Consider the following 57,671-nt stretch of genomic DNA (forward strand, 5'->3'; position numbering starts at 1 on the left):
TCAATGAGCTGGTCAATGCGCACCCCGGCACCTGTACGCTGTCACTGAACGTCGTAGACCCGAATGAACGTATCGAAGTCAGCTTACAATCCAGAACGTTAAAGATTTTCCCGGCTAACACGCTCCTACGGGCGCTGGAAGCAATGGACGGTGTAACGTGTAAGGTCGCGTAATTTCGGAACTAATCGGCGTGTATTCGGTTTATGAGGGAGAAACAAGTTCAACTCAATAAACAGATTTCACTCATGGCAGCAGGATCACTTGCCGTAGAAGCGACCGACGCGAATTTCGAAGATCTTATAAATTCAGATAAGCCGGTTTTAGTAGATTTTTGGGCCGAATGGTGTGGTCCTTGTAAAATGATTGGACCAGTTGTTGAACAGCTGGCCAGCGATTACGACGGAAAAGCCATCGTTGCCAAAATGGATGTTGACCAAAACGCTCAGGTGCCCGCTAAGTTTGGCATCCGCAGCATTCCAACCCTGATGGTCTTCAAAAACGGCCAGTTAGTGGATAAAGTAATTGGTGCGGTTCCCCGCAACGTACTGGAGCAAAAGCTTCAGGCCGCCATGGAGCCAGCCGCGCTCTAATTTTAGAGGAGTAAATAAAGAAGGGAGGATAAGAGAAAGGAAGTATAAACTTCATCTCTTATCCTCCCTTCTTTATTTACTCTATTTTGTTTAGACCAACATCCGCATCGGATTTTCCAGCAACTCTTTAAACGTTTGCAAGAAAGCAGCTCCCGTAGCTCCGTCAACAACACGGTGGTCGCAGGAGAGTGTAACTTTCATTACGTTCGTTGGCTTAGCCACCGGAACGCCGGCCGCATCTCCTTCAAACTTAACGCTTTGTTTGATAGCGCCAATCGCCATGATGCAGGCATCCGGTGGGTTGATGATGGCCGTGAACTCATCAATGCCGAACATACCCAGGTTCGAGATTGAGAACGTACTGCCTTCCCAGTCTTTTGGTTGCAGCTTCTTTTCTTTCGCCTTGCCGGCCATTTCTTTCACCTCACCCGAGATCGTCGACAGCGTTTTCTGATCCGCATTCCGAACAACCGGTACGAGCAAGCCTTCGTCGACCGCAACGGCAACGCCGATGTTGACATACTTGTATTTCCGGATCTTGTCACCCAGCCACGACGAGTTGACATTCGGGTGTTGTTTGAGCGCTAACGCAGCCGCTTTGATCACAAAATCATTAAACGACACCTTCACCGGGCTCACACCATTTACGGTGCCGCGCAGCTCCATCGCCTTATCCATGTTGATCTCCATGGTCAGGTAGAAGTGCGGAGCTGTAAACATGCTTTCGCTTAGTCGACGAGCAATGGTTTTGCGCATCTGGCTAACCGGGATGTCCTCATATTCTCCCCCAACGGAAGTTGCTTGGGCCTGGGGCGCTGGCGCTTGAGCCGGAGCCTGCTTTTGCTCGGCAGCCGGTTGCGACACGGGCTGAGCAGCTGGTTGCGGCTGAGTAGCTGGTTTGGCCGACGGCACAAACGACTCAACATCGCTCTTCACGATACGTCCCTCTGGGCCAGAGCCGTGTACCTGCGCCAGGTTAATCCCTTTTTCTTCGGCAATCCGTTTCGCCAATGGTGACGCTTTCACGCGACCATTTGAGCCCGCTTCTTCGTCTTTTTCTCCGCCATAAGAAAGATCCGTTGCAGCATTGGCAGGAACATTGGCCTGCGGATTCTGCTGAGCCGTTGCATTTCCACCATCGCCCGAGGCAGCCGGTTGAGCCGGTGCACCAGCCCCACCATCGAGCAGCACTTTAAAGTTGGCACCTTTCTCGCCGACAACCGCAATGATGTCGTCGACAGCTACCGACGAGCCTTCTTTCACACCAACATAAAGCAGGGTGCCTTCTTCGTAGGCCTCCAGGTCCATAGTGGCTTTGTCGGTTTCGACCTCGGCCAGAATATCACCCGACTTAACGGTATCGCCTTCTTTTTTATGCCAGGCGACAATCGTACCCTCGGTCATGGTATCACTCATCTTCGGCATCCGGATGATGGAGGCATTTACGCTCTCTGCCGGAGCTGCCGATACCGCTTGTTTATCGGGCAGATTCGTGGCTACTTCACCAGCGGTACCACCACTGGGAGCGGGTGCCTCACCGGATGGAGCAGTCGGTTGAGGTGCTTCAGCCGCCGGAGCTGCTGCTTCCTGACTCCCACCGCTGGCGCCGTTGAGCAACGCTTTATAATCTTCGCCATCCGCGCCGATAACCGCTAAAACACCGTCTACAGGCACTGACGCTCCTTTTTCTACCCCGATGTACAGCAGCGTACCTTCTTCGTAGGCCTCCAGATCCATGGTGGCTTTATCGGTTTCGACTTCGGCTAGTACGTCGCCACTTTTCACTTTATCGCCCACCTTTTTGTGCCACTCTGCAATGACCCCTTCGGTCATGGTGTCGCTCATCTTGGGCATTCTAATTAATTCAGCCATATGCAGCTATGTATGTATCGAGTTATACAAGAGATAGGTTTGGGCGTTGCTGATTCCCCGGTGGCGCGTTGTCATCGGAGGAAATGGGCAGAACAACCGGCCAAAATTAGCGCAAACCAACCAAGATTGTATCAGTTGCTCCTGTTTTCTATTGAGGGAGGAGAGAAAGAGAATGGGGAAGAGAGGGTTTATTTGTAGGCATTCTCCCTTTTACCCCCTTCTTCCCTCATTCCATTTATTCCACCCATAACACCAACCCTTTGAGGTAGCCTCCTTCCGGATGGAAAAGGCTGACCGGGTGGTCAGCGGGCTGGCTGAGGTGATGTAAAACGCGCACCTGCCGACCAGCTTCGATGGCAGCCGCGACGATAGTGTTGTAAAACAACTCCCGATCAACCACCTGAGAGCAGGAGAACGTAAACAGAATCCCTCCTTTTGCCACCCGACGCAGCCCTTCGGCATTCAAACGTTTGTATCCCTGCACCGCCCGATGCCGCGCAGATAAGCTTTTCGCATAGGCGGGCGGATCAAGCACAACTACATCGTACTGGTGATCATGTGCTTTCAGATACTGCATAACATCTTGGGCATAAGCCTCATGGTTACCGTCCTCAGTCCCAAAGTTAGCCTCTACGTTGCGGGTTGTTAAGTCGATTGCCTTCTGCGATACGTCTACCGAATGAACCTGACTAGCGCCAGCTTTAAGTGCATAGACTGAGAAACCGCCCGAATAACAGAACGCATTCAGGACCCGTTTGTCATGCGCGTACTGCGCCAGTAAGGCCCGATTATCGCGCTGATCCAGGAAAAAACCGGTTTTTTGTCCCGTTATCCAATCGACCAGAAACGTACTGCCATTCTCCTGCACGGGATGCGGCACGGGCGTTCGTCCGTACAGGTAGCCGTTTATGACTGTAGCACCATACTTGTCGGGTAACGTTTCGGCGCTTTTGTCGTATACGGCCTGGAGTTCGTCGCCGAAAACCGCCTTAAGCGCTTCGGTGATAAACTGACGCTCGCGGTGCATACCGATCGAGTGGGCCTGCAAAACCGCTACGCCATTGTACATATCGATAATCAAACCCGTACAGCCGTCCCCTTCGCCATGAACCAGTCGGTAGCAGTTCGTCTGACCCGTAACAATCGCCTGTCGGATACTCCGAATGTGTGTTAGCTTTTGGGTCCAGTACGGCAAATCGGGCGTAACGGGGCCACCTGCCGTAGCGGCAAACGAAAAGATACGTACCGCAATGCTTCCGTCGTGATAATGCCCCGTGGCGAGGTACTCTCCTTTTCGGTCAAACACTTCAACTACATCACCGTCGTCCAGATTCCCTTCGTACCGACCGATCGCTCGCGAAAAAACCCATGGGTGAAACCGCCGGACGGCTTCATCGCGTCCGGCCTGTAGATATAACTTAGAGAATGTCATTCGTTCCTGATAAAGAAGGCAAAGATACAACGACCATCTTTGCCGCAAGAGGTCTTTTTCGGACTCTCTTTGTTTCGGCCCTCTCGACAAAAAAAGTAGGGTAATTGCGTAGAAATAAGCGGCCTTTGCGTTTTATTGCTGCAAACCTATAGCAATCATGCAACGACGCAACTTTTTAAAACAGTCCGGCCTCTTAACGGCTGGTGCTTTTACGCTTAGTCAAACCGATTTACTTGCCAGTGCACCCGCTAAGCTCATAAACCCATTCGGTGTTCAGTTATACAGCGTTCGCGACGTACTGCCCAACGATCCCAAAGGTATTATGACTCAGTTGGCTCAGATGGGCTATAAGCAGTTTGAGAGTTACAGCGGCCCGAAAGGATTTCTGTGGGGGCTGGAGCCTAAGGAAATGAAATCGTTCCTCGACGGTCTGGGCGTTAAAATGATCAGTACGCACTTCGACATGAACAAGGACCTGGACAAGAGCATCGATATGGCGAAAGAAGTTGGCCTGAGCTATTTACTATGCCCATACATTGGCCCGCAGAAATCGTTTGACGACTGGAAAAAAGTGGCCGATAAGCTAAATACCGTTGGCGAACAGGTTCGTAAAGGTGGCCTGAAGTTCGGGTATCACAACCACGACTACTCGTTTAAACCTCTCGATGGCAAACTTCCGCAGGAGTATTTACTGGCGAACACGGACCCTAACAACGTGATGTTTGAGCTGGATCTGTGCTGGATCGACGTAGCAGGTGTCGATACCGTAGCCCACCTGAAACAATACGGCAAACGCTACGAACTGTGTCACATTAAAGATTACAAAAAAGTAAACGGCAAGCCCGTGCAGAATGACTTGGGCAAAGGCGACGTTGATTTCAAAAAGACGTTACGTGTGGCGATGGACAGCGGCATCAAGTATTTCATTGTTGAACAGGAAGAATACCCACAGGCCGTAATGACCAGTATGAAAAACGATGCAGAATACATGAAAACCCTGACGGTTTAATCAGCATTGGTTACTCCTACATTCGAAAAGCCTTCGACGTAAGTTGAGGGCTTTTTTTCATTCCGGATAAAAAGATCTGTTCCACCTGGTCGATTAGCCACGAAAAAGCGATTGGCTTCGTATTGGCCAATTCAGTTACTACGTATCGTTCGACTCATCCACGTTTCTTTATTTATATACACAACCCCTTACGCACGTAACGGCGCTGGGTTATCCAACTCAAACCGACTTAGTTGAGTTTGATATTCAGGGTGTAAGCGGCCAGCCGATCTGGGCGACAAGCAAGGTAAACAGCACGACGATGTGTCCATCCAGCAAGTTAATCCGCTGGAACGTATTCGGGTTAGAGTAGGCGCCGAACCCGGCTTGTATTATGTTCGGATAGGCACCCCAGACCAGTATTACTCTGTTAAGGTAATCAGGCAGTAATCGAAATCAGCAAATCAGGGCGGAAACGACAAGAAACTCTCCAGGTCCTTTTGAAAGGCTCGGCGAATTTCTACACATAATGCTGTCAGCCAGCGAGTTTCACTCTTCGCTACGTACCGAAAAGAGTCGCTTTAGCCAACTTTTCTTTTCTTCGACTTCTTCTTTCTGTTCGTCGTCGGTGAGCTGGTATTTTGCCAGCGCCCGCAAATCGGGCTGGCCGGCGTCTACCCAGCAGGTGTACCAGAAGTCGCCAACCATTTTTACCGACGCCCGCATCTGTCGTTCGACCTGCCCACGTAATTGCTCATGGTATTGCCGGGAAAAATCGGCGGAATACACCTTGGTGGTGATTCCATTGCGTTCCTCAAAGCCGTACTTACGCGTTTCACCAACATCTGCGGTGAGCTGACGTTCGAAACGCAGTACCGAATCCAGAGCCGCGTGGGCATTAAAAACCGCCCGCCAGGCCGACTTCTGGGGCGAATCGATATATTCGGCCTGCCCCGTCAGAAAATCGTAATTGGTGCTAAACAGCTCCGGCAGGCGCGACTCCCAGAATCCATGAATTCCCTGCTGATTGGTTAGCTGTCCATTATAGTTGCGAGTGGTATGGAGCGGCACGTTCGCATCGGCAATGTAATGGCCCAGATCAGCCCCTACCCGCAAAATCCGCCGAACGTTACGTTGCTTAAACGCTTCCGTCAACTGATACTTCGCCAGTTGAATGTGCCAGGGAACAATGCCATGCAACGCCAAACTATCGTCGCCATACCGATCAGTTGCGTCTTTGTAATAGCGGGGTAACGTAGCCGCCGACGTATCGGCATAAGCATCAAGATCGATAAAATGGCGGGGTGCCTCACCAGCGACTGCATACCGTCGTTTGTCGGGATTGACCGCGTTATCCGTTAGAAACGTAATGTGCTTTTTGAAGAATGGAATCATTTCCACCGGCAGCGTAAATACAGCCAGCCGGTTTATCTGTTGATGCGCGTAAAATCCCCACTGGGGTTGTCCACCTAAAACGCTACGTTGATCCGCCACGTAATGCTGTTGACAATCGTTCCTGCCCTTTCGCCAGGCTTTTGCATCACTAGTGCTCGTGATAAAAATTTCAACGAAAACTATTAACCAAATAAAACAGTTGTACATTTGACAAAACATAGTACTTTATCGCCAATAAATTTAACTTTTCAGATAAAGCACCATGTTTATCGAAACAAAATTTTGTCAATATACAAAAACACAAATAATCATGAATGCTAAGTCACGGGGATATACCCTTATTATTTTCCTTCTCTGTTCATTTGCATTAACAATCTACGGTGCTTATTCACCCGCAAGAAAAGCCCAGAAACAGCAGATTGTATGCATAAAATTCAAAAAAGGTGTTGAAAATGCAGCAGTTGAGCAGCACATGAACAGTTTCGCAGCTTTAAAGCACGAAATTCCACAGATCGTTAATTATACATCGGGTAAGACCATTTTGCCAAATCAGGCCACCACGAACTACGATGTTGTGCATTATTTGACCTTTCAAACGGAAGCTGACATCAAAATTTTTGAGCAAAGTGCGGCTTATAAACAGTTTGTTATCCAGAATAAGAACGTTTGGGAAAATACGTTGATTGTCAATGCTGACATTCGCCCCTAGCGGCCTGAACTTGTAAGAAATTTGGGCAGAACTGTTGATAATTCTAACCAAATTTCTTATTTTTGCGCCCTCTTATCGCGATAACGATTTCATTTTATACCGATGGCAAACCATAAATCAGCAAAGAAAGCAATCCGGTCAAGTGCCAAGAAGCGGCTGTTGAACCGCTACCAGCACGTAACGACCCGGAACATGGTAAAAAAACTACGTACCACGACTGACCACGCAATGGCTGTTGAACTGTTCAAGTCTGTTTCCTCAGCACTGGACAAACTGGCTAAGCGCAATATCATTCATAAAAATAAAGCGGCTAACAATAAGTCGAAACTGGCTCGGCTAGTCAATAGCCTGAAGACGGCTGCGGCTTAACTGCTTCTCGCACTACGTACTCGGAAACCTTACCTTTTTATAGGGTGAGGTTTTTTTATACCGTAAAATGGTGAATATTGGTGGTTTATCTCATTTAAATAAATCAACAGTTACATTTTACGGCACCGTAATGACCTACGAAAACTCTGGAACCATTCAAAGCTGGGCGGAAGAAGACCGCCCCCGCGAAAAACTCATGCTGAAGGGCAAAGCCGCCCTGTCGGAGGCCGAGCTGATTGCCATACTGATCAACTCGGGAACGATTGACCTCACCGCGGTCGATGTTGCTAAAATCATTCTGAAAAGTGTTGGCAACAACCTGAACGAGTTAGCTCGATTAAGCATAAAAGACCTTTCTAAATTTCGGGGTATTGGTGAAGCGAAAGCCATTAGTATCGTAGCTGCGCTTGAATTAGGCCGTCGGCGGAAAGAGCAGGACCGGCCGCAACGCGCTAAAATCACCTGCTCGCGCGATGCGTACAACGAAATGATTCCTCATCTGCTCGATAAGCCCCACGAAGAGTTCTGGATTCTACTCATGAACCGCGCTAACGAAGTCTTAAGGCCGGTACAGATTAGCGCGGGCGGTGTTTCAGGAACGGTTGCCGATCCGAAAATTATTTTTAAGCAGGCCATTGAGCACCTGGCGTCTTCAATGATTCTGTTGCACAATCATCCGTCCGGAAACCTGACGCCCTCCCAAGCCGATAAAGACCTGACCCGTAAACTCAAAGATGCCGGGCGTTTGCTGGACATTCCGGTCCTCGATCACCTCATATTCACCGACAAAGCCTACTTAAGCTTTGCTGATGAAGGCATCTTGTGAGGTTATTTCTAATCGTTAAGCAGACATGATTAGTCATTCATTGTCATTACGTTATCCATAGCAGATGAGTCCGTTGACGACTCATTTCCCGGCCAGTTTAAATAAGCGATGGCTACTTAATGACAATGAATGACTGATACTAACTATCTAAGCTTAAGCCCATGCATTACGTCTGCCCGGCTGAGTTCACGTACCTGACCGGGCGTCATGCCCTCGGCAGTTAGGGTCTCAATGGCCCAACGGACCAGACGTAACGTGGGAAATCCTACGGCGGCCGTCATTTTGCGTACCTGCCGGTTTTTACCCTCATGCAACGAAATGGACAGCCACGAAGTCGGTATGGTAGCCCGATAGCGAATCGGCGGATTACGTTCGGGTAAGAGAGGCTCTTCAATAATTTCAGCCCTAGCCGACAACGTGTTGTACGGTTTGCCATCCACCGAAATGGTTACCCCTTCGGAAAGCTGACGACATGCTTCGGCCGTTAGCTGACCATCTACCTGTACGTAATACGTCCGGTTGTGGCGAAATTTTGGGTTCAGCAGCCGGTGGTTCAGTTGCTTGTCGCTGGTAAGGAGCAACAGGCCTTCGCTATCCGCATCAAGTCGCCCAACCGGGTATACATCTTTTGGAAAGTCGAACTCCAGATCAGCCAGTGTGGGTTTATCCCCTTCCCGACTAAACTGCGAAAGCATCAGATACGGCTTGTAAATGAGAAAGTACATGTGTTACTAAAGAGTGAATGTTTTGGTAGTAGATCACTCATTCGCTCTTTCGCTCATTGATAGCCAAACCGGGCAATGGTCGGCGTGTACCGCGTCGGGTAGCATCCGGCAGTCTTCGATCTGCTCACGAAGGTTGTCGGTCACCGATGCGTAGTCGATACGCCAGCCTTTATTCCCGCTCCGGGCACCAGCCCGGTAGCTCCACCAACTGTACGCTACGCTCTCGGGGTGTTTGTAGCGAAACCCGTCCGTCATGCCGGTACTGAACCACTGGTCCATCCAGGCACGTTCTTCGGGCAGAAAGCCGGTGGTATTTTTGTTACGTACCGGATCGTGAATGTCGATAGGCGTATGGGCGATGTTGTAATCTCCAACTACAATTAGTTTCGGCCGCGTTTGCCGCAATGTCTGTACGTACTCGTAGAAATCCCGCAGGAATTCCATCTTTACGCCCTGCCGCACTTCACCTGTTGTACCCGATGGAAAGTAACAATTGAGTATAGTCAAATCACCAAAGTCGGTACGTAGAATACGTCCTTCGCAATCATAGATGTGCAAACCACAGCCCAGCACTACGTTTGTGGGCGGTATTTTCGAGAAGGTAGCCACACCCGAATACCCTTTCTTTTCGGCGGCATGCCAGTGATATTGATACCCTAGTTCTTCAAAAGGTTTCAGATCGACTACGTCGGTTGTCGCTTTTACTTCCTGAAAGCAGAGAACATCAAAACTATGCTGCGACAGCCAGTCGATGAGCCCATTGCGCATGGCCGCCCGAATGCCGTTGATATTGTACGAGATAAGTTGCATTGAAAAATGTGTTGACGAACGAAGCACTAGTCTAACGATTTACCTTGTCGTTTTACTTCTTCGATGATTTCATCGATCATGACAATGTCGTTCAAATCTTTAGTACGTCGCGCTAATACTTTTGTCTCGCGAAGATCATTTATGTGTAGAAAATAAACCGTTTGGCCACCTTTAGTTGTGAACGCTTTTGCTCGTTTCTTACAGGCAAAGTAGTCTAACCGGTGATGGATACTAGTTAGAACATCCATTGGAATATCGTGGATACGAATCATTTGCGGTTGAGTGAAATCAGCTTCCCGCATTCCTCTAACCTGATCTTCATCATAGCCGAATGTCAATAAAGAATTAACGAAACGATCTTTATTATCATTAGTTGGTTCAAGCCATAAGTCAACATCCTGCGTAAATCGCACTGCTCCATTTAAAATCATAGCTAAGCCACCAATAAGAATGTATTGTAGTTCATGTTGGTCAGCGGCTTTAACGAACTCCAAAAACTCAGAATTTTCTACATCCATGACGGCTTAGTAATAGTAATACTCTTTGTCAGTTTAGGCGGATTGCCGACTAAGCTGTAGTAGGTTCTTCGGAGCTTAACAAAAACCTGCCAGCGTTCTTCGGGGGTCATGGCAACCTGTTCCCGCACCTGATCTTCGTGTGGGCCGTTTAAGTCAGTGTAGAACGTAATCCGTCGCTTCTTTTCCATAGTTTCCCAAAATAAAAAAGCAAGAGAAGTACCGCCAATTGCAGCCTGTTCTCTTGCCTTCTTTTTCGTGCTTCGATTTACAACGGTCCCGTCACGAGTTCATCTTCGGCGGGCACCACTTTTTTCTTGTTAGTAAACAACAGAACAAATACAACGAGTACAACAGCGGCAATACCCGCTGGAATGAGCCACACCGACAGCCAGTCTTTCGTACCATCCGGGCGCGTATACATATCGAGTACAATACCCGACAGCTTCGAACCGATACCCATGCCGATGCCATACGTAGCCAGCGTAATTAGCCCCTGCGCGGATGATTTAATTTTCTCACCTGCTTTATTGTCGGTATAAATCTGGCCTGTTACGAAAAAGAAGTCATAACAGACACCATGCAGCACAATCGCAATGTATAGCATCCATTCCGACGACGCATCGCCGTAGCCAAAGCAGATGAACCGCACAATCCAGGCGATCAGGCCAACGATCAACATTTTCTTAACGCCTAGCCGGATATACGCTAGGGGAAGCAGCAGCATAAAAATCACTTCTGAAGCTTGTCCCAGCGACATCTTACTCTCTACGTTCTGCATACCTCCATCAGTTAGGGACGGATTCGCCATGGCGTAATAGAACGACAGCGGAATACAGATCAGCACTGACGACAAAAAGAAGATGGCAAATGAGCGGTCCTTAAACAGCTTGAATGCATCAAGACCGAGAATTTGCGAGAACGAAGTAGATACCGTTGCTTTAGGCGGAGTGTTAGGCAGGAAGAAAGCAAAAATGCCCAGCACTACGGCCGAATACATTGACAATTGAAATATAGCCACCTTATCGCCAAGCTCCAGAAAACCAACAATATTTGTAACAATAATCCATGCTAAAGTACCAGCTACCCGGACAAATGGAAAGGCATCTCTATTTTTTATAGTAGGGGAAAAAACGATAAAGAGACCTCCTATTATTAATAATACAACTGGAACTATTGTTGGAACCAGACTATCAATAAAAATGGATGTAATGAATCGGAAATAAACAAAGATTGGTACAGCTATAAGACACAAAAGTCCACCTACTATCTTTAACCATTTATATGACCCCTCATTATCTAAGTGAGTGAAGGCAATTGAGTTGGTCAGCGCGAGCGTTGGTGCAAAAGTAATGCAGTAGGCCAGAATCAGATAGAAGAACTGATTAGGATCCGTATTTTGCGTGATGAAAAACAATACAACCGCGCCGAGGAGGTTAAGTACACCCAGCACCTTCTGAGCGGCAAAGTATCGGTCGGCGATCATTCCCACAAAAAAGGGCGCAATGATCATCGCCAGCGAAAAGGCAGCATAGGCGTTGCCAACCTGATCGCCGGTTGCCTTTAACTCGGTTAATAAGTACTTACTCATCTGTCCGTACCAGGCTCCCCAGACAAAAAACTGGAGAAACATCATGACGGAAAGCTTAATACGGGTTGTAGAAAGCATTACGGTTACGTAGGTTAGATTTAAAATCTTGAAGGTATAAAACCTGGGCCATTGGTGCAAGATCAGTTCCCGTTTGCCCGGTGCCCGACTACACGACCAGCAAAGCCGCTATACTTTACTTTCGGGATACATTTTCTTGTGATTAGCGACCAGTATATCGTACTGCTGCTTCGTTAGAATAGCCTTGTACTGACGTACTTTTTCGGTCTCAACCTCAATCGCAAACACCCGTAATTTCTTGTTATTAAGACCCGATGACGCTTTCATCTTCTTCACGCCCTCGTTATACTTGACCGTGGCGTCGGTGATGATTTGCTTCGCCTTTGGCAACTGCTCGTCGGTCAGTTTAAGCCGCTGCTTATCGGCTTTCAGCACCGATTTAACGATCATACCCACCGTTGCGCCGTTGTTGAGAAAAACGAATTTTTCGTCTTCCACGGATTTAGTCTGCGCGAATGAATTTGTCGAGGTGCCTGCTAAGGCGACTAGAAGTACCAAGGCAATACAGATACGTTTCATAGTTACTGTTACGAATAAGCGGAGGAAATTTATTACCAACGAGCCTGAATGCCCGGCTAAAAATAAGCAATTAACCTGTGCTTCTGATTAACCCGGCTTGTTTACGCGATTAATTACGAAGTAATCAGGCCGGTAATTTACGCTACTCAGTATACGCTTGCAAAGCCGGTTCTAACAATAGACCCACTATAAGTTCAGTTGGAGCTGTCCCTGCTGGGTTGGGTCAGCAGCCTGAAGATTCGACATGGATACGCCCAGCAACCGCACCGGCTTTACCAGTGGAACAACCGAAGCGAGCAGGTCCAGAACGATACGTATCAGGTGACTTACATGGGGAATTAGGCCAAGAGTGGTATGACTGCGGGTGATCTGCTGAAAATCGGCGTATTTTACTTTCAGCGTTACGGTACGTCCGCTTATGCCCGTCCGTTCACAGTACGTCCACACGTCGTTTATGAGTGGCTCCAGGCCGTCTTTCAGCTCGGCTTCTTCGATCAAATCACGCTCAAACGTATTTTCCGAACCGACCGACTTACGAACCCGATTAGCCGTTACAGGTCGTTCGTCAACCGCTCGGGCAATGGAGTAGTAATGATGACCTACTTTGCCAAAGTGCCGGGTCAGGAACTGTTCCGTTTGCTGCCGGAGATCCAGTCCGGTGATAATGCCCAGCTGATTCATTTTTTCAGCCGTTACGCGTCCGATACCATGAAACTGCCAAACGGCCAACTGCTCAACAAAAGCCAGCCCCTGATTCGGCTTAATGACGAACAAACCATCGGGCTTACGGTAATCCGAAGCCAGCTTTGCCAGAAATTTATTGTAAGACACCCCGGCGGATGCGGTCAGACCAGTTTCAGCCTTGATTCGTTCTTTGATGGCTTGCGCAATCTGGGTTGCCGATTGAGTCGGGCCCGTACTAGCCGTTACGTCCAGGTACGCTTCGTCGAGTGATAACGGCTCGATTAACTCGGTATACTCAGCGAAAACAGCCCGAATCTGAGCAGAAACGGCTTTATAAACCTCAAATCGGGGTTTTACAAAAATCAGCTCGGGGCACTTACGACTTGCAACTACGGATGCCATGGCCGAGCGAACGCCAAACTGCCGGGCTTCGTAGCTTGCCGCAGCCACTACACCGCGCTCGCGCGATCCACCTACGGCTATCGGTTTTCCCCGCAATGCTGGATTATCGCGCTGCTCCACAGAAGCATAAAACGCGTCCATGTCAATATGGATGATTCTACGATGCTGGTCTACACTCATTAACAGCCTCTCTTACTATACAGACCAAATATATAGCAAAAGTCTATTACACGCCACTGGTGCCGACGGCTTAAGTGCTTGCATGGCCAATGTTATTAAACTATGGACACAATTTATAAAGCAAAACTCAGGTGATTCTCAGCACAAATTAGACTTGCGCTTCGCGATACACTTGTTTTTCATCCCGATTGACTATCAACTAAGATGCTGGGTAGAAAAACAACAAATGGGCCTTATTTCATGAAGTATATCACGAACAAACGCACTCGATTCGCACCAACAACTCGACGTACGTAGCTGGACACTACGTACCGGCCCTGACAGGCTTCGTTTCATAAAAGAGCTGTTAGGTTCCCGTTCAGGCTTTGCTTAGTTAGGTATGACTTATTAATCGTTACGCTGAAATTCATTTACCCCTCCATTGCCCTTTTCAACGCTATGCCTCTGCTTACGCACAATCGACGGAATTTCCTCAAAAAAGCGACTATCGGTAGTCTTATGCTGAGCATGGAGCCGTCACCCATCTTACTGAAAAATTCGCCTAAAGCAGGAAAACGGATCGGCATTATTGGCCTGGATACGTCGCACAGCGTAGCGTTTACGAAAGTGTTGAATGCTGCGGAGGCCAATCCCCAATATGCTGGCTACAAGGTTGTGGCCGCGTATCCCTACGGGAGTAAGGACATCGAAAGCAGTACGAAACGTATTCCCGACTACATCAATGAGGTAAAAAAACTGGATGTAGCCATTGTCGATTCCATCGACGAGCTGCTCAGAAAAGTAGATGTCATTCTGCTGGAAACGAACGACGGACGACTGCATCGGGAGCAGGCAGCTCAGGTTCTTAAAGCGGGGAAACGCGTTTTTATTGATAAACCGATTGCGGCCTCCCTCGACGATGTGATCGCTATATTTGAACTGTCCCGAACGTACAAGATTCCCATCTTTTCGGCGTCTTCGTTACGGTACATAAAAGGCATGGAAGGGATTGATAAACGTCAGGTATTGGGAGCCGATACGTTCAGCCCGGCCGTACTCGAAAAAACGCATCCCGACTTGTTCTGGTACGGCGTTCACGGGGTAGAAACGTTGTACACGGCAATGGGCACGGGTTGTCGGCAAGTGGTACGTATCAACACCGAAGGAACCGACGTTGTGGTAGGCACCTGGGCCGACGGTCGGATTGGTACGTTTCGGGGCACACGGACCGGCAAACACGACTACGGTGGAACAGTCTATACCCAGGCTGGCAACGTTCAACTCGGTCCGTACGGCGGCTATGAGCCACTGCTCAAAGAAATCATTACGTATTTTGAGACGGGAAAAGCACCGGTAAGTCCCGAAGAAACCATCGAAATTTTTGCCTTTATGGAAGCCGCTGACGAAAGTAAACGCCGAGGAGGCATAGCCATAAGCCTGGACAGCGTGCTGGAAAAGGCAAAAAAGAAAGCCGCCGTAAAGTGATAAAACTTGTGGCCAACCAACACTACTCATTTACGCTTAACCTTACGATCATTGCCAGTATGGAAAACCCCAAAAGCGCTCATTCTGACGACTCACGAAGAGATTTTATTCGAAAAGCTATATCTGGCACCGTCGCCTTGTCGGTAGGCGGTATTTTGCCCGGTTTTAGCGCCAAAAGTTACGCCAGAATACTGGGGGCCAACGAAAAAGTGCGGGTTGGCATGATGGGCATCAACAGTCGTGGCTTAGCCCTGGCGAGCAATTTTGCCCTTCAGCCGAACTGCGAAGTTATTTCCGTATCCGACGTCGATAAACGGGCGGCCGATAAATGCCTGTCAACCGTTGAACGTATCCAGAAAGCAAAGCCAAACGATCAGCCCGACTTCCGGAAAGCACTGGAAAACAAGGACATGGATGCCCTGATTATTGCTGCGCCCGATCACTGGCACGCACCGGCAGCGATCCTGGCGTCAGCAGCCGGCAAGCACGTTTACCTCGAAAAACCCTGTAGCCATAATCCACACGAAGGTGAACTGCTGGTGGAAGCCGTCAAACGGCATAAGAACGTCATTCAGATGGGTAACCAGCGACGCTCGTGGCCTAACGTAGCTAAGGCAATTGCCGAAGTTAAAAGCGGAGCCATTGGTCGACCCTATTTTGCCAAAGGCTGGTACACCAACAATCGAGCCTCTATCGGTACGGGTAAAGATGCAGCGGTTCCCGCCTGGCTGGATTACGAACTATGGCAGGGTCCAGCACCCCGACGCCCTTTTAAAGACAACCTGATTCACTACAACTGGCACTGGTTCTGGCATTGGGGTACGGGCGAATGTCTCAACAACGGTACCCACATGGTTGATCTGATGCGCTGGGGTCTGGGCGTTGACTATCCAACACGCGTGACCTCCTCCGGGGGGCGGTACCGGTACCAGGACGATTGGGAAACGCCCGATACGCAGGTAGTCACCTGGGAATTTCCCAACAAAACCAGCATGACCTGGGAAGGCCGAAGCTGCAACGGCCGCACCGTTGAAGGCACCAGCGTAGGCGTTATGTTTTACGGCGAAACCGGTTCGCTCCTGATCGAGAGTGGCAACTCCTACAAAATCTATGATCTGGACAACAAGCTGGTGAAAGACGTTAAGAATGACTTGACCATCGACCCACGTAATAAAATGGACCCGTCGCAGGCACTGGATGCTATTCACATCCAGAACTTTTTTGATGGAATCAAGAAAGGCACCGCGCTGGCTTCAGATATAGTCGGTGGGCACCAGAGCACCTTACTTTGTCAGTTAGGCAACATCGCATTACGTTCCAACGACACTCTGGCCATCGACCCAACGAATGGGCATATTCAGCGTAACGCCAATGCCATGAAACTCTGGAAACGGGAGTATCAGAAAGGCTGGGAGCCGAAGGTGTGATGGTATAAATACGACCGTGTTGCCGCTCCCGGTTGGTAAGCATAATTCATTTTTCAGTTGAAAACAGAGCCGATGCGTGTACAGATTGAGCAGGTTGATGCCCTAGAGGTACGGGTGTATACGACCCGACAGGAAATGGGAATGGCCGCCGGGCAGGATATTGCCGCCAAAATCAAGGAATTGTTACAGGAAAAAGAAAGCATTCGGATTGTGTTTGCTGCGGCCCCTTCCCAAAACGAAATGCTTGATTATCTGGCGTCTGCCGATGGAATCGACTGGTCGCGGATCGACGTTTTTCACATGGATGAATACGTCGGATTAGCCCCGGATGCGCCCCAGCGGTTTGCCTATTTCTTAACAACCAAACTATTCGCCAGCGTAAAGCCGCGTACGGTTTACCTGATCGATGATTCGGCGGGGGCCACGGCGGCTTGCGAACGCTACAAACAACTCCTCAACGAAAAGCCAATCGACATCGTCTGTTTGGGCGTTGGGGAAAACGGCCATCTGGCGTTTAATGATCCGCCTGTGGCCGATTTTAATGATCCGGAAGTTATTAAACGGGTGCAGCTCGACGAGGTTTGTCGGCAGCAGCAGGTAAACGATGGCTGCTTCCCCCAATTTGAGGCCGTTCCCGAAGAGGCTCTGACGCTGACCATTCCAACCTTACTTTCCGGCGAACATCTGTTCTGCGTCGTGCCCGGCAAAACAAAGACCCAGGCTGTAGAGGCCATGCTGAATGGCCCGATTACAACGGCTTGTCCGGCGTCAATTCTACGTCAGCACACCAGTTGTACGCTTTACGTTGACCAGGACGCCTACGGACACGTAACGGCATGACTAAACCAGATAGGCATCAGACAGATCAGGTTATCAATGGCTTGCATTACCAAACCGGTAAGCCCTTGACGGTTACAGTGCAGGATGGCCATATCAGCTACCTTGACATAGGTCCTGAAGCGTCTGATAACCTGCCGTTTATTGGCCCCGGCCTAGTGGATTTACAGATCAATGGCTTCCAGGGTATCGACGTCAACAGCGATACGTTGATGGTTGGTGACATGCACACGTTGACCCGTACACTCTGGGGGTATGGCGTTACGTCGTTTTGCCCGACAGTGATTACCAACGCAGATAGCCGCATCCTGCAAACGCTGGAAATCATCCGGGACGCTTCTCAGCGTTTTCCGCTGGTGAAGGCCTGCTTGGCTGGAATCCATCTGGAGGGGCCATTTATTTCTCCGCAGGAAGGTCCTATTGGCGCTCACCCAAAAGCGTATGTCAAAGCCCCCGACTGGTCCTTATTCGAGCGGTTTCAGGCCGCGTCCGGAGACCAGATCAAACTCATTACGCTCTCCCCCGAATGGCCCGGTTCCGCCGACTTTATTACGCGATGCACAGCGGCTGGCGTGATTGTTTCGATTGGTCATACCGCTGCCACGCCCGAACAGATTCGCCAGGCAGTGGAGGCTGGTGCCCGAATGTCGACCCATCTGGGAAATGCTTCGCATCAGTTGCTACCCCGCCACCCAAACTACATCTGGGAGCAGCTAGCCCAGGACGATCTGACGGCCTGCCTCATCGCCGATGGGTTTCATCTGCCCGACGCGGTACTGAAAGTGGTTATGAAAGTAAAAGGCCAGCAGGCCATTCTGGTGAGTGACAGCGTTGGGCTGGCAGGCTGTCCGCCTGGCCAATACAGCACACATATTGGCGGAGAGGTTGTGCTAACAGCGGAAGGAAAACTGCATCTGGCGGGGTCACCTAACGTGTTAGCGGGATCTGCTCAGCCGTTATTCTGGGGTATCCAACACCTCCTCAACCGCAAACTGGGCACCTTGGGTCAGGTTTGGGACATGGCCTCTGTTGGCCCCAGCCGCAGTTTGGGTTTACCACAGCAGCAAGGTTTAGGCGTGGGTGCTCCCGCCGACCTTGTTACGTTCCAACAAACAATAGAGGGCCTGAACGTTCTCGAAACCTACAAACAGGGCGAACTCGTGTATCGGTTTCATTCCGAAACTTCCGTTCCCACCGGCACTCGGTAACCAAAACGCCCAACCAGCTTGACCAGACCAACTGACGAAAACATGGAAACACCGGACTTAGTAGACAACCAGCCCCTCACCAAGCAGAACGTAACGGGTTCCATTGCGATTATTGGGATCATGTTTTTTGTCTTCGGTTTTGTCACCTGGATCAATTCCATCCTGATTCCGTATTTCAAGATCGCCTGTGAACTGACGCATTTTCAGTCTTATCTGGTCGCCTTCGCGTTCTACATTTCCTACCTGGTGATGTCGATGCCCGCTTCGGTACTGCTGAAAAAAGTCGGCTTCAAACGGGGTATGATGTTCGGCTTCTTCATCATGTCATTCGGTGCGCTGCTGTTTGTTCCGGCGGCATTTACGCGAACGTACGCCCTGTTTTTGATGGGTCTGTTTACGCTCGGTACCGGTCTGGCCGTTCTCCAGACGGCATCGAATCCCTACGTAACGATTTTGGGGCCTATCGAACGGGCGGCCCAGCGGATCAGCATTATGGGTATTTGCAACAAAACGGCCGGTATCATCGCCCCGCTATTATTTGCCGCGGTGATTTTGCGGGCGTCCGACGCCGAGCTGTTTAAGCAATTGCCCCTGATGACATCCGCCGACCGGAACGTAGCGCTGGACGAACTGATCCAACGAGTGATCGTGCCCTATGCCTGCGTAAGTGCGGTGCTGTTTGGGTTAGGATTGTTTATACGATTTTCGGTCTTACCCGAAATCGATACGGAGCACGAAAGCGAGATCATTTCCGCAGCCAACTCGGATAAAACCAGCGTTTTGCAATTCCCGCATCTGGTGCTGGGCGCTCTGGCCATTTTCTTCCATGTAGGCTCGCAGGTAATCGCTATCGACACCGTGATCGGATATGCTACGTCAATGGGCGTTTCGCTCCTAGAAGCGAAAGGATTTCCGTCTTACATTCTGTTTGCCACGATCTGCGGCTACATTATCGGCATCGCCACCATTCCCCGCTTCATCCGGCAGGTCAACGCGTTACGTATCTGTACGTTACTAGGTGTATTGTTTAGCTTGGGCATTCTGTTTGCTCCCGGAAACCTAACCCTGTTTGGCCATAATATGAGCGTTTCATTCTGGTTCCTGGTGATTTTAGGCCTACCTAATTCGCTGGTTTGGGCGGGTATATGGCCATTAGCCCTGTCCGGTTTAGGCCGATTCACCAAATCAGGCAGTTCGCTGATGATCATGGGGCTGTGCGGCAACGCGATCATGCCCCTGATATACGGTTATTTTGCCGACCGATTCTCGCTGCAGCAAGCGTATTGGATACTCCTACCCTGTTACCTGTACCTCCTGTTTTACGCGGCATACGGGCACAAAATCAGACGCTGGCAATAGTCCTCGGCCATTCGGTACGCTCACTGCCTTAAACAGTTGTTGGCGATGAATTTGTGAACTGTAGGCTGGAAGACATTTTCAGCGTACCCTCACGGATACTACTGCGGTCACTCCTGGCGAGGTCGGTGGTTCCGCCTAAGTCTTAAGTTATTCGGATATGCAGTTGAGCGGTAAATAACCGCCATTTCCTTCATAGTACGCTACTCGTTTCAAAGTCAATCCTATCAACAATACGTATCTTTGCAATAATTCATAAAAAACACGTATATGGGCAAAGTAAAATTAACCCTCACGGTAGAAGAACGGGTTGTGGCTCACGCTAAACTGCTGGCTAAACAACAGCGAAAGTCGCTGTCTGAAATGATTGAACAACTTCTGACCCCTGCTGATACAGCGCTGCCCGAGTCTGCCCCGACTATCCCCAGCGCACTACGCTTACGGGGCATTGCCAAAGGAACGCTAAGCCGAAAAACCGACAAGCAGATTCGGGACATGATGTACAAAGACCGCTACGGCCTATGACCATTTTTCTGGATACGAATGTGGTACTCGACTGGCTGCTGGACCGGGACGATACGTATGCCGAGGAAGCAACCAGCCTATTTCTGGCCGCCGAAGAGAATCGTCTCACAATCTACATTTCAGCCGGTTCAGTATACACGGTTGCCTATGTGCTGCACCGTGCTGGAAAACGCGGTCAAAAGCTGCGCGATGCCTTGCAGAGTTTTCTAAATCTGGTAGAGGTCGCCGGTGCTACTAAAAATACGTTCGTAATGGCCAGTCAGTTAATGACCATCTCAGATTTAGAAGATGGGTTTCAGTATCAAACCGCGCTGGAAAATCGGTCCATTCAGTATTTCGTGACGGGCAATACCAAAGATTTCTGGCAGGCAGACCAAAGCCAACTGCCAGTTGTGACACCCACCGAAATGGTTGCCGAATTATAATGATACGCATGTTCTACAAAGATGTCATGCCTAGAGCATTCACGTACCACCTCATTATTTAATCTACGCTGTAGACACGGCATCTTTTTCTGGTCTGTACCATGCCATACTTACTGATCAATGGAGTAACCAGGTCGGTTCTAAACTTCATTTGCCGATACAGAACTTGCTGAAAATCGAATCCAGTAAGTCGTCCGTAGATATCGCGCCCGTTAGTTGTCCAAGGTGTTGCAAAGCAACGCGTAAGTCCATAGCCAGCCAATCGGGCGTTACGCCGGAGTCCAGTCCGGTTATAGCCCGCGCCAGAGCATTGTCGGTGCCGGTCAAGTGTTCGTGGTGACGGGCATTTGTTACTACAGCGCTACCGGTCTGCACAGCCGCATCGGTTCGCACCCGAGCGGATAAAGCCGCTTTCAGTTCATCAATGCGGGCATCTTTCGCCGAAATCCAGATAATGGGCTCATCAGCAGCTAGTTCTAACGCCTGTTTTTGTTCGCTCGTAATGGCGTCAAGTTTGTTGCCAACTAAGAGATACGGCTTTCCGCTCTCCCGAACATCCTGGATCGCTGTGATCAACTCATCGGGCGTAACGTTCTTTCCGTCGAACAGGTAAAGGACCAGGGCGGCATCCCGCATTTTTTGCTGCGTACGCTCAATGCCAATGGCTTCAATCTGGTCCGTAGCCTGACGTAACCCCGCCGTATCGATCAGCCGGAACCGGATCCCGTCAATAAATAATTCGTCTTCGATTACGTCGCGGGTCGTCCCAGGAATATCCGACACAATGGCTTTTTCCTCGTTCAGCAAGGCGTTCAGCAGGGTCGATTTACCAGCATTAGGCCTACCGACAATCACGGTAGGAACTCCATTTTTTATGGCATTACCGGCCGAGAACGATTCGATCAGGGGATGGAGCACCCGACGAATGTCGAGCATGAGTTGTCGCAACTGGTCACGGTGCGCGAACTCAACGTCTTCTTCGCCAAAATCCAGCTCCAGCTCTACCAACGCCACGAAATCGATCAGTTGCTGACGTAGTACGTTTAATTGTTTCGAGAAACCACCCCGTAATTGGGTTAGGGCAGCTCGGTGGCTGGCTTCCGAATCAGAGGCAATCAGGTCAGCTACGGCTTCGGCCTGCACCAGGTCAAACTGCCCGTTTAGAAAGGCACGCTGCGTAAACTCACCCGGCCGCGCCAGCCGAACGCCTTCCTGCGTGAGTCGCCGTAGAATTTGCTGGATAATGAATTCTGAGCCGTGGCACGAAATCTCCACTACGTCTTCTTTGGTGAACGACGTTGGGGTGCGGAATACCGTTACGAGCACCTCGTCGATGATGCCGCCATCGGTATTACGTATGGTGCCAAAGTGGGCGGTATGGCTCAACTGACTCGTTAAGTCTTTACCGCGAAAAATACGATTTGTCAGTTCGATCGCCCCCTCTCCCGACACGCGAATAACGGCAATAGCCCCAATTCCGGGTGCGGTAGCCAGGGCGGCAATGGGCTCTAACTGAAGGATTTCTAGATCTCTGCGGTCTGTCGTCACGGATAACTTTGTTTCTGCTTCCACACGCTACGTTCCTCTGTGGCGTGTGATCCGTTGATCGTCACGCAGCGGACGGAGTTAGTCGGGCAGGAATTAACTTCGAAAAAATAGGCAACTTATTCACGGCTCCCACCAATTGCTTTTCAAGCGAAACGGAGGGGATATTCAACAGGTCAGCGTACCTGTCGCCAAGGAAGAAACGCATCTGAGCCGCTGCCAGGTTCCGGAACGTATCGCTGCCGAGCTGTTCGCCGATCGAGTTTAGCAGCGATTTTGTCAAACCAATGCCTGCTTCGGAGGGCGCAAACTGCCGCTTGGCAATCATACGATCCAGCAGAAAAGCCTCCCGCAGGTTTTGAGGAAGCAGTTCTTCGGTCACCCCATTCAGATAGCCAACTACGTTGATATGGTGCAGGTACGCTTCTTCGTCGGCTTCACTGGCCTTTACACCTGCTTTTCGTAAGCCACGAATAACGATGTAGGAAAACGCACCACTCGTGCCTGCCATGTCTTCCTGGTTAACGGGATACCCCCATTCCATGTTCCAGCGCCCACTATGCAGCGAAAACCAACGTACCGCTGCGTGAATGAGCCGGATTTTCAGGGTGCGGTTTATGGCGTTTACCTCACCCCCGGCCCCTCTCCTGGGAGGAGAGGGGAGTAAGTGTTCGCGTATTTTGCCCCCCTCTCCTCCCAGGAGAGGGGCCGGGGGTGAGGTAAGCGCCCACTCTTTCGGGTTATTCACGGCAAACACCCACTCACCGGTTTCCTGCAAACGCCGGGTCGTATCGCTTTTGATCCGTTCGGTCATCCACAGCACCTGTGCCCCGTGAGCCCCCAGGTAACAGTAGGGCAGGGAAAAGGTGCCAAGTACCAGACCAATGAGTCCGGCATGTTTCTGAAAAAAGGCCATGCCCCGCGCCATAAGGTCCTGATCAGCCCAGGGTGGTAGTTGACTGTACTCGTTAAAAAACGCCTGAACAACCGCTGGCTGCTGACCTAAATCAACTGAGCTGGTGTCTGCCAGCCAGCGCATAAACATACTCAACGCCTGCGGTCCACCTGCTTCGGTCACAGCCGCAATTACCGCATCGGCCGGGCCATCACCCTGCTGGCGATAATTCTGCAATACGTCATTGGAAAATGTACGGGCGGTCTTGATCAGCGCTGGCATCTTGTTATTGCGGTTGTAGACGGATAACGGTACGTATACTCATTTGGTTTACCCCGACCACCCCAATGCCCGACTATTCTCAGATCCGGATCTGCAGGCCGTCGTAGCCCAGCCGGATCGTTGCCGGAAGCTCTTTTTCGACTTCGCGGTGCAGGCCAAGTTTATGGCTGATGTGCGTAAAATACGTCTTCTCCGCACCGATGCGTTCGGCTAACGCAACCGCTTGATCAAGGGTAAAATGCGAAATGTGGGGCTGGCGCTGGAGTGCATCGAGCACCAGAATGCGGGTGCCTATTACCTTGGGCAGTTCCTCTTCAGCAATGTAATTGAGATCAGTCAGGTACGTAAAGTCCCCAATGCGAAACCCAAAAACGGGTAGCTTATGGTGCATCACTTCGATGGGAATGATGCGAATGCCGAGCACTTCAAACGGCTCGTTAGTAATCTCGTTGATTCGGACGCGCGGAACGCCCGGATATTTATGCTCTGCAAAGACGTACGCAAATTCGCGTTGCAGCTGCGCCAGTACCGTTGGACGGCCGTATAGAGGAATATCGCGTCCCGACCGAAAATTATAAGCCCGAACCTCGTCGAGGCCGGCGGTATGGTCCTTATGCTCGTGGGTGAACAAGACAGCATCCAGTTCCATCAGGTTGAGTCGCAGCACCTGCTGGCGAAAGTCGGGACCCGTATCGACAATGAAGCTGCGGCCCTCGACGGCGATGTGAATGGACGACCGTAGTCGTTTGTCCCGAAAATCAACGGATCGACACACCTCACACGTACAGCCAATCAGCGGCACCCCCGACGACGTTCCCGTACCCAGCAGCGTGATAACCATAAAGAGCGAATTAGTGAATGGGCGAATTAGTGAAGTGCGCAAAGACATCCACTAATTCACCTATTCGCTAATTACTTATCTGTTAGCTGATTAACGACCTCAACCAACCGGTCGAAGTTCAACGGTTTCACCAGCACATCATTAAAGCCAGCCGTTTTAAATTCTTCTTCCGTATAGTTTTTGGCGTTACCGGTTATGGCTACAATAGGAACATTCGCCTTCGTCTGGTCCGACAGTGCGCGTACGCGTCGAACGCACTCCATGCCGTCCATAATAGGCATGTTGATGTCTAATAATAAGATACTGAAATCTTCTTTTTCCAGAATTTGCAATACTTGCTCACCGTTCTTTACGGCGGTGATGTCGTAGTTCTGAAACTCAAGAATTTTACGGGCCAGATTCTGGATAACGGAGCTATCTTCGGCAATCAGGACGCGTTTGGAAGCTGACATAAGGCTTGTGATATCGGGTTACGTTTAGCGTGGTGAAATTAGCAGTTAAATACACAAACGCAAAAACGACTCCTGACTAGGTATCCATCCATCAAGCCTTTTAGTTTTCACACCTGATTACTTTGCTGTGGGCGACGTATCAACTCATCGATTCAGGACAGGGCTTCGGCCAACTACTATAAAGCTTTGTCTATCAAAGTATTCGATTGATCAGATTAAAAAATTTAAGCTCCCTAACGTAATCTGGTAAAAATAGAGCCTGTGATCGCCTGATCAGCATGTTGCTATTTTGCTGAGATTAATTTGTATTAATACGGTACAAGCTATCCATTTTTCTTTTACTTTTATTCTTCCAAGCCAACTCAACCGGCTTCAATTGTCTGCTCTCTGTTCCATTCTCTTCGCGTTAGCGGCTGAATGGTTTCCCCGCCCGTTTTTAGCTGCGGAAGTAAGCTAAGCTTTCCTCTTTTTCTACTTTATCCGTTAAGATTATGAGACTCACCGGACCGGAGGGTGTCTTAGAGCTGACTATTCTGGATTACGAATACAGCGATGCACCCCGTTTCCTAGACCGCAACTGGCTTATTGTAAGCCTAAAAACGCAATACCACAGCCGGGAATGCGTGCGTACAGCCTCGATTCTGTCGACCTGGGAACTTGAACTTCTGGCCAACTGGATGCAATCGGTAGCAAACGAAGATGAACTGTCGCCCAAGCTAACGTTCATTGAGCCCGCACTGGGGTTTAGTAACGTATCGCGGGGGTACGGCGACTATCGGTTCCGGATTAAGCTAAGCTCGGATGCGCAGCCTGACTGGCAACGAGGCCCTATGCCATTCTATATGCCTGTAGCTCCCGACAAAGGCGAACTACAAGGGGCTATCTCCGACCTACGGCACCAACTCAAGCGTTTTCCAGTGCGGGATTGAATAAGCTCTCCCAGTCGGCTTGTTCGTTAAGCCGACTGGGAGAAAATAACTAGCTCTGCTGACTTAGCTCTTCTACAAAGTCAGCGAACGCGTGTTGTAAGGCTTCCAGCGCATCAGACAAGCCGCTCGTATCATTCACTTTCAGCTTACCCTCGGCCGTCCGGGCAATGTCTGCCACCCGCGCCACTCCAATCGTCCCAGCGCTGCCTTTCAAGGTATGCAAATGGCTCTTAACGGTCGGAATATCGCCTAATTTGTAGGCATCAACGGCACCATGCACGAGTTCGGTCGCTTCCGTAACAAACTCCTCCATAATACTGTCGACCAATTCCTGACCACCGATATCGCGCAGTTGCCCAACAATCTCAGCATCAATAATGGGCAGAGCGGGCTCCGGCGCTATTGGCTGTTTCGGCGCGGGTTTCGGAACGTCGGTACGTTGTTTGGCCCGACTCGCGTCGGCAATCTCTTTGACTTTTGCAATCAGGCTCTGCGCCCGGATCGGCTTGGCAATGTAATCGTCGAGCCCCTGACTGATGAAGCGCTCCCGGTCTTCCCGCATCGAATACGCCGTCATGGCAACAACCGTTGGCAATTGCTGACCAAACTGATCGCGCAACCGCCGGGTAGTCTCTACGCCGTCCATGTCGGGCATCTGAATGTCCATGAAGATTACGTCGAACGAAGGCTCCTGCGCTACGCCCTGGCTCCTTTGGACAACCGCGTCAATGGCGGCCGGGCCGCTGTCGGCTGTGGTGACAACGCAGCCCGCTTTGCGCAGGATCTCACTGGCCACCTTGCGGTTTACAGCATTGTCGTCAACGAGTAATACGTTCGGGTGGTAGTCGCTGAAGAAGTTGGCCAGTGTAATCTCGGCGGCTTCGGTTGTCTGCTGCGTAGGACTGATGCTGGTTTCTTTCAACTCGATCGTGAACCAGAACGTACTACCTTTTCCTACCTCCGACTCCACGCCGATCTCGCCTTTCATCAAATGGGCAAGCTCCTTCGAGATGGCCAGTCCGAGTCCGGTGCCGCCGAATGATTTACGCGACGACGTATCGACCTGACTAAACGAGTTGAACAAGAGGTTGATATTTTCCGGCGAGATGCCGATACCCGAATCCCGGACCTCAATCCGGATGCGGTTGAATTTACCCCGTTTGCTGATCAGCGAAGCATAGACACGTATCGCGCCGTTCTCGGTGAATTTAATCGCGTTGGAAGTCAGGTTCGATAAGATCTGCAACAGCCGCGTCTGATCCGCAATCACGAACGTCGGCAGGTCAGGCGTCAGGTGATACGTTAGCTCGTTATTTTTTGAGTGGGCCTGCTGGCCAAATAAAGCAATGAGCTTCTCGAAGATTTCGGTGAAGGCCACCGGCGCTTCGTGCAGCACCATCTTACCGGCTTCAATTTTGGACAGGTCGAGAATGTCGTTCAGGATATTCAGCAGCGTTTCCGACGAGCGTTTGATTGTTTTTACGTAGCTGCGCTGCTCCTCGTCCAGTTGCGTATCGTTCAGCAGGTCAATCATGCCGATAACGCCGTTCATGGGCGTGCGGATTTCGTGGCTCATATTCGCCAGAAACCGCTCTTTCACCTTCAGCGACCGTTCGGCTTCGTCTTTGGCTTTCACCAGTTCGGCCGATTGGCGCTTGAGTTCAGTGATATCACGCGCCAGCACCGCCACGACCGAGTCAGACGCCGGATCGTCGTTGAGCAGCAGCATGTTAAACATAAACTGCCGTTCCGACCCATCTTTTCGGCGCATGCTAGCCTCAAAGTTGCGGAGACTGCGGTTGCGTCCGAGCTTGATCATGGCCCGGTGAATAATGCTCTTGTCAATAAAGAAATTCGTTACGTCTTCGCCCAGCACTTCGTCGGGTGTATAGCCCATCCGTTTAAAGACCGACGGACTGATCATCGTAATACGTCCTTTGCGATCTACCCGCGCGTAGATGTCCTGAAGGTTTTCGAAAATACCCCGGAATTTCTCTTCGCTCTGGCGCGTAGCGATTTCGGCCCGCTTTCGATTCGTAATGTCGCGGGCAATGCCGGACACTTCGTCGATTACTCCGCCCGCCAGCAGAATCGGATTCAGGTGAAACTCCAGGTACGTCTCCCCTTTCTGGTTGTCGAAATGAAGCTCAAAATTCTGCGCGAAACCCCGAAATGCCTGCCGGTACTTTTCTTCCAGCATCTTTCGGTTTTCATCGCCAATCATTCGCCAGCCGAGATTTGGGGCGCTGGAGTGCAAAGTTGGCGTTTCGTCCAGCTGATACTCGATCAGTCGCGCATAGTTCTTGTTAAACGAGGTTAGTTTCAGCGCTTTGTTGACCGACCAGATCAGATACGTACTGCTGTCGAAAATAGCGTTCAGCCGGGCGTTCTGCTTATCGAGGGCGGCTTCGGACTGTTTGCGGGCGATGGCCAGGGCGACCTGACCCGAGATAAATTCGAGCAGTTCCAGATCACGCGGGCCGTAGATTCGGGCGTCATCATACGATTTCACGCCGATGATGCCGGTGATCTCGTCGCCAATCCGCAGCGGGGCCGTCAGCATAACCTGCGGCTGAAGCTGACCATATAAATCGATCGTGTGCTGATCGGCCAATTGGCGAATATCTTTTTCGTACAGGAACAGCGGCTTATTAGCGCGGATGGTGTATTCGGTCAGTCCATTGCCAAGCTTACGTTTGGTGAAGCGCATGTTACCACCGAAATATTCATCGACATAATACGGGAACGACAGATACGTCTTGCTGGAGTCGTAGAGAGCAATAAAGAAGTTGCGAGCGTCGATAATGTTGCCCAGTTCCTCGTGAATTTTCTGATACAACTCGTCGAGGTTCGGCGTGTTAATGGTCCAGTTGGCAATGCTGTAATATAGCTTCTGGGATTTTTCGGCCCTGATTTTGCCGGTCGTATCGTGCAGAATACACCGAAATGCGGTTGGTCGGCCGTTGTCGAACCGGCAGTTTACGCTGCCTGACAGAAACAGCGTCTTGCCGGATTTACTCCGGAACACCGTTTCAAAATACGGGAGTTTGTCGCCTTCCTGAATGCGTTTGAGCAGCGATAGCGTGCTGGTGGCGTAATCGGGGTGCAGCACATCGCGCAGGTTCAGCGCGGCAATTTCTTCGGACCCGTAGCCCAGCACTTCCCGCCAGGCCCGGTTCACGAAAATAAATTTGCCGTCCAGGGTCAGGAGCTGGATCAGATCCGACGTATTGTCGACCAAATCCTGCAACTGCGCGTTGGTGTTCGACAAGGCCGACGCCACCCGCCGTTTGTTGGTTACGTCCTCCCCGATCACCGTAAACGATGATACCGTTCCGCCCGACTCGTTCAGGATGACCGAATTGAGCTGAACGTTACGGATAGCACCACTACGGGCCAACAGGCTGATTTCTTTTTGTTCGAGAAAACCGCCTTTCGCCAGCGCTTCCTCAAAATCCAGTTCGAGCCGGGCCCGATCGACGGGGGGAATCAGAATATCGAAAAAGTTTTTACCGACTATATCGTCCGGTTGCCAGGCCGTTACGCGGTACGTATACGGATTGGCATACCGCAAGGTCCCGTCGCGTTCGATGGTAAATCCAACCAGATTCAATTGATTGACTGTATGTTCAACGTCGAAGCCGGGTTGCGCTTCGGCGGTCAGTACGTCATCCCGTTCCTGATGCAGCCGTTGAATTTCGGCTACTAATTCATCTTTTGTTTTTGCCGACCAGTGCATGGTGCAGTTACTAGTTTTGTCAGTCTCCGTGTTGCAATCTGACAAACGGAAACAGATAAATTTACAAAAAATGCTGATTTTCGGCAATTACTCGCTTAAAACTGCGCGCGATTCGGCCGAAAGGCAGATTTATTGATCGAATCGGCTGCGGTTGGAAACGGATTCGTTACTTTGCTATGTCTCCATTCATTGCTATGCTCCGACGCGTATCCTACCTGCTCCTGCTGTTTGCCCTGGTGGCCTGTGAGCCGTATGATCTGACCAAGAAAAACTTTCCGGCTTGCGCAAAACCATCGGCCAAAATCGGCTATACCGCCGGATTTCTGGACGTTACCTTTTTCCTGGACAATCCGCAGGGCGACATTGGCGTTGTGGGCTGGGACCCTGGCGATGGCAAAGGTGTTAACCGCGTCGGTACGCGCGTTACGTATATCTACGATAAGCCGGGTACGTACACCGTTACGCTTGTGCTGGTTAACTCGTGCGATGACAAAGTTGTTGAAACTCGCCAAATCACCGTCCGAAACTAATCCATCATGCGTTTACTTGTATTGTTTTGTGTTGGGGTTTTGCTGGCGTTACCGGGTCGAGCACAGGAACGCGTTGCCAACGTTCGGTTGCGGGTTGCTGATTCGTCGCGGCTGGAGATTCGTTACGATTTGCTAAACGCCCGCCCCGGCGACTCTATCTATTTTGAGATCCGTAGCCGATTGCGGGGTGCGTTACGTATTCTGCCCGAATTTGTCAGGGGCGACATCGGTAAGCGCATAACCGCCGGTTCCGAACGACGTATCGTGTGGGATGCCCTGGCCAATGGCTATTCGCTAAACGAGGAAATACGGGCGACCGTATTGGTTAAGTCAGGTCCCCCTCCTGTTGTCGTGGCCCCCAGGCCTACCGAGCCCTCCATTGCCGCTAAACCAGCCGAGCCGATTCCCGATCAGAAGCCAACCGTGCCAGCGAAACCGAGTCCGACTGAATCAGTGGTTACTACAGAACCTCAGAAAGCGCCCGCAACCGAGCCGCCAGTCGTTACGCAAACACCCCGAAACGAACCCAAACCTCTTCCGCAGTCCCAACTTCCTCCGCCGGATGCCGTTCCGGAGCGTGTCTCACGTGGCCGGTACGCCGGACCTGCCTGGGCACTGGTTTCGGTTGTAGCGCCGGGTATCGGCAATATTTTCGTGCATACGCCTAAACCCCGCATCGGCTTTCGGCCGTTAGTTACCGTAGCGGCCTACGGGTTGGTTGTCTATGGGTTTATGGAACGCCAGAAAGCACAGGATACGTACGCGATATACCAGGAGCAGAAAAATGCCGCGGCCGGAGAACCCATCTATCAACTGGCAAACGATCATCATCATCGTTATTGGCTGGCAACACGGGGCGCAGTCGTCCTAACCGCTGCGGACGTTATTCTGACCTTCGTTAAAGGCCTCCGCAACCAGCAACAACAGCAGTTGCCACGTAACGAGGGCGTTACGCTCCGGCCGGGTATGCAGGCGGGTCAGCCCACTGCTGTTCTTCGCTATTCATTTTGACCATTATTGAGCCATGCGCGCTATACTGACGAGTCTCCTCCTCTTCTTAATGCTGCCCATCGGTACGCAGGCGCAAGCCACGCGACGGCCCCGGGCGGTGATCTATTCGGCGTCGAGCGATTGGCAAAAGGTAACCCTAAAACCAACCCAGTCGATACGTTCGCGACCAACAGTACCCCCACCAACGACGAACGCGGCAGTTACGCCAAGCAACGAGCCCGTTACGCGGCAGCCTGGTATGACTGAATCGACCGCCGAGGTTGCTACTCCGCCAACTCGGACATCGTCAGCTTCATCAAATCCCGCTGGCTTCCGGCCGGCCTTTACGGGTGACTTTGCCACCAATCGCAACGGCTGGAAAGCAGGTAATAAAGGCGATTATCAATACCAGATCGGTCTGGGTCGCTATAACATTCGCAAGCGTAACGCGAACACGAAACAGGTAGCCTTTTCGTACGTAGCCTTACCCCCCGACATCAACCTGAACCGGGCGGATACCTTCACCATTAAAGTCGACGTACTGGCCGATTCAGGGCGCATCCCGACGGGGGGACTGTTGTTTGGGGTGAAAGATTCGCTAAACTTCTGTGCCTTTACGTTAAATGGGAAAGGTGAAATCTCTATCATCCGTGTCGCGAACGGCGCTACGTTCAGCGATTACATGCCCGGCGACTTCTTCTCTCCCGGCGTACCGGTCGACAGAAACCGCAACCGGCTCAGCATTCGCCGTCGGGGAGCAGCCCTTTATTTCTACGTCAATGAGCAAGAAGTACGCAGCAGCCCGTACCCGTTCCGAATGCTTTCGGGAAATGGCATTGGCATGATGACTTCCGCGTACTGGACATCGTTCCAGAAGCTGTCGGTGACCTTAGGCCCGTAATGTGTTCGGGTAGTCAGCAACATACAGGCGCTTTGCTCTATTGTCTCTACTCTTCTGAATCGTTGGCCTTATGAAATACCGCTCCCGTGTTCTGTCGTTTCTGTTTGCACTGTCGACCATTACGTATATCGATCGGACCTGCATTTCGCTGGTCGCGGCCGATATGAAGAAAGACCTGCACATTGAGAACGATGCCTGGGGCTGGATTCTGAGCGCCTTTGCCTTGTCGTATGCTTTGTTTGAGCTGCCTACCGGTGCCATGGGCGACCGATTAGGCCCACGACGGGTGCTGACACGGGTCGTTATCTGGTGGTCCTCGTTCACCGCCCTGACCGGAACGGCCACGAGCTGGCTCTATCTGCTGATTGTACGCTTTTTGTTTGGCGCGGGCGAAGCGGGGGCTTACCCAAACGCTTCGATTGTCGTATCGCGCTGGTTTCCGCGTCAGGAAACGGGTCGGGCACAGGCGTTTATTTGGGCGGCCGGTCGCGTCGGTGGCGCCTTGGCCCCCTGGATGGTTATTCCCATTGCCGCTACGTTTGGCTGGCGACTTTCCTTTTTCGCAATGGGTTTCCTGGGAATTATCTGGGCGGTTTGCTGGTACGTCTGGTTCCGCAATTTCCCCAGCGAAAAACCAGAGGTATCGACCGATGAGCTACAGTACATCGAAGCGAATCGCCGGTTCAAAGCGCATAGTCATCACATTCCGTGGTGGACCATCCTGAAAAGTCCGAACATGTGGGCGATCATGCTGATGTTCCATTTCTACATGTACGGGGCTTATTTCTTCACGGGCTGGTTACCGACGTACCTCAAAGAAGGCCGTCATTTCGACCAAAGCCAGATGCAGTTGTTCGCTACGTTACCGTTTGTACTGGGTACCATCGGCTGCCTCACGGGCGGCTACATCAGCGACTGGCTTTCGAAACGGTATGGCTTACGCGTGGGTCGTCGGGCGGTGGGTATTGTAGGCATGGGCCTGTCGTCAGCAGTGATTTTTCTGTCGGCCATCACAACCGACAACCAGACAGCGGCTGTTTTATTGGCGATGGGCATGGGGTTCAAAGACCTTACGTTACCCGTGTCGTTTGCGGTCTGTAATGATGTAGGGCGTAGTCAGTCGGGAACCGTATCGGGTGCCATGAACATGGCCGGACAGTTGGGCGCTGTCTTCCTCGGCGTATTATTTGGCTACATCGTCAAGGCGACGAATGATTTTAACCTGCCTTTATTCCTGATTGCGGGCTTGCTGCTGTGCAGTTCCCTACTCTGGCTGCGTATCGACCCCACTAAAGAAATGGCGATACCGGCGCAGGAAGAACCGACAATGGCGTAGCTCCCTATTGGCGAACCTGCTCACCGTTCCGGTTAATGGAAATCAGTTGCCCGTTGAGAAAAGCGCCAGCCGTGTTACCCTTAAAAGGTGTAACAGCCTCAAACTGTGGCTCAATAACCCATTCATCCGCTTCGTTTATAAAGCCCCAGCGACCATTGCTGCGGGCTCGTCGCCAGCCCCGATCGTCCGTCCCTAATTCAACTTTGTCGTAAGGCTTATCACCGAACGATTCTTCATATTTCCCGGTGCGGGCTTCGGCCGGTGTAGCTGGCTGCGTTGCTGGTTCTTCCGGACGGGTTGTCTCCCTGGCGGATGGTTTTGTCGGCGCTTCGTCAACTGGATCGGGAACCTTCTCCGCGACCGTCGGCTCTGGCTCATCCGTTGGGGGCAGGGACGTATCGGTAGTCGGCGTTTCAACCTCCCGCTCGGGTTGCCGCTGGCTAACTCCTGACGTGGTTTGCTCCGTCCGACTACTCCTCCGGCTTCGTCGTTCAGGCTCCCGATCATTTTGTTGGGAATTACTGCTTTTGATGAACCAGTAGATCAGGGCCAATAGCGCCAGCGCAAACAACACCCCATACACCCCACTGCGATCGCGCGGAATCACTTCGACCCGAACCGTACTGAGCGGGTTATTATTGGCGTCGAAGAGCGTGTAATCGGTTGTTTTCGTCGGCTTTACCCAGCCCCGGTTCTTCGGTGATAACCCTTCGCCCAAATCATCGATCGTTACGGCCAGTAAATTCTCAACATCCCACTCCAGCGTAACCGCCTGTCCGCGACGAATACGGGCCGGGCTTGCGGTATACGTTCGAACGATGGGAGTCGGCGGCTCGGGCAAATGGACCGGTTCAGGTGCTGGAGCCGTTACCCGAACGGGCTCTGGATTAACACGTACTTCCGGCTCTACACGGATTGGCGCTGGCGCTTGAGGAGGATCGGCTACAGCTACTGGCTCTTCTATCCGCTGAACAGGCGTCGGCTTTGGCGGCTCCGGCTCGCTTTCGATCAACTCCTCGAAGCTTTCGGGCTCACTCGTTACGGGCTCCGCCGTTTGTTGGGGGGCATTGGCTTTCGCTATGCGTGCCAGGACGGTCGGGACCCAATGGTTTCTGACAAAATCGGGCGACAGGTTAAGCGAGGAAGCCGCATTGACAATCTGAGCCAGGTCCTGGCTAATCAGGTGGCTGCGGGACGGCTGAGCGAGTCGGGCAATGCGGGCGTGAATATTCTGAAACAGAATGCTGTTGTTCTGCACTTCCTGACTAACCTCGTTCGCTCGTTTCAACGCTGCTTCAAGGGTTAGCCCGGCCTGTTGAGCATCCTGAAGGTATCCGTTACTCCGCCAGGCGTCGGGCCCGTCGAGCACAATCGCTTCGCGAAGTCGGTCGGTCAGTTCTGTTTCTGTCATTGATGGGTAGTAGAGGTAAATCCTGGTTCGGCTAACGTATCGAACAAGCTTCGGCCGGATCAGCGTTCCGCTTATGGTATCGTAAACACAAAAATCAGTCGAAGGTCACAACATTACGTCGGTAGTCGACCGAAATTGTGCCAAATTGCGACAACGCCGATTGTCCCAGTAGCAGGGGTGCCTTAGCGCTACCGACAATATTGGCATGAACGTTCTGGAGCACCCGATCACCAATCTGCACCGATTTCAATCGAACGACGGAGCCCGGTGAGATGTCGCCGTTGGCATCCTGAAAACGCGCCTTCCCGACAATATCCGCGTCGCTAATGGCCCCCTGTTTATACATAAACTCGGCTTCGGTCTCCGACATCGAAATCAGACTGGCTCCTGTATCGAGTATGAACTTCATCGGCAGACCATTGACCGTAACCGGCACTTTATAAACGCCGTTCTCCTTCTCCATAGCCACTTCCGTCGGGCCGGAGCCGATCTGCTTTAAAGTCGGTTTAGCGTTTACAGGCGGTGGTGTACGGGTGACTTTATCAGTCTGCTGTTCTGTTTTGGCCCGTTTCTGCCGACGCGGCTGGTGGCTACCCGACCGCGAACAGCCCGAGCAGCCCGAAAGGTACAGCAGCGAGCTAATCAGCAGAAGTGACACAAAAAATCGAATAGTCATTCGTCGTTGGTTCAATAGAGTAATTAGACTGTGTGTTCCTTTGATCAACTTACTGACCAGGGGTTTATACCGTTTAAACACAAATTATGGGACTTTAATCCCGAGTGGCATAACTCAGAACCAAAGTCCCAACCGAATTTACCGAAATTTGAGCCGTCAGCGGCTATTAAATGATTGCTGACGCTACGTCCCTGTATATGTCATTCCGACCGTAGGGAGGAATCTTCTGTAGCTGGATAGTTCATCATCCGAGAGGATTCCTCCCTACGACAGGAATGACAAAAATTTACTCGTACCGAATCAGCGCTTTTGTTTTCACCCGCCAGCTGCCGTTTTCGAGCACCGCTTCTCCATCCCGGCGCATCACAACGCGGGTATGCGCCGACGAATAACTGTTCTCACTCTCGCAGGCGGGTTCGATCATGTAGTTTCGATACGTAATAAAACGCGCTAACCGACCGGGTTCTGCCTCGAACCGGAACGACGCTACGTCTGGTCGATCTGGGTTAATGCTGAACCGATACGCCGACTCGGGGGATAAAGATGGCGATTGCTGAGCCGCATCGAACACCCCGTTCGGATCGGGTGGTGGACAGTAGAATACGCTGCCCCCAACCGGAGCTACAGGCTGCGCCGGTACAGGTGGCGTAGCTTGCTGAACCGGTGGCACGGGCTCCCGAGGCTGTATTACGTTGGCAGACTCATCAACGCTTAGCTGTCCCGAACGCATCGTCTGTGTCGATGTTGGGCGCGTTGCCTGTTGTTTCAATTGCCGGATTTCGGCCAGCGGATCGGCCCCTAACTCGGCCAGCAGAATATCGTAAGCATCGGCCTTCTGCTTGTAATCAGGCTGCGGCTCCCTTGGCGCATTCTGGGGTTGCCGCGGGCCGTTAGTGGGCTTATTGCGTTGGGCAGTATCCACCGAACGGCTGAGACGGCTGTTCTCGTCAAGCAGTCGGTTAATTTCGTTCTTTAACCCACGTACCATCAACAGATACACCACGGCGGCTCCTACAATCAGCCCTGCAATTGCACTCACAATCATCATCCAAACCCGGTTTTGCTGTTCTTCTTTTGCCTGTCGCTCCAGCTGACTCATCCGTACCGCGTCAGCATCAACGCCACTTTCATCACCGGCTGCCGTATCCACATTTGCCTGGGTAGCAACACCCTGCTGGGCTTCCGCTGCCGGAGCTACCTGCGGCTCGGCCGGTGGTAACATCCGGTCGATCTTCGCCAGAATCTGCGTACGCACCGCCGGATTCAGGGGTTGACCGTAGTTGCGATCGTCCTTGTAACGGGCGTAAAACGAAGCCAGCTGATTTCGGATCGCTGCGTTTGCTTCGCCGGGTGTCAGGCTGACAAATCGAGCCGTGTTTTTTAACGTGCTCAACTCTTCCATCTTAACCCCAACGGCATCCCAACCCCCAACCGTGCGGATAATCGTCTGCGCATCGCAGCCATCACCGCAGTCCACCAGCTTCTGGTAGATTTCCTGCGCTTTTGGCTGCTTGATGTTCGCAAAGACGACCGTAGCTACGTCCTTGGTCAGCGTGTCGACAGCCTGCTGGTTGAGGTTTGGCGTTTGGGCTGCCCCCAGCGTTACGGAGGTCAGCCACCCGGCCAGTGCGATAACGTGTTTATACCGCATCGTAGTCATCATTAAGCCAATGCGTTTGCTAACTTATTGATCGCGCCAATCAGCGGGTAGAAGAATAGGGTTTCTTCAATCGGGGCGCCGAGTGCGTCGGTCATGCCGCTGTACTCAGCTGCAACCTCGCCTTCTTTCCGCTGTACGCCGTCCATAAGCGACGTATCCAGGTGAGTCCGCAACTCCTGCTGGGCAATTACCAGCGACCGCGACGATACGTTCAGGTTACGGGCAAAGCTGAATTGGTTGTTGATCGCGAAGAAGAAATCAATGAATGCATTGGTTTCTTTCAGTAGCGAGTCGATCACCTCGGGCTTGCGGAGGTCAGCATACGTCAGTGCCGGATACTCGTCGTTAAATGTAGCCGGATAGACGTAATTGATGGCTTCGGTATCAACAGGACGGCTGTTCGACGGCTGCATCAGCGCACCTTTACAGGTTACTTCCTTCGGTCCTTTCTTTTCGTAGAACAACGTCAGGCCGCTGGTGCCGTACTCCTGTTCGTAGACTTTCTCGAAAATCACCCGCGCCAGCTTACCGAGCATCTGATCGTCCGAGCTGATGATCGTCAACACCTTGGAGCCCGTACCACTGAACGTAATGGCCCCCGGCAACGCAATGCCCCGGTGTTTCATCAGCTGCGCAATGTGGTAAATCAAGGCGGTATAGAACAGGACGAATACTACTTTCAGGTCTTCGTCTTTCGCCAACATTCCGTTGAACGACAGCATGCTTTTCGCCTTCACGTCATTGCTTTTCTCAATCGAGAACCAGAACGCCATGATGTCCTCCGAACGGTTCGTTTCCAGCATACGCCGGTTGTTGTCGCTCAGGTTACCCAGGCTTTGGCTGTCCAGCAGTGTCTGGATACGATCGGCATATTTGCGCACGAATCCGTTATGGCTAGCCGCCCCGTACTCGCTAAAGGCATCCCCATAAATAGCGTTACCCGCGAATCGGAATGAGGTCAACAGACGCGGTTCGTTACGTTCGTAAACAACCACGTCGGACGTACCACCACCAATATCCACGTTGATAACCGGCTTGGCCGAGGCACTCAGGGTTGGGTTTTGCTTGTAATAATAGAACGGCGCTACCGACTCCGACACTTCCCGCAACCGTCCGGCGGACCCACCGATGTAACGATCGTACAGCTCCTGCCAGTCGCTGCGTAGCTGACTCACGCGACCGGGCGTCATACTGGCCGGGAAGAACCAGTAAACCGTCGTCTGATTCAGGTTACCCCCTTCCGTCAGGACTTTGTTCTTGATCAGCATCAAAAGCTCTTCCAAGAAAGCCTCCACGCGCCGTTCGGTCTGGTCGTTGTTTTTCGCCCATTTCAGGTTCGTGGTAATGCGGTTCGAACCAGCCGGTTGACGCTCGACATAGAACGGAATATTAAAGTCAGCCAGCGCCTGGGTTTGCTGGTTAAAGCTCAGGTTCATGGGTTCGGCAATGGCCGTGCGCGTCGGGAAACTATCCGGACGGCCAGGACCGATGGTCGGCGGCACAAACTCCAGGTCATAGAGCAGGAACAGCTCAAACAAAGCTGGATTGTACTGCGCTGGAGCCACCAGCGTGGCTACCTGCGGGGTTGTCTCGGCTACGTCGAACGGCCGGGGCGTCCCCCCGTCGACACTGTATTCGATGTGCGTATTGGTCGTCCCAAAGTCCACCGAGAACGCGAACTGCTTACTCCCCCCATTGTATTCCTGCCAGCGTGGAATCAGGATGCCGTTCAGTTCCCGGCCATCGCTCCGGATGTTAGTCTGGAGGTAATCAAACTCCTCACGCAAGACGTAGTACACACTCGATCCGTCGGTATTCTGTTGGCGAACGGTACGTTGGTGTTTTGACTCGGGCTGAATGACAGCGTTATTTTGTTGCTGTACGTAGGTAAGCTCGTACTGATTCTGGCTATCGAATCCCGACTCGATCAACTGCACCCGATAATCGGCCGGTACGGTTACGCTGCCCGACCGCACAAACGGATAAATATTGACCGTAAACGAGTTTTCAAGGATGACGCCTTCGTTACTTAGCTCGTTCGGTGCCGCCGAATTGTACACCCCTACCGGCTGCGCGTATAACCGCTCGAAGGTCACGAACTGGTTACCGGGCTGGCTGGGAGCCGTTACCGGAATGTCGAGTGTTACGTTGATGCCATTTCCCTGCGGTGTCATGCGCAGCCGAACGCGGCCCGTCAGCAGGTCCTCTACGTCGAAGAAATCGAAGAAATCTTTCTTCAGCGGCAGCAAAAAGCCTTTGTCCGTAGCCGGTGTTTGCAGGTTCCCATCGAAGAAACGCCCACGATCCATCGGGAACGGCAGGCGAATCAGGTAAGGCTCCAGGAAGTCACTCACTGTTAGCCACGGATAGTTACCTGGCTGACCGGGCAATGCCCGCTGGTTTTCGCGCCACGATTCTTTGACGTAGTACGGCACGGGCGTATTCGGATTCCACTGCGCCTGCGGGACGTAGGTGAACTGCCGGTAGAAGCGGTTTTGCAACACCATCGGCCGAGGCAAGGCCGAGCCGTGGATTCGGTTAAACTTATCCGACTTAATGATGAAGTCACTCACCTGCGCGATCGAGCGAACATCTGACTTTTTCTTCCGAAGCGGGAAGCCCAGCACCTCCACGACGTCACCAGGGCCGGTGGTTAACTCATCGAAATCCTGATCGAATTTTTCACGCGTCAGCAGCGGTTGCCCGTTCGGCGACTCGATGTGTTCGTAGAACAGGTTTGGATTCTGCTGCTGCAACAGCGTACGGCTGCGGTTCAGGTAGTCGTCGACCTCACGGAACCGATCCCGGAAATTGGGCATGAACAGCTTCAGCGCGTACCAGAATTTCTGATATTCGATATCCCGCTGGTGCAGCGCACAAACGGATTGGTCGAACAGGCGGTCGTTGCCCATCGATACATCCACCCAGCTCAGGTCATTGCCTGAACTAAAGAACAGCGTTTTGGGCGATGTACCACCCACAACCCGCCCCCGGTAACTCAGGATAAACAGCCGGTTCAGATCACCGAAGTTATATTCAGCCGCATCCTGATCGAGGAACAGTTTAAGCGCATCACCCAGCCGCCGGTGCCCCAGGTTTGTCGACTGCCGCATCCGTTCGAGGTCGGTGCGAACGTCGAAGGGCGTGATGGTAATGTAGGTCTTTAGCTTGTCATAATTAAAGAACAGCTCGCCCACGTCCAGCGCGTCGGATACGATACGCTGATCGTTTATGGTGCCGTTGAGGTCAGGGCGGAGCGCCAGATTCAGAAAAGCTGATCGGACCAGGTCCATGCGGGCGAACGGACTCGGAATTGACGTCGGCTGCTTTGCGGTCTGCCCACCCTGAGGGTCGCGGATGGCGGCAATCTGGTCGGTGCCCATGGGCTTACTCACGTACCAGTGTAATCCCGGCGTAGGGTTATGTAAGCTAAGTGTTGTTGGCATAGTTTAAAGTCATTATGGGCATTCGTCATTGGTCATTATTGTCATTGGTGATTTGCGATAAATGACCACGTATGACTCTTAATGACAAACAATAACTAAAAGTGACCACTTAATAGTCAAGTACTTTCGGCAGCCGCTCGCGCACGAAGCGCTCGGTACCTTCCGAAAATAACTGAATGAATTTGTCCGATTCGCCGACGTACGCCTTTCCTTCGGCGGTCTTGTTAAGCGTCTGGTCGAAGTCATCGACGATGTCCAGCTTTACGTCCGACTCACCCCCGAACAGCCCTTTCTTCTTGGGCTCAAAGCCGCGTACCGTCTGGCCGAGGTTTGCTACGTCGAGCAGGAACGGCTCAAACGCCCGTTTATTCGCCCCCATCTCCGACAACCACTGCCGGAAACCGGTATCGAAGTTCTTGACGCTGTTAAAGAAGCTCGAATTCAGGAATGAAGTCGAAATCTGCGGGTTCGCCTTGGACCACTGCACCGTACCAGCCGCTGACCGAAGCCGCTGGCTCAGATACGTACTGAACAAGGCCATTTTTGCCAACGGTACGTTGATGAGTTGTTTGGTCGCCCCGGCCAGATTGCCCAGTTGCAGCGACGTACCATCCTGCTCGACTCCGAACTCCTTATAGACCGGGTTGGTTGGACGGCCGTTCACTACGTTCAGGTCACCGTCGCTCATGTTCATGAAGTCAACGATGGCTAAGGCCGACGCCATTTCCACAAAGTGGGCTTCGTTTTTCTGCCCACCCGCACCAGGGTCGTAGGCATAGGCTTTCGTCTGATCGTCGCCGATGTAATACAGCGCGTTTACTGAGGGGTTTACACCCTTCTGGTAGTAATTCAGGGCAGCTTTCGTCTTGGCGACAAACGAAGCCGGGTCGATCAGTTTATTATCGCTGGTGGTCAGGCTGAAATACGGCATAACCGTTACCGCGCCAATCTTCGCGTTGGTCAGGAACGCCGGATTCGGAATCTGACCGATGGCCTGAGCCCCCCGAATGTTTTTAAGCAGAATGGGGAAACCAGCCGCTCCCGTACCGCCGAATATGGAGCTGACAATAAAGATCCGGTCGTTGGCTCCGAAGTTCTCGGCAAAGGCCTGGAACACGTCGGAGTACCGAAACTGGTTCAGTACCGTACTCCCAATGTTTGGGTTGCCGACGAACCCGATGTCCATCTTCGTTTCCAGGTTCTCTTCCGAAAACAGAAGACTGGCGAGTGCTTTGTTGGGAGCGTCTAAACCTTCGTAGTTGATATAGTCGCGGAACTTCTCCTGCTGAACGCCCTGCAATTCGAACACATAGGTATCGGCGATGGTCGCGTTACCCCCAATAGCCCGGTTCAGTGTCTTGATTTCGGTGCTGAAAAACCCAGACGCTGGCTTATTCTGCAAGTTGGCGCGAATGTTCCCGTACTCGCGCAGCAGGTCTTTTGTCCGCAGCAGGTCGTCGTTGGTCGCGTGAGGGTCCAGTACAATCGGGATCACCTCATCGGTATTGTTCATCTTAACGCCCGATGCCAGCAGGAACGTCAGGGCTTTAAGCACCCGCGAGCCTGTGCCACCAATAGCGAATACAAATAATTTAGCCATAATTTTTGGTTAATGGGTGCAGTGAGTGAATAGGTGCAGTAGGGCACTAAAACTTACTTCACTCACTACCCCTAATCCACTGATTATTTTGATGGCCAGAGCATGGGCCGGTGTTTCGCGTTCTTACTGAAGTTTTTCATCACCATCGAGATAATGAAAAAGATGATAGCCGTCAGCAGGGCCATCTCAAAGGCATAACTTAGGAATACGCTAACGCCCTGGTCGAACAAGGAGCCCTGCTCGGGATCGGCTTCGTCGCGCGGAATATCCTGCCCGGCTTTCTGGTAACAGGTGACCAACGTAATAACAAATAAAGTCAGCGCACTCACACCCAGCATGAGCAGCCAGCTCCCGAATCCGCTAAAACTCACCCGGTTGAACGGCCAGATGTAAAACGCAAAGGCCACGACGAAGGCAATGCCAATGGCGGTCCAGGTCATGGGCGACAGCAGTTCTTCCTGATACAAGTCTTCCAGCAGGCTGCTGTTCACGAACAGGTTGTAAAAATTATACAGCGATTCTTCCATAGTTAAAGCGTGAATGGTAAAAGAGTGAATGAGTGAAAGGGCTATTAAGAAGTATGTTTCAGTCTGATGCGCTCTTTCACTCTTTCGCTCATTGCAGGTTTATTGTTATTGTGAAATACTGGGTTTCGTTGTTTGGGTTATAGGCTCGCTCGACGCCCTGGAGCAGGTTTTGCAGGCCGAAGGTAGAGTTCGCATCGGGTGGGATGTCGTTGGTCGTGTTGGTTTGGGCAATCCACTTGGGTGGGAACTGCCGACGCAGACGGATGGTTGCGGTACGTTCGCCACGGGCCGGGCGCTCCGTCGACAACAGTAGCTTGTGCGTGGTGCCGTTCGCACCCGAATAGGCTTGCACCGCCGAGACCTTGAAGTTGTCTTTACCCTCAACTTCATACTGACTCGCGTCGGTTAGTAACGATGCCGGTAAACGCAGGTTCGATAAGTCAACGGCGACGGGAATGGCTAGGCTTTTGTCGGTAACGTCGGGCTGAACGTCTTCGAGCGCATGAACCGCTTTGGTACGTTCGCGCACTTCCTCCTTCGCCCGTTTAAAGCGCCCTTTCCGGGCGGGGTCCGTTACCAGAATGGTATGAAACGGCGCTTCGGTTTTGGTATCCCGCCCAAAGAACCACGAATTAGCAAAGCCAGGCAACTCATCGAAACGGCGGATGGGCTGGTACGTTGGATCGGTGTACAGGCGCTGCATGGCTTCGTTACGTCCGATCAGGCAGAGGTAATACGGCCGCTCCCCTTTGTAAGGGTGCTTGGCATTGTTCCAGCTATAATACGTACCGTCGAAGTCAGCGTTCAGCTTTATCACCAGCATGGAATGCGTAGCAGCATAGGGCGAAAATACCGTTGTCAAAAGTGATCGGGCGGCATCAAGCGTTTTCTGCGCACTCATACCCGCCAGATTCGCATCGGAGTAGATCAGGTCAGACACCAAAACGCTTACATCGTCGCCCGACGTTTCGGACAGGATCGTCTTGAAGATCGTCTCGAAGTCGGTGCTGGTTGTCTTCCCCTTCGTTTTGGCGACGGTGAAAATGTTTTTCTCCTTGAAGAACTGCGAGAGCGAGAGCCCCAGCTCGTTCACCTCCGTGTTTACTACGTATACTTTACCCTGTCCCGGATTTACGGCGTCAAATTCAGTCAATACGTCGTTCAGGGCCCGTTTAAACGAACCGTTGCCGCCGGGCGCATCGTAGGGAAACATGCTCGCGCTGGCTTCGAGGTACAACTTGAGTTTGAGTGGTTTGGCAGACGTAACAGCGCCGGACAGCGAGACGGTTGGCGCATCGCCTTCTTTAGCCAGTTTCCGATACGTCATGTTCCGCTGAATGTATTTCAGCAGCGCGGCATCGTCTACATCGCCCTCAGAAGTAACCAACTTGGCGGTTTTCTTGTTGTCAGCCAGATCGGTTTTTTCGCTGGTAATAAACGCCCGAATTGCCTTGGCCTCTTCGGCATCAATAGCGTTATCGTTGGTTAGGGCGTCGCTGATCTGATCATCAAGTTTGTCGGATGGACTCGAACAGCTGGCTAACCAACCAACCGACATAATCATAAGCACTAACAGGCACAGGCGGGTGCGGGTCATGGATATTTTTGGGTGATTACTGGAGTTGATTGAGCGGCAAAAGTACCAAACCACCCCTGTACAAACCCGCCAACGGGCGGATGGCGTTTAAAATTTCTTAAATTTCTCTCTAACGTAACGAAACAAACGTCCATTTTATGTCAGCCGGTACGGAAGAACCATGAACGGGCGTTTACCTTTGTAGTCTGATTCCCACAACATGAAGTTTCGTCATTTCGCCATCTGTTTTTTGCTTTTACTGCCTATTCTGTTCCATAACTGCGCTCAGGTGGCCCAGCCCCCCGGCGGCAAAAAAGATACAATAGCCCCTAAACTGATTAATAGCATCCCTAAAATTCGCGAGTTGAACTACGCGGGTAAGTCAATCGAGCTGGAATACGACGAGTATGTCAACATCGAAAATATCCAGCAGAAAGTCACCATTACGCCCCAGGACAGCAATACGTTTGTCGTAAAAACCTTACCGAAAGGACTCCGGCTCAACTTCGATAAACCGCTGCAACCGAACACAACCTACACCATTAACTTCTCTGACGGCATAAAGGATATTACCGAACGTAACGTAACGACCGACTCGAAGATTGTTTTTAGTACTGGTCCGGTGATCGATTCCTTATATCTGAGCGGGAAAGTAGTCGATGACGAAAGCCGTGAGCCCATTTTCAATTTCGTAGTAGGTCTTTTCGGCCCGAATGATACGTTACCGATCAACCGCAAACGCCCGGCCTACTTTGCCCGAACTGATAGCAACGGTAATTACCGAATCGAGAATGTGAAAGCCGGTAATTACAAAGTGTATGGGTTCGATGACAAAGATTTAAATCTGGTCAATAATACGCCGGGCGAACGGGTTGGCTTCCGCGACAGCGTACTGAATCTGACTAAGAACGTAACAGACGTGAACCTGGTCGCTTTCCGGGGGTACGGAAAACCGCGCATCAGTCGACGTGAGCGTACCGACGAAACGGTAGGTTTAGAACTGAGCAGCGGTATTGCCAGCTACCGGCTACGTTTCGCCAAGCCTGGCGATACCTTAGTGTCGTTCCTTGAATCGCCCAAGATGATTCGGATGTTCCGACCCGCCAACCGCGCAGCCGACGATACGCTGAACCTGACCATCGTGGCCGAAGACTCCGTCGGTAACATAACCGATCTGAAAGAGCGAATTTATTTTTCACCCTTGAAAACGAGGGCTAAAAACCGGACACCCCTAACGGTACAGATTACCCCTCCGGCTGGCGAATCGATCGACAAAAACCTGGCGTTTACGCTTACGTTCAACAAACCCGTTTTTCGCTACGATACGACCCTGATCGACATCGGTCGCGACACCACCAAACCGCTTCAATTCACACCCGAGAACCTGAAATGGAGCAATAGTTTTTCGCGGCTGGAGATAAACAAGCAAACCAATTCCCGCGATACGCTGTATTTGCGGCTCGGGAAGGGAGCCTTCATCAGCGTTCAGGGCGATACGCTCGCCCGCTTCATAACCCGCTACACCATCGCGGATGAGGAAAGCTACGGCCTGATAGCCGGACGAGTCAATCGGCCTGACGAAAAATTTATTGTCGAGCTACTGGATGAGAAGTATAAGGTAGTCCGATCGGCATACGGCACCCGTACGTACAGCTTCGCCCGTCTTAAACCGGGGCAGTACCGCGTTCGGTTGATCATCGACAGCAACGGCAACCGAAAGCGCGACATCGGTAACGTGCAGAAAGGAATACAGCCCGAAACGATCATCTACCACCCCGGTGCCGAGGAGGGCGGCATTATCCGGCTCAAACAAAACTTTGAGCTTACCGATATTGATTTTTGACCATTTCTTTTTTGAATAACAACCGGTTAGATTGTAATCCAGTTATCTAAAATCAGCCCCTCCAATCGTTGCATTTCTTTCGTATTCATACTTACCAATGTGTAGCCATAGGCAAGTGCGGTACTTCCAATTAATAAGTCGAAGTCACTTATGAGCAACCCCTGTTGGCGAAGTCGAGTCTTTTGCTGTGCAAACGTATTAAATGCAGCACGAATAGGAATTATCCGTCCGTTCAGCGAGTGTTCTAGCTGCTGTACCTTCGCCCCATTTTCATCTCGCTTAACCGGATCACTATTAGCAACTCCGTACAGCAATTCAAGAATGGTGATTTCTGAAACATAGCAGTTTGCAAATCCAACTTCGCGCACCTTCTGACTAATTCCATACCTGTTATTTAGGTGATGGATAAGGATATTGGTGTCAAGCAGATAATTCAAAGAAGTATATCCGTTGTTTTTGTTGTACGAGCAGACTCAATTAACCGGACCAGGTCATCAGTTGACTTGTCACCCTGCCAGCTTCCAGCTAAAGCAAAAAAATCATTTTCTGCCTGTGTTAACTGATCAGAGCCCTTATGTTCTTCTCGATAAGACACCTGAAGACGTTTCGCCAGGTCGACGAAAAGCTGATAATCAGCTTCATTGTTGGGTTCCAGAACGAGTGTCATCCGTTAATTTATCTTTTTACAAAGTTAAACAAACTTCCAGGCTCATTTGATCGCAGCTAGACAAAATCAGAAGTTAGCTCTTTGTCCTTTGTCAATCTATTGCTCTAGCTATAGTCGAATCAACCCGTCTATTTTCACCTTATACCCCGTACCTTTGCATTAAGTCGCTCGAGCGGCCGAAAATCCTCCGGCATCATGTACGTTAAACCGAAAAAAGAACTTGGTCAGCATTTTCTCAAAGACCTCAGCATTGCGCAACGTATTGCTGAGTTATTGACCGGTCATGGCAGCTACCAGAAGCTGTTAGAAATCGGCCCTGGGACGGGGGTTCTGACTCAGTTCCTGCTTAAAGACAGCCGCTTTGAAACATATGTGATCGAGATTGACCGCGAATCGGTCGACTACCTAAAGCAGCACTTTCCTGCACTGGAAGGACGTATTCTGGCTTCTGATTTTCTGAACATAAAGCCGGAGCTACTGCCCACGAAACAGGTTAGCACCGAGCCCTTCGCCATTATCGGCAACTTCCCCTACAACATTTCCAGCCAGATTCTTTTCAAAGCGCTCGAAATGCGCGACCGCGTACCGGAAGTAGTCGGTATGTTTCAGCGCGAAGTGGCGCAACGGGTCGCTTCGGGACCCGGTAATAAAGACTATGGCATATTGAGCGTGTTGCTACAGGCTTGGTACGACATTAAGTACGAGTTTACCGTCGATCCCGACGTGTTCAATCCGCCCCCCAAGGTTCATTCGGGCGTTTTATCGCTTCGCCGAAATGAGAAAACCGAACTGGGTTGCGACGAACGGAAGTTTACACAGGTCGTGAAACACGGGTTTGGCCAGCGCCGGAAAACCCTTCGTAACGCATTAAAGCCACTGGGGCTCCCCGAAGCTGCGCAGGACAGCCGCTTCATGGACAAACGCGCCGAACAGTTGAGCGTAGACGAGTTTGTTGAACTGACCTCGTTAATGAAGGAAAGGGAGTAAATAGAGGAGCGGGAGGAAGGAGAGTTCATTCTTCATCCCATTTTTCCTTTCTTCCCCCTCCGGCCCTCCCACCTATGACATTTGAACTAACCAAAGATTATCTCGAGCACCTCCAGACGGCTATTGACGCAGGCGACGACGCTGTGCTCAAAGCCGAAATGGAGGAGTTATACCCGGCTGACATTTCGGGGATTCTCTATGAGCTGGAGCCCGAACCCGCGCATTACCTGCTGAATTTGCTGGACAAAACGGTCGGAGCCGAAATTCTCGCCAATCTTGATTCAACGGACCGCACGAACTTACTACGAACCTTTACGTCTGCCGAGCTAGCGCCGTTTATCAACCAGATGGACTCCGACGATGCCGTTGACGTACTCAACGAGCAGCCCATTCAGGTGCGGGAGGAAGTGATCGGTTTGCTCGAAGACCGCGAGCAGGCACGCTTCATTCTGGATCTGCTCCACTACGAAGACGGGGTGGCGGGTAGCCTGATGCAGAAGGAGTTAATCAAAATCAACGTTAACCTGACCGTTAACGCCTGCATCGAAGAAATTCGCCAGCAGGCCGAAGACGTTCAGAATGTGTATGCGGTTTACGTTGTCGATGACGTTGGGAAGCTCCTGGGTCTGGTCTCTTTAAAGAAGATTGTGCTGGCGCGAAAAAACGCCAAGATCGCCGACATCTACGACGAAGATGTTGTCTACGTAGAAACGTATCGACCCGTTACGGAGGTAGCCGAAGTCATGCAGAAATATGACCTGGATGCCATCCCGGTCGTTAACGTACAGCAGCGACTCCTCGGCCGGATTACGATTGATGACGTGGTCGACGTCATTACCGAGCAGGCCGAAGAGGACATTCAGGTTATTTCGGGTTTATCCGGTGAAGTTGAAGAAGACGACAGCGTCTGGCAGCGCTCGAAAGTGCAGTTGCCCTGGCTCGTAGCGGGGGCCGTGGGCAGTCTGTTGGCAGCTACAGTCATCAACGGGTTTCAAAGCGAGCTCGGCAAAATTGCCGCCCTGGCTGCGTTTATCCCGATTATCGGATCGACCGGGGGTAATGTCGGTATTCAAACCTCGTCGTTAATTCTGCAAAGTTTATCCGATACGTCCGGCCTGAACACGACTCTGGCCAAACGCCTGCTTCGTACGTTGCTGGTGGCCATTATTAACGGCCTGGTAGTAGGCCTGATCGCGGGCGTTTATACGTTCATCATTGGGGAGCCCCGTTTGTTTTTCGTGGTCGCTACGTCGCTTTTAGCGGTCGTATTGCTGGCTTCCTTTATGGGTACCGTTACTCCCCTCCTACTTAATCGGATTGGTATCAATCCAGCAGTGGCCTCAGGACCGTTTATTACGACAGCTAACGACTTGATTGGCATCGGCGTGTATTTTATGATTGCTCAACTGCTGCTCGCCGAGGTGTGAGCCGTTTATGCTTGCACTGATTATTTGCCTCGTTACTCCAGCCACGTTTTTTATACTGGTATCGCCTGGCCAACTACGTCCTGTAATCGTTCCTAAGATTACGTTATTGTTTCGATACCTATGATTCCTGCCTATTTTTGGCGAATTGTTCCATCTCGTTCGCTCATCGTTTACGTATGATTGCCGTTATTCAGCGCGTTTCCCAGGCTTCTGTCACGATTGATAATCAGGTTAAAGGTCAGATTGACACCGGCTTTTTAGTCTTGCTCGGCGTTACGCATACTGACACGCAGGAGGATGTGGACTGGCTTAGCAAAAAAATCGTTGGCCTGCGCGTTTTCAACGATGACGAAGGTAAAATGAATCTCGATCTGGCCGCTGTTGGTGGCGATATTCTGCTGATCAGTCAGTTTACACTTCACGCCAGCACCAAAAAAGGAAATCGTCCCAGCTTTATTGAAGCCGCTCGCCCGGACGTAGCCATTCCGCTCTACGAAGCCATGATTAGCCGCCTGACAGCCGACTTAGGTAAGCCTATTCAAACTGGTGAATTCGGGGCCGACATGAACGTGTCTTTACTGAACGACGGACCCGTGACGATTCTGATTGATACAAAAAACAGGATCTAAAATCAGCGAACGGGTTCGCCAAGTAAAGGACTCGTCTGCGGCCCAAAACCCGTCGTTTACCACTTACTACGAAATAACCTACTTAATCGCCCCTTTACGTATTTTTTAGACACTAGCGGAGCATTTTACGCGTTGGTTTGCTAAAAACTACTACTTTTACTTAAACCAGCCCTTGAGCCGCCCCATTCCCGAGAGGTTACGCGGCTAAGTCAGCCGAATGGATTTTTTACCTGCCGACATCGCTGCATACGCCGAAGCGCATACCTCCCCCGAGAGTGAGTTGCTTCATCAGCTCAACCGAAATACCCGCGCTCATGTGATGGCCCCCCGTATGTTGTCGGGGCATATTCAAGGCCGGCTGCTGTCCATGATTTCGTGGATGATTCGCCCCCGACGTATTCTTGAAATTGGTACGTACACGGGCTATTCGGCCCTGTGCCTCGCCGAAGGATTAACCGACGACGGCCGACTCATTACGATTGACCATAACGAAGAATTAGAAGACTTTGCCCGCTCCTACTGGCAGCAATCGCCTTTCAGCCAACAGATCGACCTGCGGATTGGGCTGGCGGCTGACATTATACCCACGCTGAACGAAACCTTCGATCTGATCTTTATCGACGCGGACAAGCGTAATAATTCCCTTTATTTTGATTTGATTATCGACAAGCTACGTCCTGGTGGGTTCATACTGGCCGATAATGTGCTGTGGAGTGGTAAGGTTGTTGAACCGGTAAAACCTGCCGACGAAGATACCCGTGCAGTACTGGCTTTTAACGAGAAAGTTCAGGCTGACGAACGGGTAGAAAATGTGCTGCTGCCCGTCCGCGACGGAATTATGGTGATGCGAAAACGGTAAGTTTTGGCTTACGATTACGACTTACGATTTATTTTATGAAAAAACTTACGTACCCCCTAACCCTTTTCCTGCTTTTAATCGGCTACATCGCTTCTGCACAAACGTCGGTTCCGACGGTGCCGGAGCAGCTCTCCTTCGCCGATATTTCGGTACGTTTGGATCCCGACGCCCGGCGTATCGTGCAGCAGGATGTCAATGCCCTGCTGGCTAACCGACAGTATTGGACCGCCAAGCTGGACCGCGTCGCGCTGTATTTTCCCATGATCGAAGCCATTCTGATCGACGAGGACGTACCAACCGATTTCAAGTATCTGGCCGTACAGGAAAGCTCGCTTACCCCCGATGCCGTCTCGTCGTCAACGGCTGTTGGTTTCTGGCAGTTTAAGCGGGAAACCGCCACGGATTACGGCCTGCGGGTCGACGACGAAATTGACGAGCGCAAAAGTATTTCGGCCTCAACGCATGGCGCAGCCAAGTACCTCAAAAAAAGCAATACGCAGTTCAACAACTGGATCGCTTCGCTGTACTCGTACTACTTAGGCGCGGGCGGCATTGCTAAACTGATTCCTCCCGACTGGTCCTACGCCCGTGAAGTAGCCCTCGACGGACGTACTGACCGCTACATTCTTCGCTTTTTCGCCCACAAGCTGGCTATTGAAAACGCCCTGCAAACCCACCAGAGCAGCAACCGTTTTGCCTTGATTGAGTATCCGAACGGAGGAGGCAAAACCATGCGGGCTATATCCGAAGAACTGGGCGTTGACGAGTTCGAGTTGCGCAAATACAACCGTTGGGTACTGGGTGATGCCGTTCCGACCGATAAAGCCTACGTAATGGCCATTCCCGTGGTCAGCGATCAGATCAACGATGTACGCCAAAAAATCGTCAACGTCAGCGGCAAAAAAACACCAGACTTTGTGCAGACGGATGTAGGCTTCCCGGTACTACGTCGGGTAACAACGGGCCTTAGCAGTAAAAATGATCCTGTGCTGTACGAAATCAACGGACTGCCCGGTATTCAGGCGCAGGCGGGCGACAATGCGGCTTCCTTATCCCGTAAAGCTAAAATCAGCCTGTCGAGTTTTCTTCGGTATAACGACATGAGCGACCGCGATCCGGTGATTGTCAATGACGTGTACTATCTCGCGAAGAAACGAAAGAAAGCGCTGGTGCCTTTCCATAACGTGCGCGATGGCGAAACGGCCCGCAGCATCTCGCAGCGGTACGGCATCCGGCTAAAAAAACTGATGCGGTACAACCGGCTGGATCGGGTGCAGAAACTGGCAACAGGCCGGGTAATGTGGCTGCGGGAACGGCGGCCAGCGAACAAACCCGTCGAAGTTATCAACGCACCAACGCCACCCGTCTACGATCAGACGCCCACCCCGGCTCCCCGTACAACCGACGTAGCGTCAACCGGTCCGAGCCGTCCGGTGAGTGGTTTTGATAATGTTCCCCGTACACCCTCCGAACGTAAAGTCTACCAGCCCAAATTAGTAGGTGGCGGGGTTACCCCGAACGATGGTACGTCGGAACCTGCTGCGGCACCACGCACCGAGCCCGCAGTTTCTACGAACCGTCCCGCTCAACCCACCACCAGTCGTTCGGTGGAAACCGAGGGTTCGCAACGGGTTGTGATTGTGCGCACACCCGATGCCCCGGTACCTACGAAAACGGTTCCCGTTGCGACCACGCCAGAGCGGGTCTCGACAACCAACACCGGCTCGGCTGTTACTACGCCGAAGCCAACTACGTCAGCAAGTAGCGTCGGTGGTGGTCGCCCTTCAACTCCGGCTCTGGTAATGGATGATGATCAACAACCAAACACGCCTAAACCAACCAAGACAACTGACACCTACGCCAGCACGCAGCCCGTTAAGAAAACACCCACTCAGCCCGAGTCGAGTGCCTATGAAGGTCCCCGTGAGCAACAGGCTGATGGGTCGGTTACGGTACCCGTGACCAAAGCTCCCCCTCGTCCGGCAGCGCCAGTTGTTACTAAAGTTGACTCAAAGCCTGTTCCATCGACGCCGACGAATACGGAGCCAAAGGTTACTGCCTCTCCTGCGCCAGCAGCTACGAAACCAGCGGCCGTTAACCGTTCAGCCAGTACGCACACGGTAGAGCCGGGTCAGACGTATTACAGCATTTCGCGCCTGTACGGGCTAACCGTCGATGAGTTACTGGCCCTCAATAACCTGACCACGAACAACGTACTGGAAGCAGGTCAGCAGCTAACGGTCAAGTCAACAGGCGCTCGCAGCACGCAGCCAACCCGGCCAGCGGCTACGGCTCCTCAGCCTGAAGTGACGTATCATACCGTGGCTAAGGGCGAAACCATGTTCCGGATCTCGAAGCAGTACGGGGTAACCATCGAGCAAATCCAATCCTGGAATAATCTCGCCGACATTGGTGTGAAAGAAGGGCAGAAAATCAAGATTGTGAAACAGCTCTGATCTGTCTGCTGCGCTTAGCCTGATACAGAAAAAGCCGCCTTCCGGACGAGGGCGGCTTTTTCGTGGACATACCTATTCAAAATTGGTCCGGGCTGCGTAACTTTACGTATATGATTCTGATTGACAATACCTGTATCAGCGACGATGTAGCTGAGAAGTTCTTCGTCTGCAACTTAGATAAATGCAAAGGAGCCTGCTGCGTTGAGGGCGACATGGGCGCTCCTCTCGAAGGCGACGAGCCCGCGATACTTGACCGAATCTACGAAGACGTAAAGCCGTACCTCTCGCCCGAAGGCATTCGCGTATTGGAGGAAAAAGGCGGTTATGAGTCGGACGGCGAAGGCGGCTACGTAACCACCACCGTTGGCGGACGCGAGTGCGTATATGCAACGTGGAATGATCGGGGAATCCTGAAATGCGGCATTGAAGAAGCGTATAACGATGGAAAGGTAGATTGGAAAAAGCCGATCTCTTGCCACCTGTACCCCATACGTGTCACTAAATACGAGTCGTTTCACGCGTTGAATTACGACCGCTGGCCGATTTGTAGCCCGGCCTGTGGCTTTGGCGAGCAACTGAACGTACCGATTTACAAATTCGTGCGGGAAGCGCTGATCCGGGCCTACGGCGAAGAATGGTATGGGCAATTAACCCAGGCTATCGAAGAGAAATAGCCATTTTATCAGCGGCAGCCAATCGTCAGACATACGATTGGCTGCCGCTTACGTTTCCTGAGCCTATGCTTGACGATAAAGACTACTTTAAAGAAGTGCACCGGGTGGTACGGGAGGTACCCAAAGGCCGGGTAACGACGTATGGGGCCATTGCTCGCTACCTTAGCCTGCGCGCCGGTGCGCGTATGGTAGGCTGGGCCATGGTCGCATCGCACGGCCAGGATGTTCCGGCGCACCGGGTGGTCAATCGCATTGGCGTTCTTTCGGGTAAGCACTTCTTCGGTGGTCCAACCATTATGCAGCAACTTCTGGAAGATGAAGGCGTTCGGGTTGAAGACGATCGAGTCGTTGATTTTAAAACCCTGTTCTGGGACCCGGCCGTCGAACTAACTCTTTAACCCCTTCAGTACTCAACTTTTTACGCGACTCATTCCAGCTATGAGCCGCGTTTTTTGTTGTTTCTTCGTAAGATCACAATGACAAACTCTCCTGTTCTTACTGCTCCTCTTCAGCAACATCAGGCTCATACACAAGTATTTAATCGTTATGATTAACACTTAAACTGTTGTGAGTCGCGCTGCTGTATCGAGTAAAGGCGTGTTTGCGGCCAATCAATCGTAAAGTAATGCGTAGCCGATTTTTCGCTTTATTGGGATAATTTTCGCGAATGGAGTAGCTGTCAACGTGACAACTCCTGGTGGGTGAGTACCCGAACAATTGAATTATTCCAGGGTTGACTACTAAGCAGCGATAAACCATTGATTAACACAAACGAGATAAAATGGACATTTCACAGATCTTCAAGAACAATCAGAATTGGGTTGAAAAAAAGTTAGCCGTAGAGCCAGACTATTTTAGTGACCTCTCGAAAGGGCAAACTCCCGACATCCTTTACATAGGTTGTTCAGATAGTCGTGTTTCAGCCGAAGAACTTATGGGTGTAGCGCCTGGGGAAGTGTTTGTGCTCAGAAACATTGCCAATATGGTTCCCAACACGGATTTGGGCGTAATGTCAGTAGTCAACTATGCCGTAGCACACCTGAAGGTAAAGCACATTGTGGTTTGCGGCCATTACTATTGCGGTGGCGTTCAGGCCGCCATGAAATCAGCAGATTTAGGGATATTGAATCCGTGGTTGAGAAATATCCGCGACGTGTATCGGATGCACAAGGATGAACTGAATAGTATCGAGGATCAAGAACAGCGCTACAAACGATTAGTCGAGCTAAATGTCGAGGAACAATGCATAAATGTTCTCAAAACGGCAGAGGTACAAAAAGCCCAGCTCGACCGAAATCTTTCAGTGCACGGATGGGTTTTCGATATTCATTCGGGAAAATTGATCGATCTGCAAATTGACTTTGTCAAACTTCTGGAAAACATAAAGGAGATCTACCATCTCGACTAGAATAACCTCAGGAAACTATTTTTTGCTCAAAAAAGAAGCGCGTGTTTTTGTCATTCCGGTCGTAAAGAGGAATGACAAAAACACGCGCTTCTTTTCGCTACCATCAAACGCGGCCGCGCACGTTTCTACTACTAACGTAGGCTAACTAACCGCCAAATGTCGATTGTACCCGGCGTTGACCAGTTCTTCGTAGGCCGCCCAGATGTCAGCTGGAATTTCCTGGGGTATCTGAAACCCTTTCTCGGGGTACAGTTTGATTCGCTGTAAATCACCAACCATAATACTCACAACGTCGTCGGTGGTAAGCTCAGGGTTTGAATAGGCGCTCAGATACTCGTCGAACGATGCCTGGGGCGACGTAACGATTACGGACTTTTCGGGCCATACCTTCCTGAACGTAGCGTAACTCCGACGCTCCATATACGGCTTCTGCACCACGATAAACGTTTCCGGGTCAAGGTTCAGTTGCGCAAGCAATTCTTTGGTGAATAGCACATTTTCGCCTGTATTGCTGGATCGGTTTTCGACTAGTATACGCTCCGACGGAACACCCATTCCAATAGCGATTCGGGCAAACAGTTCGGCTTCCGGCTCGGCCCACATTGACTTGGTGATGACGCCCAGTCCGCCCGAAAAAATCAGCAGGGGCGCCCAGCCCTCCAGAAACAATTCGGCACCCCGTTCGGCTACCCGTGTATCATGACTACAGAGTACCAGAATAACATCGGCTTTTTCAAGCGTGTGGTTGGTGTGATGGTAGTCCCAGAGTTTTTCGGCTAAGTCGTGTATGTGTTGTGTCAATTGATCGAAGGTAATGCTAATAAAATTGGGGTAAATCTAATGACTGAAAGTCTGATTAGGCCAATCAGGACTATGACAGATAAAGATTAAATACACGGGAAAAGAACGTTACGTTAGTTCTGGCTGGCCAGTTTGCGTTGTTCGACGGCGTTGGCCAGTCCATCGAGTACGGTACGTAATGCCTGAGCCAATTCAGGGTCGGTGATCTGCCCATCGGCGCTAATCTTGCTGCGGACAAACGGTATGATCAGCGACGTTTCCTCCGTCAAATGAGCGGTCATCACCTCCAGGGTGTGCGTAAGCGATGCGTGCGCCCGCGAGCCGCCCGTGTCCGATGGGCCAGCACTAATAACCCCAACAGGTTTATGCACAAACTCGCCCGACGACACGACCCAATCGAGCATGTTTTTCAATACGCCCGGCATACCATGAATGTATTCGGGTGTGCAGATCAGCACCGCATCGGCTTGCTGCAGTAAGGTACGTAACTGGGTTACTGGCGCGGGCGAGTATTCGCCATCCCGTTCGGGACTGAAGTGCGGCAGGTCGTCGAGCCCGTCGTACAACGTAACAGTTACGCCCTGAGCGGCCAGCGCAGCAGCCGCCCGCAGGATAGACGTATTGGTTGATGTAGCCCGCAGGCTACCAGAAATGGCGAGAAGATCCATGAGCGTTCGACAGAAAAACCTTGTCTAGCGCAACACCTTCGTTATCTCGTTTAGTTTCTCCATTTTCTGCACAAAGTCGCCTTTCAGTTGGTTGCGGATGGCCATCAGGTTGTCGAGCGTTTCCTGTAAACTGTCGGGCAGGATGTCTTCCAGCACTTCCCGAAACCGCTTGGCAAACGTTGGTGACTTGCCGTTAGTAGAAATAGCAATTTTCAGATCCCCTTTTTTGACCACCGAACTCAGGTAAAAATCGCATAGATCGGGCGTGTCGGCTACGTTGACCAGAATGCGACGAATTTTACAGTCCTGCTGCACCTGCCGATTCACCGCCTTGTCATTCGTCCCGACAATGACCAAGTCTTTATCAGCCAGGTGGCTGTCTGTGTAGGCCTGTTGCACTAACTCCAGTTTCGGATATCGGCCCGCCATCTCCCGGATTTCCTCTCGGATTTCGGGGGCAACGAGCGTAATGCGGGCCTCCGGCGAGTTGGCCAATACGGCCGTTAGCTTCTCCAGACCAACGTACCCACCGCCCACAATGAGGATATGCAGGTTCTCAGCCTTAACAAAAATGGGGAACAGCGTATTCATGAGACGAAGTTACGTTCTTTTGCCATCCGGCCATTCTCCCGCTTGGGATGATCCCACAGCGGTCAACAAAAAAGGCTGCCCAGGTGAGCAGCCTTCAAGATCAATGGCCTTACTTAAAATTTAAACCCGATGTTCACGCCCAAAATCCGGCGTTTGGTGTTCGATGCGTTCTTCAAAACGTCGGCAAACCCGTAATGATACACGAAGTCAATCATCAGCGGCCCCGCGTCGAAACCCAGGTTAGCCAGCCCGTTTACGGTAGCGGCCCGGAAGTCGCTCTGCTGGAAGTTGAATTCGTTGTTGCCCACGCCCAGCGGAGTAGCGTATTCGGCCCCCACCTGAAGACGCACGGCAGATACTCCTCGCTCCGACTGCGCCAGCTTTACGCCGATATAAGC

55 protein-coding genes (2 of these 55 cut by a window edge) are annotated in these 57,671 nt (G+C 51.5%); 27 read left to right on the plus strand and 28 right to left on the minus strand.

The genetic code is table 11. From position 1 onward, the window contains the following. Together dnaE and trxA are read left to right on the plus strand one after the other, a co-directional pair. On the plus strand, positions 1–173 hold the 3' end of the coding sequence (gene dnaE, locus ACYVIY_RS19905) for a DNA polymerase III subunit alpha (protein WP_460978153.1). It extends 3,463 nt beyond the left edge of the window; the window shows 173 of its 3,636 coding nt (coding positions 3,464–3,636); the start codon falls outside the window, past its left edge; it ends in the stop codon at positions 171–173. Between the two features lie 72 nt (positions 174–245). Next, positions 246–590: a thioredoxin gene (trxA, locus tag ACYVIY_RS19910; RefSeq protein WP_460978154.1), complete on the plus strand. Its 345-nt coding sequence runs from the start codon at positions 246–248 to the stop codon at positions 588–590. Positions 591–680: 90 nt separating this feature from the next. Here the strand turns inward: trxA and ACYVIY_RS19915 are convergent, their stop codons facing one another. Both ACYVIY_RS19915 and ACYVIY_RS19920 read right to left on the minus strand, forming a co-directional pair. Then, positions 681–2,462: a pyruvate dehydrogenase complex dihydrolipoamide acetyltransferase gene (locus tag ACYVIY_RS19915; protein WP_460978155.1), complete on the minus strand. Its 1,782-nt coding sequence runs from the start codon at positions 2,460–2,462 to the stop codon at positions 681–683. Between the two features lie 235 nt (positions 2,463–2,697). Beyond that, a complete protein-coding gene (locus ACYVIY_RS19920; RefSeq protein ID WP_460978156.1) occupies positions 2,698–3,894 on the minus strand; it encodes a class I SAM-dependent rRNA methyltransferase in 1,197 nt (398 codons plus the stop codon). Positions 3,895–4,051: 157 nt separating this feature from the next. Between ACYVIY_RS19920 and ACYVIY_RS19925 the strand changes: the two genes are divergently transcribed. Continuing rightward, positions 4,052–4,903 (plus strand): sugar phosphate isomerase/epimerase family protein, encoded by an 852-nt coding sequence (locus ACYVIY_RS19925; protein WP_460978157.1) that lies wholly within the window; start codon positions 4,052–4,054, stop codon positions 4,901–4,903. Positions 4,904–5,431: 528 nt separating this feature from the next. On the opposite strand, the gene ACYVIY_RS19930 is transcribed toward ACYVIY_RS19925, so the two are convergent. After that, on the minus strand, positions 5,432–6,496 hold the full coding sequence (locus ACYVIY_RS19930) for a zinc dependent phospholipase C family protein (protein WP_460978158.1): 1,065 nt from the start codon (positions 6,494–6,496) through the stop codon (positions 5,432–5,434). 91 nt (positions 6,497–6,587) lie between these two features. Between ACYVIY_RS19930 and ACYVIY_RS19935 the strand changes: the two genes are divergently transcribed. The 3 genes from ACYVIY_RS19935 (at position 6,588) to radC (ending at position 8,181) form a co-directional block, all read left to right on the plus strand. Further along, positions 6,588–6,986, plus strand: a complete 399-nt coding sequence (locus ACYVIY_RS19935; protein WP_460978159.1) for a Dabb family protein — start codon at positions 6,588–6,590, stop codon at positions 6,984–6,986. A gap of 102 nt (positions 6,987–7,088) precedes the next feature. Further along, the gene (rpsT, locus tag ACYVIY_RS19940; RefSeq protein ID WP_460978160.1) at positions 7,089–7,355 is read left to right on the plus strand and encodes a 30S ribosomal protein S20; all 267 of its coding nucleotides are present in this window, start codon (positions 7,089–7,091) and stop codon (positions 7,353–7,355) included. Positions 7,356–7,485: 130 nt separating this feature from the next. Then, positions 7,486–8,181, plus strand: a complete 696-nt coding sequence (radC, locus tag ACYVIY_RS19945) for a RadC family protein (protein WP_460978161.1) — start codon at positions 7,486–7,488, stop codon at positions 8,179–8,181. Positions 8,182–8,324: 143 nt separating this feature from the next. Here radC and ACYVIY_RS19950 read toward each other — a convergent pair whose 3' ends face one another. From ACYVIY_RS19950 to dinB, 7 genes are all read right to left on the minus strand, one after another. Continuing rightward, a complete protein-coding gene (locus tag ACYVIY_RS19950; RefSeq protein ID WP_460978162.1) occupies positions 8,325–8,906 on the minus strand; it encodes a pseudouridine synthase in 582 nt (193 codons plus the stop codon). A gap of 33 nt (positions 8,907–8,939) precedes the next feature. After that, entirely contained in the window at positions 8,940–9,716 is a 777-nt protein-coding gene (locus ACYVIY_RS19955; RefSeq protein WP_460978163.1) for an exodeoxyribonuclease III, read from the minus strand. 26 nt (positions 9,717–9,742) lie between these two features. Then, complete coding sequence (locus ACYVIY_RS19960) at positions 9,743–10,234, minus strand: DUF6036 family nucleotidyltransferase (protein ID WP_460978164.1); 492 nt, start codon at positions 10,232–10,234, stop codon at positions 9,743–9,745. Next, positions 10,225–10,422 carry a hypothetical protein gene (locus ACYVIY_RS19965; protein ID WP_460978165.1) on the minus strand — a complete coding sequence of 66 codons (198 nt, stop codon included), beginning with the start codon at positions 10,420–10,422 and terminating at the stop codon, positions 10,225–10,227. Before ACYVIY_RS19965 ends, ACYVIY_RS19960 begins: the two co-directional genes overlap by 10 nt. Before the next feature lie 77 nt (positions 10,423–10,499). Next, positions 10,500–11,900: an MFS transporter gene (locus tag ACYVIY_RS19970; protein ID WP_460978166.1), complete on the minus strand. Its 1,401-nt coding sequence runs from the start codon at positions 11,898–11,900 to the stop codon at positions 10,500–10,502. A gap of 108 nt (positions 11,901–12,008) precedes the next feature. Then, positions 12,009–12,419, minus strand: a complete 411-nt coding sequence (locus ACYVIY_RS19975) for a hypothetical protein (RefSeq protein ID WP_460978167.1) — start codon at positions 12,417–12,419, stop codon at positions 12,009–12,011. 186 nt (positions 12,420–12,605) lie between these two features. After that, positions 12,606–13,646: a DNA polymerase IV gene (dinB, locus tag ACYVIY_RS19980; RefSeq protein ID WP_460978168.1), complete on the minus strand. Its 1,041-nt coding sequence runs from the start codon at positions 13,644–13,646 to the stop codon at positions 12,606–12,608. Positions 13,647–14,123: 477 nt separating this feature from the next. Between dinB and ACYVIY_RS19985 the strand changes: the two genes are divergently transcribed. The 7 genes from ACYVIY_RS19985 to ACYVIY_RS20015 all read left to right on the plus strand — a co-directional run bounded on the left by ACYVIY_RS19985 (position 14,124) and on the right by ACYVIY_RS20015 (position 20,927). Then, positions 14,124–15,149 carry a Gfo/Idh/MocA family protein gene (locus ACYVIY_RS19985; RefSeq protein WP_460978169.1) on the plus strand — a complete coding sequence of 342 codons (1,026 nt, stop codon included), beginning with the start codon at positions 14,124–14,126 and terminating at the stop codon, positions 15,147–15,149. A 59-nt stretch (positions 15,150–15,208) separates the two neighbouring features. Further along, on the plus strand, positions 15,209–16,576 hold the full coding sequence (locus tag ACYVIY_RS19990; RefSeq protein ID WP_460978170.1) for a Gfo/Idh/MocA family protein: 1,368 nt from the start codon (positions 15,209–15,211) through the stop codon (positions 16,574–16,576). A gap of 72 nt (positions 16,577–16,648) precedes the next feature. Continuing rightward, positions 16,649–17,416 (plus strand): glucosamine-6-phosphate deaminase, encoded by a 768-nt coding sequence (locus ACYVIY_RS19995; RefSeq protein WP_460978171.1) that lies wholly within the window; start codon positions 16,649–16,651, stop codon positions 17,414–17,416. Further along, positions 17,413–18,621 carry an N-acetylglucosamine-6-phosphate deacetylase gene (locus tag ACYVIY_RS20000; RefSeq protein ID WP_460978172.1) on the plus strand — a complete coding sequence of 403 codons (1,209 nt, stop codon included), beginning with the start codon at positions 17,413–17,415 and terminating at the stop codon, positions 18,619–18,621. The genes ACYVIY_RS19995 and ACYVIY_RS20000 overlap by 4 nt, the downstream gene beginning before the upstream one ends. A 42-nt stretch (positions 18,622–18,663) precedes the next feature. Next, entirely contained in the window at positions 18,664–19,980 is a 1,317-nt protein-coding gene (locus tag ACYVIY_RS20005; protein WP_460978288.1) for a sugar MFS transporter, read from the plus strand. 267 nt (positions 19,981–20,247) lie between these two features. Next, a complete protein-coding gene (locus ACYVIY_RS20010; RefSeq protein ID WP_460978173.1) occupies positions 20,248–20,502 on the plus strand; it encodes a DUF6364 family protein in 255 nt (84 codons plus the stop codon). Then, positions 20,499–20,927 (plus strand): type II toxin-antitoxin system VapC family toxin, encoded by a 429-nt coding sequence (locus tag ACYVIY_RS20015; protein WP_460978174.1) that lies wholly within the window; start codon positions 20,499–20,501, stop codon positions 20,925–20,927. The genes ACYVIY_RS20010 and ACYVIY_RS20015 overlap by 4 nt, the downstream gene beginning before the upstream one ends. A gap of 147 nt (positions 20,928–21,074) precedes the next feature. On the opposite strand, the gene mnmE is transcribed toward ACYVIY_RS20015, so the two are convergent. From mnmE to ACYVIY_RS20035, 4 genes are all read right to left on the minus strand, one after another. After that, positions 21,075–22,448, minus strand: a complete 1,374-nt coding sequence (gene mnmE / locus ACYVIY_RS20020; protein ID WP_460978289.1) for a tRNA uridine-5-carboxymethylaminomethyl(34) synthesis GTPase MnmE — start codon at positions 22,446–22,448, stop codon at positions 21,075–21,077. Between the two features lie 88 nt (positions 22,449–22,536). Next, the gene (locus tag ACYVIY_RS20025; protein ID WP_460978175.1) at positions 22,537–23,649 is read right to left on the minus strand and encodes an oxygenase MpaB family protein; all 1,113 of its coding nucleotides are present in this window, start codon (positions 23,647–23,649) and stop codon (positions 22,537–22,539) included. A 79-nt stretch (positions 23,650–23,728) separates the two neighbouring features. Continuing rightward, positions 23,729–24,490: an MBL fold metallo-hydrolase gene (locus tag ACYVIY_RS20030; RefSeq protein WP_460978176.1), complete on the minus strand. Its 762-nt coding sequence runs from the start codon at positions 24,488–24,490 to the stop codon at positions 23,729–23,731. 71 nt (positions 24,491–24,561) lie between these two features. Continuing rightward, positions 24,562–24,942 (minus strand): response regulator, encoded by a 381-nt coding sequence (locus ACYVIY_RS20035; RefSeq protein ID WP_460978177.1) that lies wholly within the window; start codon positions 24,940–24,942, stop codon positions 24,562–24,564. Between the two features lie 491 nt (positions 24,943–25,433). Between ACYVIY_RS20035 and ACYVIY_RS20040 the strand changes: the two genes are divergently transcribed. Further along, positions 25,434–25,871 (plus strand): WapI family immunity protein, encoded by a 438-nt coding sequence (locus ACYVIY_RS20040; protein WP_460978178.1) that lies wholly within the window; start codon positions 25,434–25,436, stop codon positions 25,869–25,871. A 49-nt stretch (positions 25,872–25,920) separates the two neighbouring features. Here ACYVIY_RS20040 and ACYVIY_RS20045 read toward each other — a convergent pair whose 3' ends face one another. Further along, positions 25,921–29,610 (minus strand): PAS domain S-box protein, encoded by a 3,690-nt coding sequence (locus tag ACYVIY_RS20045; protein ID WP_460978179.1) that lies wholly within the window; start codon positions 29,608–29,610, stop codon positions 25,921–25,923. 176 nt (positions 29,611–29,786) lie between these two features. On the opposite strand from ACYVIY_RS20045, the gene ACYVIY_RS20050 reads away from it, so the two are divergent. The 4 genes from ACYVIY_RS20050 to ACYVIY_RS20065 all read left to right on the plus strand — a co-directional run bounded on the left by ACYVIY_RS20050 (position 29,787) and on the right by ACYVIY_RS20065 (position 33,367). Next, positions 29,787–30,140: a PKD domain-containing protein gene (locus ACYVIY_RS20050; RefSeq protein WP_460978180.1), complete on the plus strand. Its 354-nt coding sequence runs from the start codon at positions 29,787–29,789 to the stop codon at positions 30,138–30,140. Between the two features lie 6 nt (positions 30,141–30,146). Further along, the gene (locus ACYVIY_RS20055) at positions 30,147–31,151 is read left to right on the plus strand and encodes a hypothetical protein (protein ID WP_460978181.1); all 1,005 of its coding nucleotides are present in this window, start codon (positions 30,147–30,149) and stop codon (positions 31,149–31,151) included. Positions 31,152–31,164: 13 nt separating this feature from the next. Beyond that, a complete protein-coding gene (locus tag ACYVIY_RS20060) occupies positions 31,165–32,031 on the plus strand; it encodes a hypothetical protein (protein ID WP_460978182.1) in 867 nt (288 codons plus the stop codon). A gap of 70 nt (positions 32,032–32,101) precedes the next feature. Further along, a complete protein-coding gene (locus tag ACYVIY_RS20065; RefSeq protein ID WP_460978183.1) occupies positions 32,102–33,367 on the plus strand; it encodes an MFS transporter in 1,266 nt (421 codons plus the stop codon). A 4-nt stretch (positions 33,368–33,371) separates the two neighbouring features. Here the strand turns inward: ACYVIY_RS20065 and ACYVIY_RS20070 are convergent, their stop codons facing one another. The 7 genes from ACYVIY_RS20070 to ACYVIY_RS20100 form a co-directional block, all read right to left on the minus strand. Continuing rightward, positions 33,372–34,778, minus strand: a complete 1,407-nt coding sequence (locus tag ACYVIY_RS20070; RefSeq protein ID WP_460978184.1) for a WG repeat-containing protein — start codon at positions 34,776–34,778, stop codon at positions 33,372–33,374. Positions 34,779–34,872: 94 nt separating this feature from the next. Then, complete coding sequence (locus tag ACYVIY_RS20075) at positions 34,873–35,454, minus strand: retropepsin-like aspartic protease family protein (protein WP_460978185.1); 582 nt, start codon at positions 35,452–35,454, stop codon at positions 34,873–34,875. 286 nt (positions 35,455–35,740) lie between these two features. Continuing rightward, positions 35,741–37,117 carry a hypothetical protein gene (locus ACYVIY_RS20080; RefSeq protein WP_460978186.1) on the minus strand — a complete coding sequence of 459 codons (1,377 nt, stop codon included), beginning with the start codon at positions 37,115–37,117 and terminating at the stop codon, positions 35,741–35,743. Next, positions 37,117–40,560 carry a hypothetical protein gene (locus tag ACYVIY_RS20085; protein ID WP_460978187.1) on the minus strand — a complete coding sequence of 1,148 codons (3,444 nt, stop codon included), beginning with the start codon at positions 40,558–40,560 and terminating at the stop codon, positions 37,117–37,119. Before ACYVIY_RS20085 ends, ACYVIY_RS20080 begins: the two co-directional genes overlap by 1 nt. A 109-nt stretch (positions 40,561–40,669) precedes the next feature. Further along, complete coding sequence (locus tag ACYVIY_RS20090; protein ID WP_460978188.1) at positions 40,670–42,160, minus strand: hypothetical protein; 1,491 nt, start codon at positions 42,158–42,160, stop codon at positions 40,670–40,672. A gap of 83 nt (positions 42,161–42,243) precedes the next feature. Further along, positions 42,244–42,687, minus strand: a complete 444-nt coding sequence (locus tag ACYVIY_RS20095) for a hypothetical protein (protein WP_460978189.1) — start codon at positions 42,685–42,687, stop codon at positions 42,244–42,246. An 88-nt stretch (positions 42,688–42,775) separates the two neighbouring features. Then, positions 42,776–44,284 carry a hypothetical protein gene (locus ACYVIY_RS20100; protein ID WP_460978190.1) on the minus strand — a complete coding sequence of 503 codons (1,509 nt, stop codon included), beginning with the start codon at positions 44,282–44,284 and terminating at the stop codon, positions 42,776–42,778. A gap of 199 nt (positions 44,285–44,483) precedes the next feature. Here ACYVIY_RS20100 and ACYVIY_RS20105 point away from each other — a divergent pair, with 199 nt between their 5' ends. Beyond that, positions 44,484–46,106, plus strand: coding sequence for an Ig-like domain-containing domain (locus tag ACYVIY_RS20105; RefSeq protein ID WP_460978191.1), 1,623 nt, complete (start codon positions 44,484–44,486; stop codon positions 46,104–46,106). Between the two features lie 26 nt (positions 46,107–46,132). On the opposite strand, the gene ACYVIY_RS20110 is transcribed toward ACYVIY_RS20105, so the two are convergent. Then, the gene (locus ACYVIY_RS20110; RefSeq protein WP_460978192.1) at positions 46,133–46,543 is read right to left on the minus strand and encodes a PIN domain-containing protein; all 411 of its coding nucleotides are present in this window, start codon (positions 46,541–46,543) and stop codon (positions 46,133–46,135) included. Next, positions 46,540–46,773, minus strand: coding sequence for a hypothetical protein (locus tag ACYVIY_RS20115; RefSeq protein ID WP_460978193.1), 234 nt, complete (start codon positions 46,771–46,773; stop codon positions 46,540–46,542). Before ACYVIY_RS20115 ends, ACYVIY_RS20110 begins: the two co-directional genes overlap by 4 nt. Before the next feature lie 195 nt (positions 46,774–46,968). Between ACYVIY_RS20115 and rsmA the strand changes: the two genes are divergently transcribed. The 8 genes from rsmA to ACYVIY_RS20155 all read left to right on the plus strand — a co-directional run bounded on the left by rsmA (position 46,969) and on the right by ACYVIY_RS20155 (position 55,213). Further along, positions 46,969–47,760 carry a 16S rRNA (adenine(1518)-N(6)/adenine(1519)-N(6))-dimethyltransferase RsmA gene (rsmA, locus tag ACYVIY_RS20120; RefSeq protein WP_460978194.1) on the plus strand — a complete coding sequence of 264 codons (792 nt, stop codon included), beginning with the start codon at positions 46,969–46,971 and terminating at the stop codon, positions 47,758–47,760. 74 nt (positions 47,761–47,834) lie between these two features. After that, positions 47,835–49,187: a magnesium transporter gene (gene mgtE / locus ACYVIY_RS20125; protein WP_460978195.1), complete on the plus strand. Its 1,353-nt coding sequence runs from the start codon at positions 47,835–47,837 to the stop codon at positions 49,185–49,187. Positions 49,188–49,363: 176 nt separating this feature from the next. Then, entirely contained in the window at positions 49,364–49,816 is a 453-nt protein-coding gene (dtd, locus tag ACYVIY_RS20130) for a D-aminoacyl-tRNA deacylase (protein WP_460978196.1), read from the plus strand. A gap of 217 nt (positions 49,817–50,033) precedes the next feature. Continuing rightward, the gene (locus ACYVIY_RS20135) at positions 50,034–50,675 is read left to right on the plus strand and encodes an O-methyltransferase (protein ID WP_460978197.1); all 642 of its coding nucleotides are present in this window, start codon (positions 50,034–50,036) and stop codon (positions 50,673–50,675) included. 35 nt (positions 50,676–50,710) lie between these two features. Then, a complete protein-coding gene (locus tag ACYVIY_RS20140) occupies positions 50,711–53,131 on the plus strand; it encodes a LysM peptidoglycan-binding domain-containing protein (RefSeq protein WP_460978198.1) in 2,421 nt (806 codons plus the stop codon). Positions 53,132–53,241: 110 nt separating this feature from the next. Then, entirely contained in the window at positions 53,242–53,805 is a 564-nt protein-coding gene (locus ACYVIY_RS20145) for a DUF3109 family protein (RefSeq protein ID WP_460978199.1), read from the plus strand. A 65-nt stretch (positions 53,806–53,870) separates the two neighbouring features. Beyond that, complete coding sequence (locus ACYVIY_RS20150) at positions 53,871–54,203, plus strand: MGMT family protein (RefSeq protein ID WP_460978200.1); 333 nt, start codon at positions 53,871–53,873, stop codon at positions 54,201–54,203. 383 nt (positions 54,204–54,586) lie between these two features. Beyond that, positions 54,587–55,213, plus strand: coding sequence for a carbonic anhydrase (locus ACYVIY_RS20155; RefSeq protein ID WP_460978201.1), 627 nt, complete (start codon positions 54,587–54,589; stop codon positions 55,211–55,213). A gap of 141 nt (positions 55,214–55,354) precedes the next feature. Here ACYVIY_RS20155 and ACYVIY_RS20160 read toward each other — a convergent pair whose 3' ends face one another. The 4 genes from ACYVIY_RS20160 to ACYVIY_RS20175 all read right to left on the minus strand — a co-directional run. Further along, a complete protein-coding gene (locus tag ACYVIY_RS20160) occupies positions 55,355–56,014 on the minus strand; it encodes a YdcF family protein (protein ID WP_460978202.1) in 660 nt (219 codons plus the stop codon). A 113-nt stretch (positions 56,015–56,127) separates the two neighbouring features. Beyond that, positions 56,128–56,682 carry an NADPH-dependent FMN reductase gene (locus ACYVIY_RS20165; RefSeq protein WP_460978203.1) on the minus strand — a complete coding sequence of 185 codons (555 nt, stop codon included), beginning with the start codon at positions 56,680–56,682 and terminating at the stop codon, positions 56,128–56,130. Positions 56,683–56,706: 24 nt separating this feature from the next. Further along, positions 56,707–57,273: a precorrin-2 dehydrogenase/sirohydrochlorin ferrochelatase family protein gene (locus ACYVIY_RS20170; protein ID WP_460978204.1), complete on the minus strand. Its 567-nt coding sequence runs from the start codon at positions 57,271–57,273 to the stop codon at positions 56,707–56,709. Positions 57,274–57,386: 113 nt separating this feature from the next. Beyond that, positions 57,387–57,671: the 3' portion of a hypothetical protein gene (locus tag ACYVIY_RS20175; protein ID WP_460978205.1), read on the minus strand. 621 nt of this gene lie beyond the right edge of the window; only the last 285 of its 906 coding nucleotides appear in the window; its start codon lies beyond the right edge, outside the window; its stop codon occupies positions 57,387–57,389.

This window comes from Spirosoma knui, from assembly GCF_054780635.1.

Bases quoted from the DNA above. Each gene is read 5' to 3' on its own strand.
- trxA (WP_460978154.1), top strand. From the start codon at position 246: ATGGCAGCAGGATCACTTGCCGTAGAAGCGACCGACGCGAATTTCGAA.
- ACYVIY_RS19915 (WP_460978155.1), bottom strand. From the start codon at position 2,462: ATGGCTGAATTAATTAGAATGCCCAAGATGAGCGACACCATGACCGAA.
- ACYVIY_RS19920 (WP_460978156.1), bottom strand. From the start codon at position 3,894: ATGACATTCTCTAAGTTATATCTACAGGCCGGACGCGATGAAGCCGTC.
- ACYVIY_RS19925 (WP_460978157.1), top strand. From the start codon at position 4,052: ATGCAACGACGCAACTTTTTAAAACAGTCCGGCCTCTTAACGGCTGGT.
- ACYVIY_RS19930 (WP_460978158.1), bottom strand. From the start codon at position 6,496: ATGTTTTGTCAAATGTACAACTGTTTTATTTGGTTAATAGTTTTCGTT.
- ACYVIY_RS19935 (WP_460978159.1), top strand. From the start codon at position 6,588: ATGAATGCTAAGTCACGGGGATATACCCTTATTATTTTCCTTCTCTGT.
- rpsT (WP_460978160.1), top strand. From the start codon at position 7,089: ATGGCAAACCATAAATCAGCAAAGAAAGCAATCCGGTCAAGTGCCAAG.
- radC (WP_460978161.1), top strand. From the start codon at position 7,486: ATGACCTACGAAAACTCTGGAACCATTCAAAGCTGGGCGGAAGAAGAC.
- ACYVIY_RS19950 (WP_460978162.1), bottom strand. From the start codon at position 8,906: ATGTACTTTCTCATTTACAAGCCGTATCTGATGCTTTCGCAGTTTAGT.
- ACYVIY_RS19955 (WP_460978163.1), bottom strand. From the start codon at position 9,716: ATGCAACTTATCTCGTACAATATCAACGGCATTCGGGCGGCCATGCGC.
- ACYVIY_RS19960 (WP_460978164.1), bottom strand. From the start codon at position 10,234: ATGGATGTAGAAAATTCTGAGTTTTTGGAGTTCGTTAAAGCCGCTGAC.
- ACYVIY_RS19965 (WP_460978165.1), bottom strand. From the start codon at position 10,422: ATGGAAAAGAAGCGACGGATTACGTTCTACACTGACTTAAACGGCCCA.
- ACYVIY_RS19970 (WP_460978166.1), bottom strand. From the start codon at position 11,900: ATGCTTTCTACAACCCGTATTAAGCTTTCCGTCATGATGTTTCTCCAG.
- ACYVIY_RS19975 (WP_460978167.1), bottom strand. From the start codon at position 12,419: ATGAAACGTATCTGTATTGCCTTGGTACTTCTAGTCGCCTTAGCAGGC.
- dinB (WP_460978168.1), bottom strand. From the start codon at position 13,646: ATGGACGCGTTTTATGCTTCTGTGGAGCAGCGCGATAATCCAGCATTG.
- ACYVIY_RS19985 (WP_460978169.1), top strand. From the start codon at position 14,124: ATGCCTCTGCTTACGCACAATCGACGGAATTTCCTCAAAAAAGCGACT.
- ACYVIY_RS19990 (WP_460978170.1), top strand. From the start codon at position 15,209: ATGGAAAACCCCAAAAGCGCTCATTCTGACGACTCACGAAGAGATTTT.
- ACYVIY_RS19995 (WP_460978171.1), top strand. From the start codon at position 16,649: ATGCGTGTACAGATTGAGCAGGTTGATGCCCTAGAGGTACGGGTGTAT.
- ACYVIY_RS20000 (WP_460978172.1), top strand. From the start codon at position 17,413: ATGACTAAACCAGATAGGCATCAGACAGATCAGGTTATCAATGGCTTG.
- ACYVIY_RS20005 (WP_460978288.1), top strand. From the start codon at position 18,664: ATGGAAACACCGGACTTAGTAGACAACCAGCCCCTCACCAAGCAGAAC.
- ACYVIY_RS20010 (WP_460978173.1), top strand. From the start codon at position 20,248: ATGGGCAAAGTAAAATTAACCCTCACGGTAGAAGAACGGGTTGTGGCT.
- ACYVIY_RS20015 (WP_460978174.1), top strand. From the start codon at position 20,499: ATGACCATTTTTCTGGATACGAATGTGGTACTCGACTGGCTGCTGGAC.
- ACYVIY_RS20025 (WP_460978175.1), bottom strand. From the start codon at position 23,649: ATGCCAGCGCTGATCAAGACCGCCCGTACATTTTCCAATGACGTATTG.
- ACYVIY_RS20030 (WP_460978176.1), bottom strand. From the start codon at position 24,490: ATGGTTATCACGCTGCTGGGTACGGGAACGTCGTCGGGGGTGCCGCTG.
- ACYVIY_RS20035 (WP_460978177.1), bottom strand. From the start codon at position 24,942: ATGTCAGCTTCCAAACGCGTCCTGATTGCCGAAGATAGCTCCGTTATC.
- ACYVIY_RS20040 (WP_460978178.1), top strand. From the start codon at position 25,434: ATGAGACTCACCGGACCGGAGGGTGTCTTAGAGCTGACTATTCTGGAT.
- ACYVIY_RS20045 (WP_460978179.1), bottom strand. From the start codon at position 29,610: ATGCACTGGTCGGCAAAAACAAAAGATGAATTAGTAGCCGAAATTCAA.
- ACYVIY_RS20050 (WP_460978180.1), top strand. From the start codon at position 29,787: ATGTCTCCATTCATTGCTATGCTCCGACGCGTATCCTACCTGCTCCTG.
- ACYVIY_RS20055 (WP_460978181.1), top strand. From the start codon at position 30,147: ATGCGTTTACTTGTATTGTTTTGTGTTGGGGTTTTGCTGGCGTTACCG.
- ACYVIY_RS20060 (WP_460978182.1), top strand. From the start codon at position 31,165: ATGCGCGCTATACTGACGAGTCTCCTCCTCTTCTTAATGCTGCCCATC.
- ACYVIY_RS20065 (WP_460978183.1), top strand. From the start codon at position 32,102: ATGAAATACCGCTCCCGTGTTCTGTCGTTTCTGTTTGCACTGTCGACC.
- ACYVIY_RS20070 (WP_460978184.1), bottom strand. From the start codon at position 34,778: ATGACAGAAACAGAACTGACCGACCGACTTCGCGAAGCGATTGTGCTC.
- ACYVIY_RS20075 (WP_460978185.1), bottom strand. From the start codon at position 35,454: ATGACTATTCGATTTTTTGTGTCACTTCTGCTGATTAGCTCGCTGCTG.
- ACYVIY_RS20080 (WP_460978186.1), bottom strand. From the start codon at position 37,117: ATGATGACTACGATGCGGTATAAACACGTTATCGCACTGGCCGGGTGG.
- ACYVIY_RS20085 (WP_460978187.1), bottom strand. From the start codon at position 40,560: ATGCCAACAACACTTAGCTTACATAACCCTACGCCGGGATTACACTGG.
- ACYVIY_RS20090 (WP_460978188.1), bottom strand. From the start codon at position 42,160: ATGGCTAAATTATTTGTATTCGCTATTGGTGGCACAGGCTCGCGGGTG.
- ACYVIY_RS20095 (WP_460978189.1), bottom strand. From the start codon at position 42,687: ATGGAAGAATCGCTGTATAATTTTTACAACCTGTTCGTGAACAGCAGC.
- ACYVIY_RS20100 (WP_460978190.1), bottom strand. From the start codon at position 44,284: ATGACCCGCACCCGCCTGTGCCTGTTAGTGCTTATGATTATGTCGGTT.
- ACYVIY_RS20105 (WP_460978191.1), top strand. From the start codon at position 44,484: ATGAAGTTTCGTCATTTCGCCATCTGTTTTTTGCTTTTACTGCCTATT.
- ACYVIY_RS20115 (WP_460978193.1), bottom strand. From the start codon at position 46,773: ATGACACTCGTTCTGGAACCCAACAATGAAGCTGATTATCAGCTTTTC.
- rsmA (WP_460978194.1), top strand. From the start codon at position 46,969: ATGTACGTTAAACCGAAAAAAGAACTTGGTCAGCATTTTCTCAAAGAC.
- mgtE (WP_460978195.1), top strand. From the start codon at position 47,835: ATGACATTTGAACTAACCAAAGATTATCTCGAGCACCTCCAGACGGCT.
- dtd (WP_460978196.1), top strand. From the start codon at position 49,364: ATGATTGCCGTTATTCAGCGCGTTTCCCAGGCTTCTGTCACGATTGAT.
- ACYVIY_RS20135 (WP_460978197.1), top strand. From the start codon at position 50,034: ATGGATTTTTTACCTGCCGACATCGCTGCATACGCCGAAGCGCATACC.
- ACYVIY_RS20140 (WP_460978198.1), top strand. From the start codon at position 50,711: ATGAAAAAACTTACGTACCCCCTAACCCTTTTCCTGCTTTTAATCGGC.
- ACYVIY_RS20145 (WP_460978199.1), top strand. From the start codon at position 53,242: ATGATTCTGATTGACAATACCTGTATCAGCGACGATGTAGCTGAGAAG.
- ACYVIY_RS20150 (WP_460978200.1), top strand. From the start codon at position 53,871: ATGCTTGACGATAAAGACTACTTTAAAGAAGTGCACCGGGTGGTACGG.
- ACYVIY_RS20155 (WP_460978201.1), top strand. From the start codon at position 54,587: ATGGACATTTCACAGATCTTCAAGAACAATCAGAATTGGGTTGAAAAA.
- ACYVIY_RS20165 (WP_460978203.1), bottom strand. From the start codon at position 56,682: ATGGATCTTCTCGCCATTTCTGGTAGCCTGCGGGCTACATCAACCAAT.
- ACYVIY_RS20170 (WP_460978204.1), bottom strand. From the start codon at position 57,273: ATGAATACGCTGTTCCCCATTTTTGTTAAGGCTGAGAACCTGCATATC.